This window comes from Bradyrhizobium sp. C-145 (assembly GCF_023375135.1).
In the GTDB taxonomy this organism is placed as follows: Bacteria; Pseudomonadota; Alphaproteobacteria; order Rhizobiales; family Xanthobacteraceae; genus Bradyrhizobium; species Bradyrhizobium zhanjiangense.
Genome location: NZ_CP088150.1, coordinates 4,075,962 through 4,133,632, shown reverse-complemented (window position 1 = coordinate 4,133,632; position 57,671 = coordinate 4,075,962). Strand labels below are relative to the sequence as shown.

Annotated in this window: 47 protein-coding genes (2 of these 47 cut by a window edge); 18 read left to right on the top strand and 29 right to left on the bottom strand. The window is 64.2% G+C overall.

Features of this window, described 5'->3' with window-relative positions:
* Positions 1-102 carry the final stretch of an MAPEG family protein gene (locus tag LRP30_RS19190; RefSeq protein WP_128942246.1) on the top strand. The gene continues 297 nt to the left of window position 1, outside the view, so only the last 102 of its 399 coding nucleotides appear in the window; the start codon falls outside the window, past its left edge; its stop codon occupies positions 100-102.
* A gap of 117 nt (positions 103-219) precedes the next feature.
* Here LRP30_RS19190 and LRP30_RS19185 read toward each other — a convergent pair whose 3' ends face one another.
* The 5 genes from LRP30_RS19185 to LRP30_RS19165 form a co-directional block, all read right to left on the bottom strand.
* Positions 220-813, bottom strand: a complete 594-nt coding sequence (locus LRP30_RS19185; protein ID WP_128943508.1) for a class I SAM-dependent methyltransferase — start codon at positions 811-813, stop codon at positions 220-222.
* A 13-nt stretch (positions 814-826) separates the two neighbouring features.
* Positions 827-1,873: an N-acetyl-gamma-glutamyl-phosphate reductase gene (gene argC / locus LRP30_RS19180; RefSeq protein WP_128934075.1), complete on the bottom strand. Its 1,047-nt coding sequence runs from the start codon at positions 1,871-1,873 to the stop codon at positions 827-829.
* A gap of 100 nt (positions 1,874-1,973) precedes the next feature.
* The gene (gene argC, locus LRP30_RS19175) at positions 1,974-2,957 is read right to left on the bottom strand and encodes an N-acetyl-gamma-glutamyl-phosphate reductase (RefSeq protein ID WP_249761366.1); all 984 of its coding nucleotides are present in this window, start codon (positions 2,955-2,957) and stop codon (positions 1,974-1,976) included.
* Entirely contained in the window at positions 2,954-3,619 is a 666-nt protein-coding gene (locus tag LRP30_RS19170) for an FMN-binding negative transcriptional regulator (RefSeq protein ID WP_249761365.1), read from the bottom strand. The genes argC (LRP30_RS19175) and LRP30_RS19170 overlap by 4 nt, the downstream gene beginning before the upstream one ends.
* 226 nt (positions 3,620-3,845) lie before the next feature.
* On the bottom strand, positions 3,846-4,376 hold the full coding sequence (locus tag LRP30_RS19165) for a DedA family protein (RefSeq protein ID WP_128934078.1): 531 nt from the start codon (positions 4,374-4,376) through the stop codon (positions 3,846-3,848).
* A gap of 273 nt (positions 4,377-4,649) precedes the next feature.
* On the opposite strand from LRP30_RS19165, the gene parE reads away from it, so the two are divergent.
* The 4 genes from parE to LRP30_RS19145 all read left to right on the top strand — a co-directional run bounded on the left by parE (position 4,650) and on the right by LRP30_RS19145 (position 9,221).
* On the top strand, positions 4,650-6,695 hold the full coding sequence (parE, locus tag LRP30_RS19160; RefSeq protein WP_249761364.1) for a DNA topoisomerase IV subunit B: 2,046 nt from the start codon (positions 4,650-4,652) through the stop codon (positions 6,693-6,695).
* 454 nt (positions 6,696-7,149) lie between these two features.
* Positions 7,150-7,926: a porin family protein gene (locus tag LRP30_RS19155; protein ID WP_128934080.1), complete on the top strand. Its 777-nt coding sequence runs from the start codon at positions 7,150-7,152 to the stop codon at positions 7,924-7,926.
* A 318-nt stretch (positions 7,927-8,244) separates the two neighbouring features.
* Positions 8,245-8,430, top strand: a complete 186-nt coding sequence (locus LRP30_RS19150) for a hypothetical protein (protein WP_091888160.1) — start codon at positions 8,245-8,247, stop codon at positions 8,428-8,430.
* A gap of 20 nt (positions 8,431-8,450) precedes the next feature.
* The gene (locus LRP30_RS19145) at positions 8,451-9,221 is read left to right on the top strand and encodes a glucose 1-dehydrogenase (protein ID WP_249761363.1); all 771 of its coding nucleotides are present in this window, start codon (positions 8,451-8,453) and stop codon (positions 9,219-9,221) included.
* Between the two features lie 69 nt (positions 9,222-9,290).
* Here the strand turns inward: LRP30_RS19145 and LRP30_RS19140 are convergent, their stop codons facing one another.
* The 5 genes from LRP30_RS19140 to LRP30_RS19120 all read right to left on the bottom strand — a co-directional run bounded on the left by LRP30_RS19140 (position 9,291) and on the right by LRP30_RS19120 (position 14,828).
* Entirely contained in the window at positions 9,291-10,109 is an 819-nt protein-coding gene (locus LRP30_RS19140) for an outer membrane beta-barrel protein (protein ID WP_128942253.1), read from the bottom strand.
* Positions 10,110-10,428: 319 nt separating this feature from the next.
* Positions 10,429-11,190, bottom strand: coding sequence for an outer membrane beta-barrel protein (locus LRP30_RS19135; protein ID WP_249761362.1), 762 nt, complete (start codon positions 11,188-11,190; stop codon positions 10,429-10,431).
* A gap of 180 nt (positions 11,191-11,370) precedes the next feature.
* Positions 11,371-12,618 carry an FAD-dependent oxidoreductase gene (locus LRP30_RS19130; protein ID WP_249761361.1) on the bottom strand — a complete coding sequence of 416 codons (1,248 nt, stop codon included), beginning with the start codon at positions 12,616-12,618 and terminating at the stop codon, positions 11,371-11,373.
* A 176-nt stretch (positions 12,619-12,794) separates the two neighbouring features.
* Entirely contained in the window at positions 12,795-13,223 is a 429-nt protein-coding gene (locus tag LRP30_RS19125) for a hypothetical protein (protein ID WP_249761360.1), read from the bottom strand.
* Between the two features lie 90 nt (positions 13,224-13,313).
* Positions 13,314-14,828 carry a caspase family protein gene (locus LRP30_RS19120; protein ID WP_249761359.1) on the bottom strand — a complete coding sequence of 505 codons (1,515 nt, stop codon included), beginning with the start codon at positions 14,826-14,828 and terminating at the stop codon, positions 13,314-13,316.
* 197 nt (positions 14,829-15,025) lie between these two features.
* Here LRP30_RS19120 and LRP30_RS19115 point away from each other — a divergent pair, with 197 nt between their 5' ends.
* From LRP30_RS19115 to fabA, 4 genes are all read left to right on the top strand, one after another.
* On the top strand, positions 15,026-15,925 hold the full coding sequence (locus LRP30_RS19115; protein ID WP_249761788.1) for a helix-turn-helix domain-containing protein: 900 nt from the start codon (positions 15,026-15,028) through the stop codon (positions 15,923-15,925).
* Between the two features lie 298 nt (positions 15,926-16,223).
* Complete coding sequence (locus LRP30_RS19110; protein ID WP_249761358.1) at positions 16,224-17,702, top strand: DEAD/DEAH box helicase; 1,479 nt, start codon at positions 16,224-16,226, stop codon at positions 17,700-17,702.
* Between the two features lie 166 nt (positions 17,703-17,868).
* Positions 17,869-18,936: a GGDEF domain-containing protein gene (locus LRP30_RS19105; protein ID WP_130219627.1), complete on the top strand. Its 1,068-nt coding sequence runs from the start codon at positions 17,869-17,871 to the stop codon at positions 18,934-18,936.
* 92 nt (positions 18,937-19,028) lie between these two features.
* A complete protein-coding gene (fabA, locus tag LRP30_RS19100; RefSeq protein ID WP_249761357.1) occupies positions 19,029-19,559 on the top strand; it encodes a bifunctional 3-hydroxydecanoyl-ACP dehydratase/trans-2-decenoyl-ACP isomerase in 531 nt (176 codons plus the stop codon).
* 16 nt (positions 19,560-19,575) lie between these two features.
* Here fabA and LRP30_RS19095 read toward each other — a convergent pair whose 3' ends face one another.
* The 9 genes from LRP30_RS19095 to LRP30_RS19055 all read right to left on the bottom strand — a co-directional run bounded on the left by LRP30_RS19095 (position 19,576) and on the right by LRP30_RS19055 (position 28,347).
* Entirely contained in the window at positions 19,576-20,529 is a 954-nt protein-coding gene (locus tag LRP30_RS19095; protein WP_249761356.1) for an IS110 family transposase, read from the bottom strand.
* Positions 20,530-20,793: 264 nt separating this feature from the next.
* A complete protein-coding gene (locus LRP30_RS19090) occupies positions 20,794-21,222 on the bottom strand; it encodes a TfoX/Sxy family protein (protein ID WP_249761355.1) in 429 nt (142 codons plus the stop codon).
* 181 nt (positions 21,223-21,403) lie between these two features.
* The gene (locus LRP30_RS19085; RefSeq protein ID WP_091887957.1) at positions 21,404-21,802 is read right to left on the bottom strand and encodes an iron-sulfur cluster assembly accessory protein; all 399 of its coding nucleotides are present in this window, start codon (positions 21,800-21,802) and stop codon (positions 21,404-21,406) included.
* A 43-nt stretch (positions 21,803-21,845) separates the two neighbouring features.
* A complete protein-coding gene (locus tag LRP30_RS19080) occupies positions 21,846-22,217 on the bottom strand; it encodes an SUF system Fe-S cluster assembly protein (protein ID WP_091887959.1) in 372 nt (123 codons plus the stop codon).
* On the bottom strand, positions 22,214-23,461 hold the full coding sequence (locus tag LRP30_RS19075) for a cysteine desulfurase (RefSeq protein WP_249761354.1): 1,248 nt from the start codon (positions 23,459-23,461) through the stop codon (positions 22,214-22,216). Before LRP30_RS19075 ends, LRP30_RS19080 begins: the two co-directional genes overlap by 4 nt.
* Positions 23,458-24,762: a Fe-S cluster assembly protein SufD gene (gene sufD / locus LRP30_RS19070; RefSeq protein ID WP_249761353.1), complete on the bottom strand. Its 1,305-nt coding sequence runs from the start codon at positions 24,760-24,762 to the stop codon at positions 23,458-23,460. Before sufD ends, LRP30_RS19075 begins: the two co-directional genes overlap by 4 nt.
* A gap of 12 nt (positions 24,763-24,774) precedes the next feature.
* A complete protein-coding gene (sufC, locus tag LRP30_RS19065) occupies positions 24,775-25,527 on the bottom strand; it encodes a Fe-S cluster assembly ATPase SufC (RefSeq protein WP_164935130.1) in 753 nt (250 codons plus the stop codon).
* 61 nt (positions 25,528-25,588) lie between these two features.
* Positions 25,589-27,085 (bottom strand): Fe-S cluster assembly protein SufB, encoded by a 1,497-nt coding sequence (sufB, locus tag LRP30_RS19060; protein ID WP_249761352.1) that lies wholly within the window; start codon positions 27,083-27,085, stop codon positions 25,589-25,591.
* A gap of 122 nt (positions 27,086-27,207) precedes the next feature.
* Entirely contained in the window at positions 27,208-28,347 is a 1,140-nt protein-coding gene (locus LRP30_RS19055) for a cysteine desulfurase family protein (RefSeq protein WP_249761351.1), read from the bottom strand.
* A gap of 335 nt (positions 28,348-28,682) precedes the next feature.
* Between LRP30_RS19055 and LRP30_RS19050 the strand changes: the two genes are divergently transcribed.
* Complete coding sequence (locus LRP30_RS19050) at positions 28,683-29,330, top strand: alpha/beta hydrolase (RefSeq protein ID WP_014495555.1); 648 nt, start codon at positions 28,683-28,685, stop codon at positions 29,328-29,330.
* 111 nt (positions 29,331-29,441) lie between these two features.
* Here the strand turns inward: LRP30_RS19050 and LRP30_RS19045 are convergent, their stop codons facing one another.
* The 3 genes from LRP30_RS19045 to LRP30_RS19035 all read right to left on the bottom strand — a co-directional run bounded on the left by LRP30_RS19045 (position 29,442) and on the right by LRP30_RS19035 (position 31,653).
* Positions 29,442-29,765 (bottom strand): multidrug efflux SMR transporter, encoded by a 324-nt coding sequence (locus tag LRP30_RS19045; protein ID WP_128934096.1) that lies wholly within the window; start codon positions 29,763-29,765, stop codon positions 29,442-29,444.
* Between the two features lie 10 nt (positions 29,766-29,775).
* Entirely contained in the window at positions 29,776-30,453 is a 678-nt protein-coding gene (locus LRP30_RS19040) for a glutathione S-transferase family protein (protein WP_128934097.1), read from the bottom strand.
* Positions 30,454-30,549: 96 nt separating this feature from the next.
* Complete coding sequence (locus LRP30_RS19035; protein WP_249761350.1) at positions 30,550-31,653, bottom strand: anhydro-N-acetylmuramic acid kinase; 1,104 nt, start codon at positions 31,651-31,653, stop codon at positions 30,550-30,552.
* Positions 31,654-31,818: 165 nt separating this feature from the next.
* On the opposite strand from LRP30_RS19035, the gene tyrS reads away from it, so the two are divergent.
* The 4 genes from tyrS (at position 31,819) to LRP30_RS19015 (ending at position 37,113) form a co-directional block, all read left to right on the top strand.
* Entirely contained in the window at positions 31,819-33,072 is a 1,254-nt protein-coding gene (tyrS, locus tag LRP30_RS19030) for a tyrosine--tRNA ligase (RefSeq protein WP_128934099.1), read from the top strand.
* Between the two features lie 57 nt (positions 33,073-33,129).
* Complete coding sequence (locus LRP30_RS19025; protein ID WP_249761349.1) at positions 33,130-34,401, top strand: MFS transporter; 1,272 nt, start codon at positions 33,130-33,132, stop codon at positions 34,399-34,401.
* A 220-nt stretch (positions 34,402-34,621) separates the two neighbouring features.
* Complete coding sequence (locus LRP30_RS19020) at positions 34,622-35,059, top strand: DoxX family protein (protein WP_249761348.1); 438 nt, start codon at positions 34,622-34,624, stop codon at positions 35,057-35,059.
* Positions 35,060-35,418: 359 nt separating this feature from the next.
* On the top strand, positions 35,419-37,113 hold the full coding sequence (locus LRP30_RS19015) for a methyl-accepting chemotaxis protein (protein ID WP_249761347.1): 1,695 nt from the start codon (positions 35,419-35,421) through the stop codon (positions 37,111-37,113).
* 232 nt (positions 37,114-37,345) lie between these two features.
* On the opposite strand, the gene LRP30_RS19010 is transcribed toward LRP30_RS19015, so the two are convergent.
* Positions 37,346-41,155: a DUF3971 domain-containing protein gene (locus tag LRP30_RS19010; RefSeq protein ID WP_249761346.1), complete on the bottom strand. Its 3,810-nt coding sequence runs from the start codon at positions 41,153-41,155 to the stop codon at positions 37,346-37,348.
* Positions 41,156-41,350: 195 nt separating this feature from the next.
* Between LRP30_RS19010 and LRP30_RS19005 the strand changes: the two genes are divergently transcribed.
* Together LRP30_RS19005 and LRP30_RS19000 are read left to right on the top strand one after the other, a co-directional pair.
* Entirely contained in the window at positions 41,351-42,031 is a 681-nt protein-coding gene (locus tag LRP30_RS19005; protein WP_249761345.1) for a peroxiredoxin, read from the top strand.
* A 111-nt stretch (positions 42,032-42,142) separates the two neighbouring features.
* Positions 42,143-43,510, top strand: a complete 1,368-nt coding sequence (locus LRP30_RS19000) for a M23 family metallopeptidase (RefSeq protein ID WP_249761344.1) — start codon at positions 42,143-42,145, stop codon at positions 43,508-43,510.
* Between the two features lie 20 nt (positions 43,511-43,530).
* Here the strand turns inward: LRP30_RS19000 and LRP30_RS18995 are convergent, their stop codons facing one another.
* The 6 genes from LRP30_RS18995 to LRP30_RS18970 form a co-directional block, all read right to left on the bottom strand.
* On the bottom strand, positions 43,531-44,766 hold the full coding sequence (locus tag LRP30_RS18995; protein WP_128956711.1) for an ABC transporter substrate-binding protein: 1,236 nt from the start codon (positions 44,764-44,766) through the stop codon (positions 43,531-43,533).
* A 109-nt stretch (positions 44,767-44,875) separates the two neighbouring features.
* Positions 44,876-45,787, bottom strand: a complete 912-nt coding sequence (locus LRP30_RS18990) for a DMT family transporter (RefSeq protein WP_249761343.1) — start codon at positions 45,785-45,787, stop codon at positions 44,876-44,878.
* A gap of 142 nt (positions 45,788-45,929) precedes the next feature.
* Positions 45,930-46,913: an NAD(P)-dependent oxidoreductase gene (locus tag LRP30_RS18985; protein ID WP_346016237.1), complete on the bottom strand. Its 984-nt coding sequence runs from the start codon at positions 46,911-46,913 to the stop codon at positions 45,930-45,932.
* Positions 46,814-47,945, bottom strand: a protein-coding gene (gene prfB, locus LRP30_RS18980) for a peptide chain release factor 2 (RefSeq protein WP_128934108.1) whose coding sequence is annotated in 2 segments (ribosomal slippage) — positions 46,814-47,875 and positions 47,877-47,945 — 1,131 coding nt in all. Because the reading frame shifts where the segments join, the coding sequence is not laid out codon by codon here. The genes LRP30_RS18985 and prfB overlap by 100 nt, the downstream gene beginning before the upstream one ends.
* Before the next feature lie 204 nt (positions 47,946-48,149).
* Positions 48,150-50,651: a penicillin-binding protein 1A gene (locus LRP30_RS18975; RefSeq protein ID WP_091888011.1), complete on the bottom strand. Its 2,502-nt coding sequence runs from the start codon at positions 50,649-50,651 to the stop codon at positions 48,150-48,152.
* 301 nt (positions 50,652-50,952) lie between these two features.
* Entirely contained in the window at positions 50,953-52,248 is a 1,296-nt protein-coding gene (locus tag LRP30_RS18970) for an N-acetylmuramoyl-L-alanine amidase (protein ID WP_249761341.1), read from the bottom strand.
* Positions 52,249-52,957: 709 nt separating this feature from the next.
* On the opposite strand from LRP30_RS18970, the gene LRP30_RS18965 reads away from it, so the two are divergent.
* Both LRP30_RS18965 and LRP30_RS18960 read left to right on the top strand, forming a co-directional pair.
* Positions 52,958-56,032, top strand: coding sequence for a ribonuclease E/G (locus tag LRP30_RS18965; RefSeq protein ID WP_249761340.1), 3,075 nt, complete (start codon positions 52,958-52,960; stop codon positions 56,030-56,032).
* Positions 56,033-56,250: 218 nt separating this feature from the next.
* On the top strand, positions 56,251-57,671 hold the 5' portion of the coding sequence (locus LRP30_RS18960) for an amidase family protein (protein ID WP_249761339.1). Its footprint extends 76 nt past the window's final position; 1,421 of the gene's 1,497 nt are visible here — the first part of the coding sequence; its start codon is at positions 56,251-56,253; its stop codon lies beyond the right edge, outside the window.

Genomic DNA, 57,671 nt, shown 5'->3' with positions numbered 1-57,671 from the left:
ATCGTCTATGCGATGGGAATCCCGGTGTTCCGCACCCTGGCCTTCACCGTCGGCTTCCTCGCCCAGGCCGTGCTGGCGCTGGCGATCTTCGGGGTGGTTTAAGTTCGCCCGGATGCGGGCTCATGCATAGCGAAGGCATACCTTCTGCACGCGCAGAGCGCCCTTCTCGAATGGATCGCCGCTTAGCTGGCGCCGGCAGCTTTCAAGACTTCCGATGGATCAAGCCACCGGCTTGCGAACGACGAAATTGAGCATGTTGGCTGGCGTTTCATCGAAGCTCTGGATCACGTTGGTGTCGGATGACAGCGTGATCCACGGCCCCGCGCTGGCGTAGGTCGCCTCGAGCCACTCGGGCGACACATAGCTGTAGTAGCGGCCGAGGCTGTCGCGGCCGTCACCCTCACCCATCTTGTAGCTGGCGTAAAACACACCTGACGGCTTGAGCGCGCGATGGATCCGCTTGAGGATTCCGGCGAGCTCGTCGCGCGGGACGTGCAGCAGACAGGCGCTCGCCCAGACGCCGTCATAGGCCTGTTGCGCGTCGAGTTCGTCAAAGCGCATCGCCTCGACGGGATGCCCCAGCCGCTGCGACGCGATCTTCGCCATTTCGGGCGAGCCGTCGGTGGCGCACAGCGAAAAACCTTCCGCCAGCATCACCGCCGCATGATTGCCGGCGCCGCAGCCGAGTTCGAGGATTGCGCCCCCTCGCGGCAGCAAGGCGAGAAAGCCCGGCAGCCGCGTCGACGGCGCTTTCGCCCAGTCCGCATAGGACTGGGCGTTACTCCGATAGAATTGCAGCGTGGTTTCGTCCATGACTACATCCCACTTACGGAAACAGCGCGATCTGCTCCAGGCCCGCAGTCTCGGGGAAGCCGAACATCAGGTTCATGTTCTGGATCGCCTGTCCTGCCGACCCCTTCACCAGATTGTCGAGCACCGAGATCACGATAGCCCGGTTCTTGATGCGGTCCGGGAATACGCCGATCTGCACGTAGTTCGAACCGCGCACGTTCTGGGTCTGTGGCATCACGCCCTTGTTCGCGACATGGACGAACGGCTCGTTGCCGTAGGCCTTCTCCAGCGCTGTTCGCAAATCGTCCGGCGTCGCGCCGTTGAGCTTGACGTAGGACGTACAAAGCTCGCCCCGCGCCATCGGAATGAGATGTGGGGTGAAGTTGACGGTCACAGCGTGGCCAGCGGCAACCCCGATCTCCTGCTCGATCTCGGGCGCATGCCGGTGCGTGCCTACCGAGTAAGGCGACAGCCCCTCACCCACCTCGCTGAACAGCGTGCTCTGTTTCAGCCCGCGGCCGGCGCCGGTGACGCCCGATTTCGCGTCGATCACGAGGTCATCGACGTCGATCAGTTTTGCTTTCGCAAGCGGCACCAGCGCGAGCAGCGCAGCAGTTGGATAGCAGCCGGGACAGGCGACCAGCCGCGCCGACGCGATCTTCTCGCGATAGAATTCGGTGAGACCATAGACCGCTTCGCCTTGTAGTTCGAGCGCCCGGTGCTCATGGCCGTACCATTGCGCATAGGTGTTCTTGTCCCGCAGCCTGAAATCGGCGGACATGTCAAGGACCTTGATTTTGGGATTTGCCTCGAGGACCGCGGCGATGATTTCCTGCGTGGTGCCGTGCGGCAGCCCACAGAACACCGCGTCGAGCTTGCTCCAGTCGACCTTTTCCCATTCCACGAGTTTCGGCAGGTCCAGCATAAAGAAATGAGGAAACACGTCCCCCATCGACTTGCCGGCGTGGGTGTTGGCGGTGAGCGCGACGATCTCGGCATTCGGATGCCGCGCCAACAGGCGCACCGCATCGGCCCCGGTGTAACCAGAGGCGCCGAGAATGCCGATCTTCTTCGAGCTCATCACGCGTACCTTTCAGGCGTCATTCGATTGTCTTGCCGGGGTAGAAAGTTGCAGCGTCGCTTCGTCCACCAGACTGGCCTCGCGAGCAACGCTCGATCAGCTACTCCTCCGGCAGTCCCAGCATCAGGCGCATGTTCTGCACGGCCGCGCCGGATGCGCCCTTGCCGAGATTGTCGAGCCGCGCGACCAGCACCGCCTGGTGATATTTGTCGCTGGCGAAGACGTAGAGCTCGAGCATGTTGGTTTCGTTGAGCGCCTCCGGCTCGAGCCGGCCGCCCTTGGTCGCCTCGTTCTGGAGCGGCATCACCTTGACGTATTTCGAGCCGGTGTAGCGCTTGGCGAGCGCGGCCTGGAGATCGGATCCGCTGGGCTTGCTCGGCAGCGTGTCGAGCTGGAGCGGCACCGAGACCAGCATGCCCTGCCGGTAGTTGCCGACCGAGGGAATGAAGATCGGCCGCCGCGTCAGGTTCGAATAGAGTTGCATCTCCGGCAGGTGCTTGTGCTCGAAGCCGAGGCCGTAGAGCTCGAAGGACGGCGCGCTGCCGTCTTCGAAGCTCGCGATCATCGATTTGCCGCCGCCGGAATAGCCGCTCACCGCATTGACAGTGACGGGATAATCCTGCGGCAGCAGGCCGGCATCGACGATCGGCCGCAATAGCGCGATCGCGCCGGTCGGATAGCAGCCGGGATTGGAGACCTTTTTCGCGGCCTTGATCTTGCCGGCCTGATCCGGCGTCAGCTCGGGGAAGCCATAGGCCCAGTCGGGCGCGACCCGATAGGCGGTGGAGGCGTCCAGCACCTTCGGTGCGGAGGCGCCCATGCTGTCGACGAGAGCGACCGTGTCCCTGGCGGCATCGTCGGGCAGGCAGAGGATGACGAGATCCACCTCCTCCATCAGCGCCTTCTTGGCCGCAGGGTCCTTGCGCTTGTCGTCGGCGATGGTCTTCACCGCGACGTCGCCCTGGAGCTTCAGCCGCTCGTTGATGCCGAGCCCGGTGGTGCCGGAGCCGCCGTCGACGAAGACGGTTGCGGGCTTCTTCGCCGCGCTGGTGGTCGGGGCTTTGGTGGTGTCAGCGAGGCTCATGGCGCGCTCCCTTCGAGCATGTTCGTATCGTTTGCAAAAGCTTGCGGCCGGGCCTGCCGCATCAAATGTGCGATCTGCTTCGCATCGGCATCGCCGGCGCCAAGCGCATTGGCGATCGCCGTATAGTCGGCGTCCGATTTGTGCTGGTTCAGCTTGAAGCTGCCTTCGACCTCCTCAACCGTCATCACCAGACCTACGATCGCCTTCTTCATTGTCTCGAGCCGGCCCGCCGTCATCTTGCCTGATGTCCACGGCTTTTTCGGCAGCAGCCGGGTCTCGAACTTGTCGCTGAGCGTGTCGATCTGCAGCACCAGTTCGTCGTCCGATAGCAGCCGCACCGGCCCGCTCAGATGCACCGACTGGTAGAGCCAGGTCGGCACCTGATCGGGCGAGACGTACCAGTCCGGCGATACATAGGCATCGGGACCATTGACCACGAGCAGCCAGGACGCATCACCGCCCGCAAGCTTTAGCAGCGGATTGTGACGGGCGACATGAAAGGCGGCCTGCGGCGTGCCGTCAGCGGCGTAGGTCAGATAGAACGGCAGCGGGGACGCGACCGGCTTGTGACCATCGAAGGCGCACACGGTGCCGAAGCCGCGCTCCTCGGCGAATTTCAGGCTCGCGGCGCGGTCCTGCTTGAAAAAGGGTGGCGTGTACATCGTGGTCTCCTGCTGGGCCTCCTTGGGAAGCCGCCGGATCAGATCGCGCTGACAGGAGAGAAAATGCCGCGGACCGGATCCAGCGGCAAAGACGATGATCTCAAACGCGATCGACCGCCCAAACCGCTAAAGAGCGGCGGCGGCGACGGGCGAACCGAATGGTCGCAGCGTTGATCATGGCGCGCGGCTATAAGGCCAGATCCGGTTCCCGTCAAGGTTCACGGTCTCAGAGGAGACGCCAGATCCATTCCATCAGCTTCGCGATCACGTCGCCGAACAGCAGCAGCGCCGCGGACCAGACCAGTGCCGAGACGAAATTGGCGATCTGGAAGCTCCAATAAGGCATCTCGAAGATGCCGGCTGCGAGCGGCACCGAGGCGCGCAAGGGGCCGAAAAAGCGGCCGATGAAGATGCTGGGCACGCCCCAGCTCCGCACGAAGACCTCGCCCTTGGGCAGGAGCTCCGGATAGCGCGAGAGTGGCCACATCTGGGCGACGCTCTCCTTGTAGCGGTAGCCGAACCAGTAGGAGACCCAGTCACCCAGCGCCGCGCCAAGGCCGCCAGCGATCCAGACCGGAAAGAAGCTGATGCCGCTCACCCCGATCAGCGCACCAATCCCCACCAGCGCGCCCCAGGCCGGAACCAGCAGCGAGATGAAGGCAAGCGACTCCCCGAAGGCGAGCAGGAACACGATCGGCGCCGCCCAAGCCTGGTGAGCGCGCACGAAGTCGGCCAGGGCGTGCGCAAACTGCTCCATTCCAGATTAGCCTTCCGCCCTGTCTCAAGGTGCTGCTCGATGAAAAGGACTGGTAAGCCAAGGGCTTGTGTGACATCAAGTCACAAAACCCGCCCCAAGGTCGGCCGGGACGTCAAATTGCCGGGAACAGGCGGGTCTGCGGCGTAAAATCGCCGGGATTGGCTCCCAACCACACGGCCCGACAGGCCGAGCTGTAACCTTTCCGAGTCAGAAGTGGCATAGTCGGCCTAATCGATTCGCCGCTCCTGCGGCCCTCAAAACGTATCAAGAAATATGTCCAAGCAGTTGAAAACCAAAGCGAAAGACGATCTGTTCGGCGCCAACGAGCCAAAGTCCCGTGCGTCCGCCGCCAAGACGGCCTCGCGGGGCAGCGGGGAAGCCGATTATACGGCGGCCGACATCGAGGTGCTTGAAGGCCTGGAACCGGTGCGGCGCCGACCCGGCATGTATATCGGCGGCACCGATGAGAAAGCGCTGCATCACCTCTTCGCCGAAGTCATCGACAACTCCATGGACGAGGCGCTGGCCGGGCACGCGACCTTCATCGAGGTCGATCTGAGCGCGGACGGGTTCCTGACCGTGACCGACAACGGACGCGGCATCCCGATCGATCCGCATCCGAAATTCCCGAAGAAGTCGGCGCTCGAAGTCATCATGTGCACGCTGCATTCGGGTGGCAAATTCGACTCCAAGGTCTACGAGACCTCGGGCGGTCTGCACGGCGTCGGCATCTCCGTGGTGAACGCCCTCTCCTCGCGCCTCGAGGTCGAGGTCGCGCGCAGCCAAAAGCTCTACCGCATGACGTTCGAGCGCGGGCACCCCAAGGGCAGGCTCGAGGATCTCGGCAAGGTCAACAACCGCCGCGGCACGCGCGTGCGCTTCAAGCCCGATACCGACATTTTCGGCGCCAAGGCCTCGTTCAAGCCGCAGCGCCTGTTCAAGATGACGCGCTCGAAGGCGTATCTGTTCGGCGGCGTCGAAATCCGCTGGAACTGCGCGCCCGAGTTGCTCAAGGGCGTCGAGGACGTGCCGGCGGAGGCGACGTTCCACTTCCCCGGCGGTCTCAAGGACTATCTCGCTGCGGCGATCCACGCCGACACGCTGGTGCATCCCGACATCTTCTCCGGCAAGTCCGGCCGTAACGGTGCCCATGGCGCCTGCGAATGGGCGGTGGCATGGACCGCCGATGCCGACGGTTTTCTCTCCTCCTACACCAACACCGTGCCGACGCCCGATGGAGGCACACATGAATCGGGTTTGCGCAGCGCGCTGCTGCGCGGCCTGAAGGATCACGCCGAGCGCGTCGGTCAGGGCAAGCGCGCCGCGTCCGTCACCTCCGAAGACGTGATGGTCGGCGCCGCCGTGATGCTCTCGGTGTTCGTGCGCGAGCCTGAATTCCAGGGCCAGACCAAGGACCGCCTCGCCACGGCAGAAGCGCAGCGCATCGTCGAACAGGCGATGAAGGATCCGTTCGACCATTGGCTGTCCGGCAATCCGAACATGGCCAACAGGCTGCTCGACTTCGTGATCGATCGCGCCGAGGAGCGGTTGCGCCGGCGCCAGGAAAAGGAGACTGCGCGCAAGAGTGCGGGCAAGAAGCTGCGTCTGCCTGGCAAGCTCGCCGACTGCACCGATGCCGGCACCGAAGGCTCCGAGCTCTTCATCGTCGAGGGCGACTCGGCCGGCGGTAGCGCCAAGCAGGCGCGCGATCGCAAGACCCAGGCCGTGCTGCCGTTGCGCGGCAAGATCCTCAACGTCGCCTCCGCCGGCAAGGACAAGCTGACGGCCAACGCCCAGCTCTCCGATCTCGTGCAGGCGATCGGCTGCGGCCAGCTCTTGCATTATCGCGAAGAGGATTTGCGCTACCAGCGCATCATCATCATGACCGACGCCGACGTCGACGGCGCGCATATCGCTTCGCTGCTGATCACTTTCTTCTACCGGCAGATGCCGCGGCTGATCGACGAAGGGCACCTCTTCCTCGCGGTGCCGCCGCTCTACAAGCTGACCCACGGCACCAAATCGGTTTATGCCCGCGACGACAAGCACAAGGAAGAGCTGATCAAGAGCGCATTCAACGCCAACGCCAAGGTCGAGGTGAACCGCTTCAAGGGCCTCGGCGAGATGATGCCGGCGCAGCTCAAGGAAACCACCATGGATCCGAGCAAGCGAACGCTGCTCAAGGTGGTGCTGCTTGCCGACGATCGCGACACCACGGCGGATTCGGTGGAACGCTTGATGGGCACCAAGGCCGAGGCGCGCTTCGCGTTCATCTCGGACAAGGCCGAGTTTGCCAGCGAGGAACTGCTGGACGTCTGACCCGCCAGCCTCACGCTGCCGCGTCCCATCAAGAGCCCCGGTTTGACCGCCGGGGCCCTTTCGCTTGTGAGGACGACACTGCCTCCCCGACAACCTTACCGGTGGTCCGCCAGGACGCGGCTGATTCCCACCCTTCGCACTGCGACTCGGCCAACGACTCACGGGAACCAAAGCTGAGGCAGGATTGCCTCCATTCCGCACGAAGCCGATTTCGTTAACGAGAGGTTGCCAGACTCCAAGTTTACATCACCAGCATCCAACTCCTTGATAGAATGTAGTTATTTTATGAAATAGCCCTCACAAATCAGATCTCTGCCGATCGGCGTTTTCCGGCGAGTGTGCCTGCCCAGCAACAGCATTTCGGCCGGAAACGTCTATAGTCCGGGTATCAGATCACACGAACTTACAGCGCGCTCGCGCCGGCTACGACAGACCAAGGGTTGGGGATTTTAACATGAAGAAGACTTTGCTCGCTCTGACCGCGGTTGCGGCAATGACCGGTTCGGCCTCGGCCGCTGACCTTGCTGCCCGTCCCTACGTGAAGGCTCCGGTGCCCGCGCCGGTCGCCAACTGGACCGGCTTCTACATCTTCGGTGGCGCCGGCGGCGGCGTCTGGGATGCGGACTCCCACACCAACTTCGTTGGCGTTCCCGTGACGATCGATCAGCGTGTTGGTGGCGATGGCTGGTTTGGAACGGTCGGTGCCGGCTACGACTGGCAGTTCTCCGGCACTTGGGTGGCTGGCGTGTTCGCCGATGGTCAGTTCGGCAGCCTGCGCGGCAGCATCAACGATGAGTTTGCTGCGCTGACCGGCCGCATCAAGATGCAGGACGCTTGGGCCGCGGGTGTTCGCCTCGGCTATCTGGTTGCTCCGAACGTTCTCTCCTACGTCAATGGCGGTTACACTGGATCGCACTGGTCGGGCGCTGGCTTGACGAATCTCGCCGGGACGGCTTCGGGCTTCCACACCGACTCGTTCAACCGCAATGGCTGGTTCGTCGGCGGTGGCGTCGAAAACAATCTGAACATTTTTGGCATCACGGCGCCGGGCTGGTTCATGAAGACCGAATATCGTGCTGCCTACTACGATCGTAAGGACATTGCCGTCCGCACCGACGTCGGCAACGTCGTGACCACCGACTCCATCAGCTTCAAGCCCTTGGTGCAGACCATCAGCACCTCGCTGGTCTACCGCTTCAACTGGACCGGTCCGGTCGTCGCGAAGTACTGATCTGACCTCCCGTTCAGACGTCAAAGCCCCGGCATCGTCCGGGGCTTTTTCGTTGTGGGCCTGTCAACGGCCGACGCACGCCTCAGTGAGGTGTATGCATCGACGAGGCCGCGCTTCCACCACCGCCGATCGGCATCCCTGATCGCCTTCGGCTCGAGTGCTTGTCCAGAAGCATAGCCTCCCCCTCGCACGCCGGCTTGTCCCGGCGCTGCCATTGTATCCGAACCGAAGCTACGGTTAGTGTGCGCTCAAGCCTTCGCGGCGGCGGCGATCCTTCGTCGCCGTGTCGCGACAGAAGCGGACCGATGGGAGGAATGCATGCGCAGATTTCTGCTGATCGCAGGCCTGTTTGCGACTGCCGTCGGGCTGCTCTGGATCGGACAGGGCACGGGCACGCTTGCCTGGCCGCGATCGAGCTTCATGGTCAACCAGCTGCAATGGGCCGGCTATGGCGCAGCCATGGCCGGCTTCGGGCTGGTGCTGATCTGGCAAAGCAACCAATAGAAGAAACCAAGGAAAAAAGCATGACATCCAGCCGGTTCGATCTTCGCGGCAAGGTCGCTGTCGTAACAGGAGGCAATGGCGGCATCGGGCTCGGCATGGCCCGCGGCCTTGCCGACGCCGGCGCCGACATCGCCGTGGTCGGACGCAACGAAGCCAAGTCCGCCGCCGCCGTGGCCGATCTCAGCCAGCGTGGCGTGAAGGCAATCGCCATCACCACCGACGTGACTGACAAGGCCGCCGTCGCGGCCATGGTCGACCGCGTCGTCAGGGAGCTCGGCCGCATCGACGTCCTCATCAACAATGCCGGGATGAGCATCCGCAAGCCGCCGCACGAGCTCGAGCTCGACGAGTGGAATAAGGTGATCGACACCAACCTCACCAGCGCCTTCGTGAGCTCGAAGCTGGCCTATCCGGCGCTGAAGGCATCCGGCAACGGCAAGGTGATCAATATCGGTTCGATGATGTCGATCTTCGGCGCGAGCTTCGCCACCGCCTATGCGGCGAGCAAGGGCGGCATCGTGCAGTACACCCGCGCCTGCGCCAACGCCTGGGCGCCCGACAACATCCAGGTCAACGCCATCTTGCCTGGCTGGATCGACACCGACCTCACCCGCGGCGCGCGGCAGCAAGTCTCGGGGCTGCACGAGCGCGTGCTGGCGCGCACGCCTGCGGGACGTTGGGGCGACATCGACGACTTCGCCGGCATCGCCGTATTCCTTGCCTCGCCCGCCTCGAACTTCGTCACGGGCACCGCGATTCCCGTCGACGGCGGCTTCTCGGTGATGGCCTGATACGCTGGAGCTCATCGAAAAAGCCCCAGCGTGAGAGCTGGGGCTTTTGATGCAGTCCACGCGAAGAGATCAGTATCTCGCGACCACCGGTCCGCCGAAGCGGTAATTCACGCCCACGCGAACGGCATCAACGACATGATTGAAGCGGTACGTCGCGGACTCGGCCGGGAAATTCACAGGGTCGAACATGGTCACATTCGAACGGCCAAGATCGACATGCAGATATTCGCCCCGCACCGTCCAGTTGGGCGCGAAGCCCCATTCGACGCCGGCGCCGGCAGCCCATCCGATCCGCGTGCTGCTGTCGCTGCCGAAAAAGCTACCCGCAGCGGCGGGCGTAAAGACATTGCTGATGTTTGTCCTGACGCCACCATAGGCAAGACCGCCTGTCGCGTAGAACAACGCCGGACCGGCCGTAACGCCGACACGGCCGCGGAGAGTCCCGAACCAGTCGATGTGATCCCGACCGGTCGAAACGCTCGGAAATACCGCCCCGCCCGGGAAGATGATGGTTGAGGTGCGACCGATATCCGCTCCCTGAATGTCGGCTTCCACACCAACCAGCCAGTTGGCCATCTGCCAATTGTAACCAACCTGGCCACCGCCAAATCCGCCTTCATGCTTGGCACCGAAGAAGGTCGGCGTGCCTCCGGCGGCAATCGCGCCTGCGAAGCCCGGAGTAGACGCCACCAGGCTTCCGGTAGACGAAGCGTCAAATGCCCAGCCGCCATTCACGCCAGCATACCAGCCGGTCCAGTTGTAGACCGGTGCTGGAGCCGGCAAAGCCGGCCTTGCCTTCACAGCCATATCAGCCGCAGAGGCAGCGCCCACGCTGGCAAGTGACAGGAGCGAAGCGGTGGTAAATGCCCACCCGAAAAATCGTCTCATGACCCAATCCCCAATGCATAGAAACAATTGGTCATGAACGTAGCGAAAAAGCGGGGCGCGGCCAGATGGAAAAGCCGTCGGATATGGACACGCATTCACTTTTCACGCGCAAGTTGCACGTGGGCCACACCAATATGTAAGATGTGCTTCCCTAATGTAGTGGGATACGCATCATAATTCTGATGTCGGAATAGCTTTGAGCGGCTCGCTTCACGCCGTGTCGTTCGCGTGAATCGTAAATAAGAGAAGCCCCGGGCTCGGTACCCGGGGCTCTTGAGTTTGGCAGTGATTTTTTTGTATGTCCTTGGTCGTTCGTTGCTCAGTAGCGACCGATGACCGGCGCGTCGAACTTGTAGCTCGCGCGCACGACGGCCCACTGGATGTCACGCGGCTTGGCATCGAAGGTGTAATTGCCTGCCGTGCCGCCGAGCTGATAGGTCTGGCTGCCGAAGGCCGCGTAGTTGTATTCGAGGCCGACGATCCAGTTGCGGGTGATGCCGTATTCCCAGCCGGCGCCGACGGTCCAGCCATTGGCCCAGTGAGTCTGTCCGCCCGTACCCGCTACGACCGGGTCGGTGACCGAGAGCCGGTTGTTGACCCCCGCATAGCCGCCCTTGATGTAGAAGAGGTTGTTCTGCACGGCAAAGCCGGCACGACCGACGACCGTCGCCAGCACATTGGCCCGCCAGGAGAACACGTCGTTCGCCGGGGGGAACGCGGTGTTCACGACCGTACCCTTGTTGTCGAGGCCGGAGATCGTGCCTTCCATGCCGAACACAAAGTTGTTGGCCTGCCAGTTGTAGCCGATCTGCGCGCCCCCCATGACGCCCGAGTTGCGTTGACGATAGCCTTCTCCCGGTAGCAAATCGCCGAACGCCGCGCCGGTCCCGTTGTTGATGAACTGCTCGTTGGTCCATGCGCCACCGATGTGGCCGCCGACATAGAAGCCGGTCCAGTTGAACAGCGGCTCGACATAGGCGGGCGCCTTCGTGTAGCGCGCAGCGAGATCGGCGGCGGAAGCCGCGCCGGTCGAAACCAGAGCCGTCGTGCAGGCGAAGGCGGCAATCAATTTATTACGCATGGTACACCCCGTGTCCTTTGATGGCCGCACGGTCACAGACGGCTCTTACTAAAATTGAAATCAACACGGTTAACGTGACAAGATCGACACGCGGTGGCCCGAGAATCCGTTTGTGCTGTTGCACGTGCGCAACGCGCCGCGCGCGCTTTAACGCAGCGTTATCCCTAGCGATGTCTTGCGCTAAGCTGTCGGCGCGGCCTTCGACTGCACGTGCTCGGGCCGAACGCCGAGCGCAAGCAGACGCGCCGGAATGCCCTGGAGCCAGGGCAGCGCGGTGATGAGGCGCAAGATCAAGGGCACCTTCAGCGGCCGATCGCCCGGCTGCAAGGCGCCGCTGATGATGTTGTTCTGCATGATGACCTGCATTCGCTGCGTCATCTTCACCGGGAACTCGCGCCGGCGTCGCACCGCATCGAGCTCGTTCTCCAATGGACAACCGTGCTGCATCTTGTCAGCCAGCAGGTTTGCGGTCGCGACCGCGTCCTGCACGGCGAGATTGACGCCGACGCCGCCGACTGGCGACATCGCGTGCGCGGCATCGCCGATGAGAAGCAGGCCTGGCAATGTCCAGCGCGTCAGGCGGTTGATCGCGACGGTGAGCAGCTTGATGTCGTCAAAGCTCTTCACTTCAGCGATGCCGGATCGAAGGATCGGCGCCATGCGCACGACGTCGTCGAGCAGCGCCTGCAGTCCCCTCGCCTTCACCGCATCAAATTGCCCCTTGGCGATGACATAGGCGCATTGCCAATAATCGCCGCGGTCGAAGGTGATCATCATCTTGCCGGGCTCGATCCGCGCGAACACACTCTCCGTCTCGTCCGGTCTGCGGCCAGCGCGGAACCACAGCACGTCCATTGGCGCGCCGATCTCCTCGACCTTAAGGCCGGCGCGCTCGCGCACCGTCGAATGCCGGCCGTCGCAGGCAATGGTGAGATCGGCCGCGATGTCGATGATGCCCTCGGGCGTGTTCGCCCGCACGCCGGTCACCGTCTCACCGCGGCGGATCAGATCGACGGCCTCCGTGCTCATCATCACCTTGAGCGAGGTAAAGCGCTTGCCGGCCTCGCGCAGAAAATTCAGGAAGTCCCATTGCGGCATGAAGGCGATGAAGGGGTACTTGGTATGAAGCCGGCTGAGATCGGCGACGCGCACCGGCGTGCCGCCGAACAGGCCATCCATCTTCTGCAAGCGCTGATGCGGTAGCTTCAGGAAGCCGTCGATCAGGCCGAGCTCGTCCATCACCTGAAGCGTCGAGGGATGCACGGTGTCGCCGCGGAAGTCGCGGAAGAAATCCGCATGCTTCTCCAGCACCACGACGTCGATGCCGGCGCGGCCCAGGAGATAGCCCAGCATCATGCCCGCTGGGCCGCCGCCGACGATGCAGCAGCGGACTTTCATGGTCCGGTTTTGTTGTTGATCGGAGGTCATTGCCGCCGCGATCCGCGATGTGAGTATCGATCAAGCTATGCCGGACGATACTAGCGCGATTCAGGCCGAAGGCAGTCTCAATTTGCAGGGAAAGGCCCAACGCGGTTTCCAGCAGCAAACAAGCGTCCGACAAGAAAGGCCTGCAGAACGCGGGCCTCTCCTGAAACGAAATCTGACTATTTCTGGTCCTCGTTGCTGGTCCCGGTGCCCGGACTGCCGATCGGCAACCCGTTGGGTGCGTGACCGACGCCCATGTTTCGCTCGGCTTGCGCTGCTGCCGGCGTCTTGGCATTCGCGGTCGGGGGCTGAACATTCGGATTGGGTTGGCCGATGTTGGTGTTGATGTTGGCCCCCGTGGTGGCGTCATGCGTTCCCATCCCTGAGGGAGCCGACAGCCCAGAGTTGGCGCTGCTGGATGATGAGCCCGCTCCGACACCCGAGTTGGCCGCAGATCCCGCGCTGGCGCCGCCGGTACCTGTGCCGGCCGCTGCGCCTGCACCCGCACCTGCGCCTCCGCTGCCTCCGGCACCACCGCCGCCTTGGGCAAAGGCCGCCGTCGAAAGTGCCGCACAAGCGATCGTCACGAGGATGGATTTGCGGATCATGAATCGTCTCCCTGGTTTGACAGACAATCCAAGTCAGGTCAGCAGGAGTTGTTCCGTCTTCTGCTCATCGCGCCGCGGCCGACGAAGACCTCAATTATTGCTACGGTTCGCGCTGCGAAAGCTCTTGATCTCCGAGACGCTGCCGTCGCGATAGGTCAGCTCCACCGAGACGAACTGCGTAGCCGGGGTGAGTTTCATGTAGAGCGGCATGCCGGCGCTGATCGCGCTGGGATCGCGCATGTCGCAAGCGGGCATCTTCAGCACCTGGTTGGGCACAGCGGTATCGATGCCGATGCGCACCTCGCGGATGGCGCAGCGGTAGGACACGAGGTGGGTGTAGTAGACCAGCAGCCCATTGAACTCGCGGAACGACAGCCAGCTCGTCGAGGTCATGTCGAGGATCTTGCGCTGGTCGCGGATCAGCGCGGCCTCGGGATCGAACCTGATCGGGAACGGCCCCTGCATCTCGCCGGACTGATCGACATAACGGACCTCGATGGTGCCGGCTTGCGCGCCCGACGGCAATTCGATCGACGGGTTCGGCATCCGCTTGCGCGTGCGCGGATCGAGCGTGTCGATGAAACCGGTCTCGCGGAAATCGCCCTTGCCGGCCATGCGCCAGGAAATGCCGAGCGTCGGGTCGGCGAAGGAGAACACCACGCTCCAGCCGCCATTGTGCCGCGAGAAGCTCGCGATCGGCGCGTTGGTGGTCTCCTCCTTCGGCAGGCGCGGCACCGACACCGGCGGCAGCGCCGCGAGCTTCTGCGGCGGCGGATCGTCCGCGCGCGCGGCGGCATCCTTGGCGAGGCCGCTGAGGAACACGTCGTCGACCATCTGGTCGAAATAGACCGGCACCTGCTTGTGCTTCACGGTATCGGCCATCTCACTGACGGCACGGCGGGTGCGCTGCGCCACCTGCACGAGGTTCTCGCCAGGCTTGAGCAGCTCCCTGGCGAAGGTGCGCGTGAACACCGAATTGGGATTGGCGTCGTCGTTGGAGAGGCGATCGAGCGCGGTCTGGCGGGGACCTGCCGAAAACACCGAGAACACGCCTTCCGGCAGTTGCGTCATCGGCGCGAGCCCGCCGCCGCCGGCGACCGCGCGGGTTCCTTTGCGCTCGAACGGATTGTTGCGGCAAGCGTCGAACACCAGGATCGAGGTCCGCGCCTTCTTGTTCTGAAGGCGCTCGACGATGCGGTCGGCCAGGATGGAGGCATCGCGCACGAGCTCTTCCTGCCCTTCCGTCGCCGCCGGAACGTCGGTCGGCAGCAGATAGTTCTGGCCGGCGATCTCGAAACCGTGGCCGGCATAGAAGAAGAACGCGGTGTCGCCGGGCTCGATCGCCCTGTCGAAGGCGAGCAGCGTCTCGGAGAATTGCTGCCGGTTCTGGTTCTCGGCGAGCATCACCGAGAAGCCGAGCTGCTTCAGCGTATCGCCCATGGTGCGGGCGTCGTTGACCGCCTTGAGCAGCCTCGGCACGTTGCTGTAGTCGTTATTGCCGATGACGAGCGCGACGCGCTTTTCGGCATGCGCGGGAAGCGCGAGGCCGCTCAGGCCCACTGCCAGGCCAAGTGCCACCAGAATTCTGAAAAGCCGACGCGTCATTGAAATATTCCCGCTGCAGAACGGCCCCACGCCGGTCCCCTCGAACGGTCGTTCATGGCAAACCCGGCCGTTGATGTGATAGTCGGCCCAGCCATATCGACGGTTCAAGGGCCTTGGTCCCCGATTCCATCATCGGCCCTATGGCAGATTCCGTCGGAATCTGCTTTTTCTTGGGCATTCCGTTGAAGGGGGCTGCCGTGTATCGCTGGTGCACCGACGAGGTCGAGCCGCACGACCGCTTCGACTATTGGCGCGAGGTGCGCGCCAAGGGATTGTTCGGCGTCACCGCCGAGCTCGCGCGCGAACGCCGCGCCGACTTCTTCGGCGAATTCTCGCTGCGCCAGCTTGGCGGCGCCGGCCTCGTCGAGCTGAAGGCCTCACCCTACACCGTCGAGCGCAGTGCATCCGACATCGCCTCCGCGCCGGGCGACGCTATCTGCGTCTACCAGCAGCTCGGCAGCGGCGGTTGGTTCGGCGGCATGCGCGGCAGCGACTTCGCGATCGCAAACGGCAGCTTCGCCACCAGCCATACCGACCTGCCCTATCGCACCGCGCCGCTGGGCGCAGGCGGCTTCCATTTGCGGATCCTGAAGATCCCGGTGAGCAGCATCCCGGCCCAGGACAAACGCTTGCGCGAGCTTGCACCGCGGACCTTTGACGATCCCACCCTGGCGCCGCTGCTCGGCGCCTGCTTCGCCGATCTCGGTGAGGCCGCGGCGGATGGCGGCGCTGCCGATGCGACCTCTCTGGTCCAGGCACTCGCCCATCTGGCGCTGATCGAGCGCGGCATCCTGCGGCCCGGCAGCCGCCGCGGACAGGCCGCGCTGCGGACCGCCCGCCACTCGCAGGCCCGGCGCCTGATCGCGCGCCACCTGCACATGCTGTTCGAGACGGCGGAGAAGAGCTTCTCGCAGACCGTGACCGATGAGCGCCTGAAACAAAGCCGCCGCCTGATGCGCGAGGCCCCGGAGCGGCTGATCGCCGACATCGCGACCTCCTGCGGCTTCGAGAGCCTGGCAACCTACTACCGCGTGTTCAACGCCGCCTATGGCATGGCCCCTGGCGACTTCCGGGCCCAGGATCGGGAGGGGCATTAGCCGCCGTTTGCCGGCTCCGCCAAGCCCGCTGGGTTCGGCGGAAAACCTCAACCGCGCCCGCTATTTGGGCAAAAACCTCAGGTTTTTTAGGGTCTTCCCGCGCCCGCTCCATTGACTTTGGCGGATTCCCGCCTATGTTCCGGGGCGACGCGGCTCAGATCGAAGACCGATTCCCGAGCTTGGCGCTTTGTTCGCGTGAGTCAGCACCCCCAGCTTCTTTGAGAGCGCGCCGTTTCGGGGTGGAACGCGACAGCCTTATTACCCTCGATTCCGAACGGCGGTTTCGACCAGAGGCTCAATGTCCTTTTCAAATCTCGGACTGTCCGAAAAAGTCCTCGCCGCAGTGGCGGCCACCGGTTACACCAACCCCACCCCCATTCAGGAACAGGCGATCCCCCACGTCCTCGCACGCAAGGACGTGCTCGGCATCGCCCAGACCGGCACCGGCAAGACCGCGGCCTTCGTGCTGCCGATGCTCACCATCCTCGAAAAGGGCCGAGCCCGGGCGCGCATGCCGCGCACGCTGATCCTCGAGCCGACCCGCGAGCTCGCGGCGCAAGTGAAGGAAAACTTCGACCGTTACGGCGCCGGCCAGAAACTCAACGTCGCGCTTCTGATCGGCGGCGTCTCGTTCGGCGATCAGGATGCCAAGCTGATGCGCGGCGTCGACGTGCTGATCGCAACGCCGGGCCGCCTGCTCGACCACACCGAGCGCGGCGGCCTCCTGCTCACCGGCGTCGAGCTGCTCGTCATCGACGAAGCCGACCGCATGCTGGACATGGGCTTCATCCCCGACATCGAGCGCATCTGCAAGCTCGTCCCCTTCACGCGGCAGACGCTGTTCTTCACCGCGACCATGCCGCCCGAGATCCGGCGCATCACCGAGGCCTTCCTGCACAATCCGCAGAAGGTCGAAGTCTCCCGGCCCGCCACCACCGCCGTGACTGTCACCCAGGCCCAGGTGCCTGCCGGACGCGAGGCGCACGAGAAGCGCGAGCTGCTCCGCCGCCTTCTGCGCGAGGCCAAGGACCTCAAGAACGCGATCATCTTCTGCAATCGCAAGCGTGAAGTCGCCATCGTTCACAAATCGCTTCAGAAGCACGGCTTCAGCGTCGGCGCCCTGCACGGCGACATGGACCAGCCGGCCCGCATGGCCGCGCTGGATCAGTTCCGCAAGGGCGAGCTGCCGCTGCTGGTGGCCTCCGACGTCGCCGCCCGCGGCCTCGACATTCCCGAGGTCAGCCACGTCTTCAATTTCGACGTTCCCCATCACGCCGACGACTACGTTCACCGCATCGGCCGCACCGGCCGCGCCGGCCGCACCGGCACCGCGATCTCGATCGTGACGCCGCTCGACCAGAAATCGATGGCGGCGATCGAGAAGCTGATCGGCCAGAGCATTCCGCGCGCCGAGGGCGACTACGAAGTCCACGCTGAGGTCGTCGACGGGACCGAGCGTCCGCGCGAGCAGCGCGGCCGTGAACGTTCACGCGGCGGACGCGGCAAGCCGCAGCGCGGCGAGCGGCGCGGTCACGACCGTGAGCGCAGCCACGAGCCGCGCGAGGCGCGACAGCCGTCCGAAGCAAGGCATCGTCCCGAAGAGAAGCGCGGATCCGAGCCGCGTCACGGTGCACGTCCGCAGGCCAATGCGTCGCACGTGCCGTCGATCGGCCGTCCCGAGCCGCGCCGGCAGCGCGAGGTCGACACCGAGCCGGGCGATCACTCACACCTGCCGGCATTTCTGCTGCGGCCGGTCCGCTCCCCCGCCGGCGCCTGAAGCGCGGACGCGCTCCAGGTTTCGGTTGCAAAAATACTGCTCCACACTTTTTTAGACGGTTCGTGAACGTATATTTACGGGGCGTTCACGATCGTCCGTTAGCCTACGAACATAATTTAAGCATTGCTGCGGTCGCGGGCGCACCGACCGCTGTGGGGTATGTTCCGTGGTCAAGGTTCTCGACGAACACGAACGCACGATGGCGTTCGCCGAGGTAGCGCTCGGTCAGATCCGATCGCTTCGGCAGACGGCAATTCCCCGCAACTACGAGATCTGGTACGTCTACGCCACCGGCTACAACGCACCGCTCAACAAGATCATCAACGAGACGCTGGCGCGCAACGGCAAGCTGACCGAAGCCGATCTCGAGCAGATCTACGAGACCTATCTCTCCCACATCAAGACCACCGACCGCATCGACAAAGTCGGCGCGCGCGTCATCGGCGAGATCGACGACGTGATGAAGGTCCTCGGCGATGCGCTCGGGATGAGTGGCGCCTACGACGCCAGCCTGTCGGGTGCGACCGAGAAACTGTCGTCAGCCAAGAGCCGCGACCAGATCAAGGCGATCGTGGAGACGCTGCTGCGTTCGACCAGCGAGATGCGCGAGGCCAACAAGGCGCTGGAAGGTCGCCTGACGCTGTCAAAGAACGAGATCAGCAATCTCCAGCAGAGCCTGGAGGCGATCCGAGCCGAGAGCCTGACCGATCCGCTCACCGGCCTCGGCAACCGCAAATATTTCGACCGCATGATCGGCATGGCCGTGCAGAGCGCGCTCGCCTCCGGCGAGCCGCTGTCGCTGCTGCTGTTCGACATCGATCATTTCAAGTCGTTCAACGATTCCTACGGCCATCTCACCGGCGACCAGGTGCTGCGGCTGGTCGGCTTGTCGCTGAAGCAGACCATCAAGGGCCAGGACATCACGGCGCGCTATGGCGGCGAGGAATTCGCGGTCGTGCTGCCCAACACCGCGCTGCGCCAGGCGCTCACGGTGGCCGATCACATCCGCCGCGCGGTGATGGCGAAGGAATTGAAGAAGAAGTCGACCGGCGAGATCCTCGGCCGCGTCACCATCTCCGTCGGCGTCTCCCTGCTCAAGCAGGGCGACGACACCGACGCGCTGATCGAGCGCGCCGATGCCTGCCTCTACGCCGCCAAGCGCAACGGCCGCAACCGCGTGATCTGCGAAGTCGATCCGGAATACGCGGTCGAGACGCACAACCGGGTGGCGTGAGGCTAGTCGCGCGCCTGAAAATTCGCGTGCTTGACATTCTCGCCCGACGAACGACATTTTCCTCGCCGCGCAAGCATCGAGGATCCGTCGTCTTGCCAAATCCGCATGATTTCCATACGCCGCAATCCTCCTACACCAGGGACGAACTGCTGATATCTGGCGAAGGCGGCTATTTTGGCCCCGGCAATGCGCAATTGCCGGCACCGCCGATGCTGATGATGGATCGCATCACGGAGATCAGTTTGGACGGTGGCGAATACGGCAAGGGTCATATCGTCGGCGAGCTGGATATCGCACCTAGCCACTGGTTCTTCGATTGCCACCATCGCGGTGACGCGATGATGCCGCCAACTCTGGGCCTCGATGCCATGTGGCAGATGATCGGCTATTGGCTCGGCTGGTCGGGCTCACCGGGCAAGGGCCGCGCCATCGGCGTCGGCGAGGTGGAGTGCACGGGCACCATCACACCGAGTGCGCAACGCGTCCGCTACGAGGTCGCCATGCGCATGGTCCGGCGCGGCAAGCTGGTGCTGGGAATTGCCGACGGCAGTGTGCTTGCCGACGGCACTTGCGTCTTCGTGGCGAAGGATATGCGGGTTGGCCTGACCAAGGCCGTGGATTGAGCTGCCGTAGCAACCATTAAACGCCGAGGAGTTTTTCAGTCCACGGCGTTCCGCGTTGCACGACGGTGTTGGCATAGATGAGCAGCTTGCGCGCGCATGCGATGAGAGCGGCATTGTGAGCCTTTCCGGCCGCAGTCAGGCGGGCATAGAGGGTCATGACGGCCTTATTCCAGCGGAAGGCCGCAGGCAGGGCTGCCGCAAACAGAGAGCGACGCAGGCGAGCGCGGCCGCCGGCGATACGGCGTTGGCCCTTGTACTGCCCGCTATCGTTGTCGAAGGGAGCCAGCCCGGCAAGGGCTGCGACTTCCTCCCGGCTGACACGGCCGAGTTCAGGCATGCGGACCAGGAGGGCCAGTGCCGTGCGCTCACCGATCCCGGGAATGCTCATCACGAGGTCAAGGCGGACAGCGAGATCGTGGTGAGCGCGTAGTTGCTTGGCGATGTGACGGATTTGGGAGAGCCGCCTTGCCTTCAACCGGGCAATGTCATCCAGCACGATGCGGCGTAGCCCAGGCTTCTCGAGATGCTCGAGCCGGGTCTTGAAGCGCTTGATGTCGTCCTCGATCTGCTCGAGGAAGGTGAGCTGCTCGGCGAGCTCCGCCAAGCGCGGATCCGGCGCACTCCTCACCTCTTCGAGCGATGCCGCGCAGGCAGCAATCAGCGCGGCATCCAGCGTATCGTTCTTGGCGCGACGCAATCGGGAGCGGCCAAACGCCTTGACCTGGATCGGCTGCAGCACCAGCACGATGACGCCGGCCGCACGCAAATGCTCCACTACCCCACGCTCGTAACCGCCGGTCGCTTCGATCCCGACTCGCTTGACGCCAGCTTTGGTCAGCAGTTGCACCAGCTTCCGCCAACCGGGAAGGTCGTTGGCGACCTCCCAACCCTCGTCTCGACCATGAACTACAATGTCGAGCTTCGCCTTGGACGTATCGATTCCCGCTGTCGTCGTGCTAGTCTGTGCCATCTTCGTCGCCCCTGCCTTGTGAAGCGAACCTGATTGTTCCGGCAACCATCCGGGTCCGATGAAGGTGCTGGCGCGATCCTGCTACGGGGCAGCCACAAACTGCTCAGGGTGGGCGCGATCCGATCGCCAGCGGCCTGCCGCGGGTTGCAGCCGCGGCAGGCCATTCCTCACGGAACACGCCGACAATATCTGATTGCGCTATTACAAGGGTGGGCAAAGGCGCGCGCACGCGCCGTGCCCACCATGTCTCCGACATCATGATTATCAACGGTGGGCACGCTTCGCTTTGCCCACCCTACGTGCCGTCTTCTTGGCCGGCCGTTTCTTCGTGGCAAGCTTCTTCGGCGCGGCCTTCTTCGCCTTCGGCCGCTTCTTCACCTTGGCGCGCTGGGCGGCGGCGAGTGCTGCCCTCGCCCATTGCGCCAGCTCCTCGGAATCGTCGAACAGCCGCGCCGGCAGCTCCCAATAGGAGTTCACCAGCACGGTCTTTGCGCGGGTCGAATATTGAAACGGCTTTGAGCCTTCCGCCTCGAAATTCGGGATCGTGACCTCGTCAGCGCGGAAGAACAGCCCGGCGCGCAAGGACAGCGCGAAGTTGATCCCGTCGGCGGAGATGCCGTAGCCGGAAAACATTTTTCGGATGGTGACGGGGCCGAAATCGGCGAACAGGTCGATCAGGAATTCGCGGTCCATGGCCCAACTCTCTCTCCACCGTCGTCCTGGCGAAAGCCAGGACCCATTACCCCAGGGAGTAGTTTAGCGAAGAGTAAAAGTTACGCCACGCGGTACGGATACCTCCCACGATCGAGGCATCACGCGGTATGGGTCCTGGCTTCCGCCAGGACGACAGCGGTGGGGGTTGCGAAAGCCGGGCTTAACCCTCAACCTTCGCCGGCCGCAGCTCGACCGACTCGCCGCAGCCGCAGGCGGAGACTTGGTTGGGGTTGTTGAAGACGAACTGGGCCTGCATCTTGTCGGCCTTGTAGTCCATCTCGGTACCGAGCAGGAACAGCACGGCCTTGGGATCGACCAGGATCTTGACGCCCTTGTCCTCGACGACCTCGTCGGTCGGGCGGATCTCGTGGGCGTATTCGACGGTGTAGGATTGGCCGGCGCAGCCGCCGTTCTTCACGCCGACGCGCAGGCCGACGATCTCGGAGTCCGCGCGCTGGGTCAGCTCGGTGATCCGCTGCGCGGCAGCATCCGTCAGCCGCATCACCTGCGGGCGCGGCCGCCGGGGCTTTGGTGTCGAAGCTGGTGTCGCCTGGGTCATGTTATCTATGTGGTCCGTTGCGAAGCGAATTCAATGCGAGCCGTCACCACATGTTCAGCACGAGGCGGGCCTCGTCGCTCATGCGCTCGGGCGACCACGGCGGTTCCCAGACGACCTTGACGTCGACCACGCCGACGCCGGGGACGCTGGCAACCGCATTCTCGACCATGGTCGGCAACTCGCCGGCGGCCGGACAGTTCGGCGTCGTCAGCGTCATCAGCACGTCGACCGAGCGGTCGTCCTTGATCTCGACCTTGTAGATCAGCCCGAGCTCATAAATGTCGGCCGGGATTTCCGGATCGAACACGGTCTTGAGGCCCGCGATGATCTCGGTGGTCAAGCGCTCGGTCTCCTCCGGCGGCAGCGCCGAATGGGTCTCCATCGGATTGGCTTTGACGTCGGCCATGTCACTCATGCGAACAAATCCCGCGCTTTCAGAAGCGCCTGTGCCAGATGATCGACTTCTTCCCGCGTATTATACATGCCGAACGAGGCCCGGCAGGTGGCGGTGACGTTGAACCGCTCTAAAAGCGGCATCACGCAATGGGTGCCGGCGCGCACCGCGATGCCCTGGCGATCGATCACGGTGGCGACATCGTGGGGATGCGCGCCCTTGAGCTCGAAGGAGATCACCGGCCCCTTGCCGCGCGCGGTACCGATCAGCCGCAGCGCGTTGATCTCGCGGAGCCGGTCCTGGGCGTAGGTGACGAGATCGTGCTCGTGCGCGGCGATGCGCTCCTTGCCGATCGAATTGACGTAATCGATGGCGGCACCGAGGCCGATCGCTTCGACGATGGGCGGGGTGCCGGCTTCGAACTTGTGCGGCGGATCGCCATAGGTGACCCAGTCCTTCGCAACCTCGCGGATCATCTCGCCGCCGCCGTTGAACGGCCGCATCGCGACAAGGTGCTCGTGCTTGGCATAGAGCGCGCCGATGCCGGTCGGGCCATAAATCTTGTGGCCGGTGAACGCGTAGAAATCGCAGTCGAGATCCTGCACGTCGACGGGCAGATGCACCGCGCCCTGCGCACCATCGACCAGCACGGGAATGCCGCGATCGTGGGCCAGCCGCACGACCTCCTTGATCGGAACGAATGTTCCGAGCGCGTTCGACATCTGGGTGATGGCGACAAGCTTGGTCTTCGGCGTCAGCAGCTTCTCGAACTCGTCGATCAGGAAATTGCCTTCGTCATCGACGGGCGCCCATTTGATCACCGCGCCATGGCGCTCCCTGAGGAAATGCCAGGGCACGATGTTGGAATGGTGCTCCATGATCGAGAGGACGATCTCGTCGCCTTGCTTGATGTTCGGCTCGCCCCAGGACGACGCCACGAGGTTGATGGCCTCGGTGACGTTGCGGGTGAAGATGATCTCCTCTGTGCGGCGGGCGTTGACGAACTGCGCGACTTTTGCTCGCGCGCCCTCATAGGCTTCCGTCGCCGCATTGGCGAGGTAATGCAGGCCGCGATGCACGTTAGCGTATTCGCTGGTATAGGCCTGCGTCATGCGGTCGAGCACCGCGCTGGGCTTCTGCGCCGAGGCGGCGTTGTCGAGATAGACCAGCGGCTTGCCGTAGACCTGCATGGCGAGCGCCGGAAAATCCTGGCGAACGCGCGCAACGTCGTAGGCGCCGTTCTTGAGGGCCGGATGCGTGTTCATGACCGCCGCTCCAACCAGCGCTCGGCGATGCCGATCACGTACTCGCGTAGGCCGTCGTCGGCGATCTGCTCGATCGCCTCGCCGACGAAGGCCTGGATCAGCAGCGCCTGGGCCTGCTTCTCCGGCAGGCCGCGCGCCTTCAGATAGAACAACAGGCTCTCGTCCAGCGCGCCGGCGGTTGCGCCGTGGCCGCAGGAGACGTCGTCGGCAAAAATCTCGAGCTCGGGCTTGTTGTCGGCCTCGGCTTCATCCGAGAGCAGCAGCGCGCGGGTCATCATCTTGCCGTCGGTCTTCTGCGCGTCGGGACGAACGATGATGCGGCCCTGGAACACCGAATGACCCCGGTCGTCGATCACGGCGCGGAAAGTCTCGCGGCTGACGCAGTTTGGCACGGCATGGTCGACCAGCAACGTGGTGTCGCCATGCTCGGTCTTCTGCAACAGGTTTACGCCGTTAGCCGAGAGCTCGCTGCCCTCGCCCGCCAGCGTGATGAAGCCCTGCAAGCGGCTGACGGCAGCGCCAGTGGTCATGTTGAAGAAGTTGAGCTTCACATTGGCGCCGACCGTGACGAACTGCGAGGTGACGTTGACCGCGTCCGCCGCATCGTCCATCAGGCGAATATGTGCAACATCGGCGCCGTCGCCAACCGTCACGAGCACGGCATCGTTGACCTGGTAGGCCTTGGCGCCGGCCGCAACGAAACTCTCGACGATGGTGGCGCGAACGCCCTTCCCGATCGCAACCTGCGAACGGGTGAAGGTCGACGCGGAAGCCGCGGTTGCGATGTGGATGATCTGGATCGGCGCGGACAGCTGCGCGCCATCAGCGATCGACAGCACGACGCCGTCGGTTGTCATGGCGGCGTTCAGCGCGATCACGGCATCGGTGGACGCGGTATTGAGGAGGTCGGCATCCTTCTCCAGCGTCTCCCGCAGCGTCTTGAGGCTCGCCTCGGAGCCGAGCGCTTTCACGTCGGACAGATCCGCCGCAAACACGCCGTCGACCAGCACCAGCTTGCGGGCGCCCGCGATCGCATGCGCCTTCACCGCGTCCGCGGCGCGCTTCAACGCGGCCGAATCGGGCGCCGCTGCCAGCGGCAGCACCTCACCGACCAGCGCACGCAGATCGGTGTACTTCCATTCCTCGATCCGGCGGTGCGGCAGGCCGAGACGCTCATAAGTCTCGAACGCCTCGCGGCGTGCCGCGATCACAGAGGGCGAACCCGGCAAGCGGCCTTCAGCGCTGGCGAAGAGATCGCTCACCGCGCGGCCGTTCCCGGTCTTTGCCACAGCAACGTTCATCTCCAAAATTCCTTACGCGGCATCCTCGAACTGGGTGTAGCCGGAAGCTTCCAGCTCCAGCGCCAGTTCCTTGTCACCGCTCTTCACGACACGGCCCTTCGACATCACGTGCACGAAATCGGGCACGATGTAGTTGAGCAGCCGCTGATAATGGGTGATGACGACCATCGCGCGCCCCGGCGAGCGCAGCGCGTTGACGCCGTCGGCCGCGATGCGCAGCGCGTCGATGTCGAGGCCGGAATCCATCTCGTCGAGGATGCACAGGCTGGGCTCGAACAGCGCCATCTGGAGCACCTCGTTGCGCTTCTTCTCGCCGCCGGAGAAGCCGACATTGACGCCACGCTTGAGCATGTCCTGCGGGATGTTCAGCGACTTCGAAACCTCGCGGACCTTCTTCAGAAATTCCGGCACCATCAGTTCGCTCTCGCCGCGCGCCTTACGCTGGGCATTCAGTGCGGTGCGGAGGAAGTTCATGGTGGTGACACCGGGAATCTCGACCGGATACTGGAAAGCCAGGAACACGCCCTTGGCGGCGCGCTCGTCGGGATCCATCTCCAGGAGGTCCTCGCCCCTAAACAGGATTTGGCCGTCGGTGACCTCATAGCCGGGCTTGCCGGCGATGACATGAGAGAGCGTCGACTTGCCGGAGCCGTTCGGCCCCATGATCGCGTGCACCTCGCCCTCGTTCACGGTCAGCGTCAGCCCGTGGAGGATCTCACGCTCCTCGACGCGAACCTTGAGGTCTTTCACTTCAAGCAAAGCCATTTTGGTGTCCAGTCTATTCAAATGAGGCATGGAGCGCCTAGGCGCACCGCGAGGGTCGGTGTTAACCGACCGACCCTTCAAGCGAGATCGAGATCAGCTTCTGCGCTTCCACCGCGAATTCCATCGGCAGCTGCTGAAGCACATCCTTGACGAAGCCGTTGACGACGAGGCCGACGGCCTCTTCCTGCGAGAGGCCGCGCTGGACGCAGTAGAACAGCACGTCCTCCGAGATCTTCGACGTCGTCGCCTCGTGCTCGAACGTCGCGGACGAGTTCTTCGCCTCGATGTACGGCACGGTGTGCGCGCCGCATTTGTCGCCGATCAACAAGGAATCGCAGGCGGTGAAGTTGCGCGCGCCGGTCGCTTTGCGGTGCGCGGTGACGAGGCCGCGATAGGTGTTCTGCGATTTGCCGGCGGCGATGCCCTTGGAGATGATGCGGCTCGACGTGTTCTTGCCGAGATGAATCATCTTGGTGCCCGAATCGACCTGCTGGAAGCCGTTCGAGATCGCGATCGAGTAGAACTCACCACGCGAGTTGTCGCCGCGGAGAATGCAGCTCGGATACTTCCAGGTGATCGCCGAACCGGTCTCGACCTGGGTCCAGGAGATCTTGGAATGGGCGCCGCGGCAGTCGCCACGCTTGGTGACGAAATTGTAGATGCCGCCCATGCCTTCCGAATTGCCCGGGTACCAGTTCTGCACGGTCGAATATTTGATCTCGGCGTCATCGAGCGCGACGAGCTCGACCACGGCGGCATGCAGCTGATTCTCGTCGCGCTGCGGCGCGGTGCAGCCCTCGAGATAGGAGACGTAGGAGCCCTTGTCCGCGATGATCAGCGTGCGCTCGAACTGGCCGGTGTTGCGCTCGTTGATGCGGAAATAGGTCGACAGCTCCATCGGACAGCGCACGCCCGGCGGCACGTAGACGAACGAGCCGTCGGAGAACACCGCCGAGTTCAGCGTCGCGTAGAAATTGTCCGACGTCGGCACCACGGAGCCGAGATATTTCTGCACCAGCTCAGGGTGCTCGCGGATCGCCTCCGAGATCGGCATGAAGATCACGCCGGCTTTCTTCAGCTCGGCCTTGAAGGTGGTCGCAACCGAGACCGAATCGAACACCGCATCGACTGCGATCTTGCGGCGGGCCGGGTCTTCCTCGCCGACCTTGGGCTCGACGCCTTCGAGCATGGCGACTTCACGCAAGGGGATGCCGAGCTTCTCGTAGGTCTTCAGGATCTCCGGATCGATCTCGTCGAGCGAGGTGACCGTCTTCTTCGGCTTCGGCGCCGCGTAATAGTAGATGTCCTGGAAGTCGATCTTGGGATATTCGACGCGGGCCCAGGTCGGCTCGGTCATGGTCAGCCAACGGCGATACGCCTCGAGCCGCCACTGGAGCATCCAGGCGGGTTCGTTCTTCTTCTGGGAGATGAATTTTACGATCTCTTCCGACAGCCCCTTTGGGGCCTTCTCGGAGTCGATCAGGGTTTCAAACCCATAACGATACTGATCGACGTCGATGCGCTTCACGCGCTCGACCGTCTCTTGTACGGCTGGCATTCCATCCTCCGCTCGCGGTTTCAAGGACCGCGGTGGATCAAACTCGGACGAGTATTACGTCTATTACGATGTTTTTTGGCGGAAAGCACGCACCTAGAACCATTCAAGCCGTGTTTCGTCGCCTAGCCCTTAAGTAGGTTATTACCGAGCTTTCGCCAAGCCTCTAACGCTCGATTGATCTCCTCGAGTTCCGTGGACCAGCCAAGACTGAGGCGCACCGCTCCTTGGGCCACAGTGGGATCGTACCCCATGGCCGAAAGCACGTGGGACGGCTGGACCTTTCCCGATGAACAGGCCGAACCTGACGACACGGCGACGCCTGCGAGGTCAAAGCCGATCACAGCGGTCTCGGCCTTCAGGCCTGGCGCGGTGAAAAGGACGGTATTTGGCAACCGCTCCACTTCGTCCGCAAAGACCGTTACCCCAGCAACGGCGCGAAGGCCAATTTCCAAATGATTCCTGATGGTTGCCATTCGCTTCGCATCCTCCGGCAGAGCCTGAAGCGCCACTTTGACCGCCGCGCCAAAGCCGGCAATCCCAGCGACATTCTCGGTGCCCGCCCGGCGGTTGAGCTCCTGCCCGCCCCCACGCAGAACCGGCTCCAGGCCGGCGAGCCCTTCCGCCACTGCTAGCGCGCCAACCCCCTTCGGGCCGCCGATCTTGTGCGCAGAAAAGGTCGCAAGGTCTGCGCCCACAGTCTTGATATCGAATGGAATTTTGCCGAGCGCCTGAATCGCATCGACGTGCAGGAGGCCGCCGGCCTCATGAACGATCCGCGCGGCCACCGCGACCGGCTGGAGCGCGCCCGTCTCGTTGTTGGCGGCCATGATGGAGACCAGTGCCGGCGGACCGCCACCGAGTTGGTCCCTCAGATCCTCGAGGTCGATGACGCCGGAATGCGTCACCCGAATCTGACCGATCTTGTCCGCCGGGAACCGGCCGCCCGCCAGCACCGAGGCATGCTCGACTGCGGAGACCAGCAGTCGCTCGACGGGGCCGCCCGACGGCCCCCGCAGGCCGGGCGACAGCGCCAGCCCGTTGGCTTCGGTTCCGGCTGAGGTGAAGATGACGTTCCGCGGTAGCGCACCTACGGCGGTGGCCAGCGTGGCACGGGCCTCCTCGACCAGGCGGCGTGCCTCCCTGCCCTCGGCATGGACCGAGGATGGATTGCCGATCAGGTCGTATGCAGCCAGCATCGCAGCCCTCGCCTGAGCGCGGAGCGGCGTGGTCGCGTTCCAATCGAGATAGACCCGGATCGACATTGAGTAAGATATTACCTCACATAACAGGGATGGTTGCGCCGTCCCGACATGGGCCGCGGGCACGCGCTTGGCAACCATGATTCCGAACGGTGCGGCCGCGGTGACGCGACCATGACACGCTAACATCTTGAACCCGTTGGGCGATGTTCAAGATGCTTGCTTTTTGACCCTGTGCCTATGTTAGAACGCGCACCGTCAGTCACCGCGCGCCGTCAGCGCATCACCGCACGACGCGCCCTCTCACTCTTCATTGCGCTTTCGTCGGCATCTGCCGATGAAGCCACAATCGGTTGATTGCCGAGGTCGCCTCCAGGAAATCAATCAAGAGATCATCGATGCCCGAAGTCATTTTTACCGGCCCTGCCGGCCGTCTCGAAGGCCGCTACCATCCGGCCAAGCAGAAGAACGCGCCGATCGCGATGATCCTGCATCCGCATCCGCAGTTCCACGGCACGATGAACCATCAGATCGTGTACCAGTGCTACTACGCTTTTGCACATCGCGGCTTCTCCGTGCTGCGCTTCAATTTCCGCGGCGTCGGCCGCAGCCAGGGCTCGTTCGACCATGGCACCGGCGAATTGTCGGATGCGGCCGCAGCGCTCGATTGGGCGCAGACCATCAATCCCGAGGCGCGCGCCTGCTGGGTCGCCGGCTTCTCCTTCGGCGCCTGGATCGGCATGCAGCTCTTGATGCGCCGCCCGGAGGTCGAAGGCTTCATCTCGATCGCGCCGCCTGCCAATCTCTACGACTTCTCGTTCCTTGCGCCCTGCCCGTCCTCAGGCCTGATCGTGCATGGCGAGAAGGATGCGGTGGTGCCGCCCAAGGACGTCAACACGCTGGTCGAGAAGCTGAAGACGCAGAAGGGCATCGTGATCGACCAACAGGTCATTCCCGGCGCCAATCACTTCTTCGACGCCAAGCTCGAGCCGCTGATGGAGACCATCACGGCTTATCTCGACATGCGCCTCGCCAACGTGCGCTGAGGTCCTGTAGCCCGGATGGAGCGCAAGCGAAATCCGGGAAACTCCATCCGCAGACACAGGGCCCCGGATTGCGCTTCCGCTCCATCCGGGCTACGGGACTGAGTTCGCCGCTCAAGCCAGCTTGAGTGCGACGATCCCCGTCAGCACAAGCGCGATGCCCGCAAGCTTCACCGCGCTCAAGGTTTCGCCGAACAGAACGACACCCAGCAGGAACGTGCCGGCCGCGCCAATGCCGGTCCACACCGAATAGGCAACGCCGACCTCGAGCACCTTCAAGGCACGCCCGAGCAGGAAGACGAAGGCGGCGAGCAGCACCAGCGAGGCGAGGCTCCAGCCTGCGCGCGTGTAACCTTCCGCATATTTCATCGAGATCGCCCAGCCGACATCGAGCGCGCCGGCGATCACCAGCATGAGCCAGGCCGTGGACTGCGACATTGGCGTCGCCTCAGGCCGCGAGCTTCAAGAGATGCGCATCGTGCCGCACCAGGAAGGCGCGCAGCAATTGCGGATAGTCCGCGCCGACCGCAGAGCGCACGCTCGGACGCTTCGCGAGCTCGGCCCGCCACCCGCGGACCTTGGGCAGATCGCTGAAGATGCGAAGCTCGGTCAATTCATCGAACACGTCGAAATAGCGGAAGACCGGGGCGAACACCGCATCGACGAGGCTGAATGTCTCGCCCGCGAAATACGGCCCTGCGCCAAGCGCGGCTTCCACGCGTGCGAATTTGGCCGCGAGCGCTTGGCGCTTGCTCTCGAATGTCGCCGGATCGGTCGTCGTCTCCAGCCCCCAGAGGTCGCCAAGGATCGCCGAGCCGAACTCCATCCAGGCGCGGTGCTCGGCACGTTTCAGCGCATCCGCCGGATGCAGCTTCGCGCCTGTTTGCGTGTCTTCGATGTACTCGCAGATCACGTTGCTCTCGAACAACGCAACCTCGCTCTTGTCGGTCGCAACCACCAGCACCGGCACCTTGCCGAGCGGCGATAGCTTCAGGAACCATTCGGGCTTGTTGGCCAGATCGATATCGATCCGCTCGAACGGCACGCCCTTCTCCTTGAGCGCGATGACGGCACGCTGCACGTAGGGACAAAGCTTGTGACTGATCAGTTTGAGCGAAGCGGTCATGGTGGCGATCTCGGCGGTTAAATGCAACTGCATCTATATAGATGCAATTGCATTAACTCGTCAAGGTCGATGCATCTGCATCAACTGCCTGTGACTTCAGGGCCGTGCGATCACCCCGCCCGTCATCGGCATCGGCACGCCCGTGGTCGCCGGATAGGACAGCGGCAGGCCCTTCAGTCCGCGGGCGGCGAGGAAGCCGAAGGCCTGCGCCTCGATGGCGTCGGAGGCCCAGCCGAGCGTTTCGGCGGCCTCGACGGTGGCCGAGCCCACCCGCTCGCGCAGCATCCGCAGCATGGTGAGGTTGCGAGCCCCGCCGCCACAGACGATCCAGCTGCGCGGCCGCCGCGGCAGCAATGGAATGACCCGGGCGATCGCCGCCGCGGTAAAGGCGGTCAGCGTCGCGGCGCCGTCGGCCGGCGGCATGTCGCCGAGCTTCAGCGCAGCAAAATCATTGCGGTCGAGCGACTTTGGCGGCGGAGCTGCAAAGAACGGCAGCTCCAATGCGCGCGCGATCCAGGCCTCATCAGCCTTGCCGAGCGCGGCGAATTTTCCTTCGGCATCGAACGCCTGGTTCATGCGGCGGTACATGAAGTCGTCGAGCAGCGCATTGCCGGGTCCGGTGTCGCAGGCGATCAGCGTGTCGTTACCGTCGATATAGGTGATGTTGGAGACGCCGCCGATATTGACCACGACAATCGGCCCCTCGCGCTCGAGCGAATTGGCCAGCGCCCGATGGTAAACCGGCACGAACGGCGCGCCCTGCCCGCCGGCCTCGACGTCGGCGGCGCGGAAATCATGCACCACTGGGATATGGATCGCCTTGGCCAGCGCCGGCCCATCGCCGATCTGCACCGTCAACCGCTTTTCGGGCCTGTGCAGCACGGTCTGGCCGTGGAAGCCGACGATGTCGATGTCCTCCGGCCTCATCCGGTTCTGCGCGACGAAAGTGGCGACCGCCTCGGCATGGGCCCGCGTCACCACGCGCTCGGCCTCGGCCAGGATCCCCGGCCGAGCATCGCGTTGGGACAGGTGCACGGCCTCGCTCAGCGCCTGGCGCAGCAGGTTGCGCTCAGCGGGACTATAGGGCCGGTAGCCGGTCGGCCCGAACGCCTTCACCTGCTTACCGTCGGTTTCGATCAGGGCGACATCCACACCGTCCAGCGAGGTGCCGCTCATCAAACCGAGTGCCGTCAACATCATGGATCAGCGTCCTCAAAAGACCCGCCCTGGCATGCCGATCTTGTGCCAGAGGGACACATCTTATAATGCCACAGCGCCAAGTGGCGGGTGGCAATCGAGTTCCCATGCAAGACTCTTAAATTGCCCCCAAAACAGTAAACCAAGAATTGTCAGGCACGCCGACAGATGACTGCATTTAAATCGGATTTCCTCAATACCCTGCAGGAACGTGGATTCATCCACCAGTGCTCCGATTTCGAGGGGCTGGACGCGCTCGCCGCCAAGGGTGAGGCGACCACCTATGTCGGCTACGATTGCACCGCCCCCTCGCTGCATATCGGCAACTATCTGACCATGATGATGCTGCACTGGCTCCAGCAGTCGGGCAACAAGCCGATCACGCTGATGGGCGGCGGTACCACGATGGTGGGCGATCCCTCCGGCAAGGACGAGACGCGCGCGATGCGCACCGTCGCCGAGATCGAGGCCAACAAGGCCTCGATCCGCGGCGTGTTCGCAAAGGTGCTGCGCTATGGCGAGGGCAAGAGCGACGCGGTCATGCTCGACAATGCGGAGTGGCTGACCAAGCTGAACTGGATCGAGATGTTGCGCGACGTCGGCCGGCATTTCTCGGTCAACCGCATGCTGACCATGGACTCCGTGCGGCTGCGCCTCGAGCGCGAGCAGGAGATGAGCTTCATCGAGTTCAACTACATGGTCTGCCAGGCCTACGACTTCGTCGAGCTCGCCAAGCGCACCGGCTGCCGTCTCCAGATGGGTGGCTCCGACCAGTGGGGCAACATCATCATGGGCGTCGATCTCGGCCGCCGCATGGGCACGCACCAGCTGTTCGCGCTGACGACGCCGCTGCTGACGACCGCGTCAGGGGCCAAGATGGGCAAGACGGCGCAAGGCGCGGTCTGGCTCAACGCCGACCAGTTCTCGCCGTATGATTTCTGGCAGTACTGGCGCAACACCGAGGATGCCGACGTCGGCAAATTCCTGAAGCTGTTCACGACGCTGCCCATGGCTGAGATCAAGAAGCTCGAAGCGCTCGGCGGCTCCGAGATCAACGAGGCCAAGAAGGTGCTCGCGACCGAAGCGACCGCGCTGCTGCACGGTCGCGACGCTGCCAACGAGGCAGCCGAAACTGCGCGCCGCACCTTCGAGGAAGGTGCGCTCGCCGAAACCCTGCCGACGGTGGAAATTCCGCGTGGCGAGCTCGATGCAGGTTTCGGCGTGCTCAACGCCTTCGTTAAGGCGGGCTTGGTTGCCTCCAACGGCGAAGCCCGGCGCCAGATCAAGGGCGGCGGCCTGCGCATCAACGACGCGCCGGTCACCGACGAGAAGATGGCGCTGTCAGGAGCAAATCTGACGCCGGAGGGCGTGATCAAGCTGTCGTTCGGCAAGAAGAAGCACGTCCTCATCAAGCCTGCATAGGCGTATGAGCTTTTCGCTGCTTGTCAGGGCGCGCCGAAGCGCGCTCCCTGACCGGCAATGGACCAGAACACGCCCAGGGAAACCAACAGGGAAACGAACAGGGATGGCGTCGCGGTAACGCCGCAAGGCGCCGTGCGCATCGCGCTCACCGTGCTCGCGCTCTGCTTCACACTGGCTGTGCTGGGCCGCGGGCTCGGCGACAGTTTTACGGTGTTCCTGAAGCCGATCTCCGAGAGCTTCGGCTGGGACCGCGCGCAGATCGTCTCGGTCTATTCGCTGACCTGGCTCGCCAGCGGTCTCACCGCGCCCTTCGTCGGACGCCTGTTCGATCATTCCGGACCGCGCCTCGTCTATGCGCTCGGGCTGCTGTTGCTCGGCGCTGCGTTCCTAATCGCGGCGCACGCACAGCACTTGTGGCAATTCCAGCTCTCGGTCGGCCTCTGCGTCGGTATCGGCATTGCCTTCATCGGCATCGTACCGAACTCGATCCTGCTTGGCCGCTGGTTCGGGCCCCGCCTGCCGACTGCGATGTCGGTGGTCTATTCGGCGATGGGCGGCGGCGTGCTGGCACTGCTGCCGGCCTCGCAGCTTCTGATCGATCACATCGGCTGGCGCGGCACCTACCAGCTGTTCGGCTTCGCGGCTCTGGGCCTGCTGGTGCCGCTCATGCTGCTGCCGTGGCGGCTGTTCGCTGCCGGCTCGCCGCATGTCGTGAAGAAGACCGATCCTGATTTCGTCGACAACGGCTGGACGCTTCTCGGTGCCATGCGGCACCACTCATTCTGGGCGCTGTTCTCGACCTTCTTCTTCACCGCGGTCGGCATGTATGCGATCGCCGCGCAGATCGTGGCCTATCTGATCGACGCCGGCTTTCCGCCGCTCCAGGCCGCGACCGCCTGGGGCTTCTCCGGCGTCGTGCTGGTGTTCGGCATGTTGGGAGTCTCCGCCCTCGACGGGCTAATCGGGCGCCGCCCGTCGGTGCTGCTGAGCTACGCGATCTCGATCCTCGGCATCTTCCTGCTCTGGCTCTTGCAGTATGATCCAAACATCATCCTGCTCAGCGGTTTCGTCGTCTGCTTCGGCAGCATGATGGGCTCGCGCGGCCCGCTGATCAGCGCCACCGCGATGAGAATCTTCCAGGGTAAACGCGTCGGCACCATCTACGGTACCATCTCGATCGGCAGCGGCCTCGGCTCGGCATTCGGCTCCTGGAGCGGCGGCCTGATTCATGATGCAACCCACGGCTACAATGCAGTGCTCGCCTTCGCACTTGCGAGCGTGGTGCTCGGGATGATTCCGTTCCTGGTCGTGCCCGCCTTGCGGCGGTAGGTTTCTCAGGGGTAACTTGAGTTCATTGGCGTCACCGGACAATTACGGGGGGCATGACGCAAACACGAGCAAATAATTCGGATCGAACGCGAGCCTGCGGTGTTTTGTCTGACATGACGAAAATGTCAGAACGGAATTCATCCTGGGTGGCTTGCGAGGCCGAACCGAATGCGGTCCAAGTCGCAGCATTGGGTCACAGCATTGGATGGAGGGCAAACCAATGAACTTTCCTTATCTCACCCGCTTTGAACCGGTTCTCCTGAGCCTGTTCCGCTTCATCACCGGCCTGTTGCTGTTCCAGTACGGTATCGCCAAGCTGTTCAAGTTTCCGGTGCTCCCGTACTTCGCGAACATTCCGCCGATCATCTACGCGGCCGGTACGCTTGAGCTTGTGCTCGGAGCGCTCCTGATGCTCGGCCTGTTCACCCGCCTCTCGGCTTTCATTCTCTCGGGTGAAATGGCCTTCGCCTACTTCATGGGCCACATGTTCAAGGGCGAAGCGCCGGTGTTCCTGCCGCTGCTCAACGGCGGCACCGCCGCGATCCTGTTCTGCTTCGCCTGCCTCTACCTCTCGGCAGCCGGCGGCGGCTCGGTCAGCGTCGATGCGGCGATGGGCAAGGAAAGCGAATCGACCGGCGGCGCGTTCGCGCGGCGCTGACGCGCTCAATTGGCGTGCAAGTAACGGATGGCGCCGGCAGCTTCGCCGGTGTCATCTACCGCGAGCCCAGCACGTTCCAGATCAGGACGAGGGCCGCCACGAGCAGCACGGACATGATGATGCGGTGAACGAATCGATTCATCGCTGTCCCGGCCAGGCTCGGTCATAACCATAATCCAGCATCATTTCTCACCGCGATCTGGCGCGCTATGCGCAGGCGAAGCGCGTTGCGCCTGCACATTTGCGCATGCGGCTGCGAACGCTGTGCGAGCGGCAGCACGTCGCACGCGTCCGTTCATGATTGGTAAGAACTTCATGCTACCGACGCGTGCAATAATAACCATTCCGTAGAGGCCGTGATGCAGCTGCTGAGTCATCTCAAGATCCGCACCAAGCTCGCCAGCATGGTCTGCCTCGCGGCGCTCACGGTCACGGCCATCATCGGAGTATCGGCCGTGCTCAGCAAGAGCCGCATGATGGAGGACCGCGTCCAGCAGATGCGGACCGCGGTGGAGCTCCTCTATAACTACGCGCAATCGCTCCAGGAGGAGGTGACGGCCGGCAAGCTCACGCAAGCCGAGGCCAAGGGCTTGTTCCACCAGCGCGGCCGACGCATGAGCTTCAATGGCGGCCAGGGCTACCCGGTGGTCTATAATCAGGACACCTCCCTGGTCGTGAATGGCGCCAATCAGCAGCTCGAAGGCAAGATCACCGGCGCCAAGGATTCCAACGGCGTGCTGATCGCCGACGCCATCATCAAGGCCGGCAGCGAGACCGCGCAAGGCGGTGTGACCTCGTATCTCTATCCCCGCCCCGGCCAGACCGAGCCGGTCCGCAAGACCGTGTTCGCGCGCAAATTCGCGCCCTGGAACGTGACGATCAGCTACGGACTCTATGTCGACGACATCGACGCCGACGTGCGCGCGCTGACGCTGGAGCTGGCCGCCGTCGGCATCGGCCTGATGCTGCTGATGGCGACGCTGTCCTGGCTGATCGCCCGCGACGTGCTCGGCGCGCTCGACCGCCAGAAGAACCGCATGCAGGAGATTTCCGAAGGCGCCATCGACAAGGTGGTCGAGGAGACCGACCGCGGCGACGAGATCGGCCGCATGGCCGAGACGCTCGAAGTGCTGCGGCAAACCGCGCTGACGGCACGCACCCTGGAGGCTGAGCAGGTCGCCACCAAGGCCCGCAGCGAGCAGGAGAAGCGCGATGCCTTGATCGCGCTTGCCGACCGCTTCGATGCCTCCGTCGGCCAGCTCGTCGGCCTGATGGCTTCGGGCTCCGGCGAACTCGAGGCCACCGCCAAGTCGATGTCGTCCACTGCCGAAGGCACCAACCGCCGCGCTGCCGTGGTCGGCTCGGCCGCCACCGAGGCCAGCCAGCGCGTCCAGACGGTTGCGGCTGCAGCCGAAGAGCTCTCCTCCTCGATCACCGAGATCAGCCGTCAGGTCGCGCAGTCTGCCGAGGTCACCGGACGCGCGGTGGACAGTGCCCGCCGCACCGACACCATCGTGCGCGCGCTGTCCGATGGTGCGCAGCAGATCGAGCATGTCGCCGAGCTGATCTCCAGCATCGCGGCACAGACCAATCTGCTCGCGCTCAACGCCACCATCGAGGCCGCACGCGCGGGCGAAGCCGGTCGCGGCTTCGCCGTCGTCGCATCCGAGGTGAAGTCGCTCGCGAGCCAGACCGCGGAAGCCACCCGCGAGATCGGCGACAAGATCGCCCAGATCCAGGGCGCGACCAAGGAAGCGGTGGAGGCGATCGGCGGCATCACCGCTACCATCGAGGAGGTCAGCCGCATCGCCACCTCGATCGGCGCCGCCATCGAGGAGCAAGGCGCCGCCACCGCCGAGATAGCCCGTAGCGTCTCGCAGACCGCGGAGGCGACCAAGGAGGTCACCACCAATATCGGCGGCGTCAGCACGGCTGCGAACGAGACCGGCAATGCCGCCGGCATGGTGCTCGCGGCGGCCTCGAGCCTCTCCAAGCAGGCCGAACAGCTCTCCGGCGAAGTCGGCACGTTCCTGGCCGGCGTGCGCGCGGCGTAGGCGACGGGGCGTAGTCCAGAGCAGGCGATCGATTGAGCCGCGGGTTTCTTAAACCTCTCCGCTTGCGGGAGAGGTCGGCACGAAGCGCCGGGTGAGGGCTTTCTCCTCATTGGGAATCTCGCTGCGGAGACACCCTCTCCCCAGCCCTCTCCCGCAAGCGGGAGAGGGAGTCCACCTTACGTCGTGGCTGTAATCGAACCTGATCAGCTACGAACTACAACGAGCCCCGCTTCTATCGCCGCGCGAGGCTGCAGCCGCTCGACAGCTGGCGCGTCGATCCGGTCGAGCCGTCGTTCGACTGCGACGGGAATTCGTCGAACGGCGAGTTCTGCTTACCGGTGTTGAATTCGAAGATCTTGCGGAAAAGGCCCGGTGCCATCGCCGAGATCGGATTGACGCGCATCACGGGCGCGGCCGGCGTGCCGACAACCTCGTAGGTCACGCCGATCAGCCCCTCGTTGTTGCCGCCGCCGAGGAAGATGCCGAACAGCGGGATCTGGCCGAAGATGTTGTTGACGCCATACATCGGCACGAAGGTGCCGCTCATGCAGACCTGGTTGCCGGGATAGTCGATCGAGCCCTCGATAGTGGCGCCGATCATCGGTCCCTTGACCACGCCGTCGCGGATCGTGAGCGCGCCGTTCTGCCGTGTGAACTCGGCGCGGAGCGCGCTGAAGGAGACGCCGTTGCCGGTGCCGTTGGGCGCGCCGGCAGCGACGCGTTCGAGCTGCGCCTCGCCCTTCACCGTGAAGTCGCGCACGTTGATGAGACCCTCGCGCGACGTGTTCGGCTCGGATGTCGGCGGCTCCATCGCTACCACCATCTGGCCGCCAACCGCCTTGGTGTAGGTGTCGGTGAAGCGCAGCAGCGCGCCGGCGTCGTTGGTCTGGAGGTAGATCACCTCGCGATTGCCTTGCGCGCGGCCGCCGCGCAGGTCGGCCGCAACAGGCGTATCGCGACCGATCTTGCCGCTCAGCGTAAATGCTTTGATGGCGCCATTGCGTTTCGACATCTTCGCGTCGACGCTGCGCATCGCCTCGCCGTTGAAACCCGCGACGGCACCGAGCTTCACGTCGATATCGAAATCGACGTTCTTCATCTTGTTCTTGCCGTCGTCCTTGGAATTGCCTGAGATCGCCGACTTCAGAAAGCCGCGGCCGTCAAAGACGTCGCCGCGCATGGTGCCGCGCAGCACGCCGTCCTGACCGCGCTCGGCCTTCAATGAGGTCTTGTCGCCGTCAGACGGCGAATAGGTTGGGAAATTCACGTTCATGAGGTCGCCGTTCGCGTCGACCTCGAGCGAGCCCTTGATCGAGGCGCCGCCGCCTTCGATGACGATATCTTCCAGGCGCGTCGATTGCGCCGTCGGCACCACCTTGAAGCTGGCCTTGCCGGACTTGCCCGGCAGCTTGACCCAGCCGGGCAGGATGTTGTCGAGCTTGACGGAGGTCAGATCGGCCTCGACGCCGAGCTTCGTGGTCTGGTCCGCGCCGCTCGCGATCTTGCCCGACAGCTTGATCGGCAACGATCCGCTGACGGCGGGGCTCAGATCGAATCCGAGACGCGCGCGGCTGGCATCGTCTAGCGTCGCCTGCAATCTGACGTCCGCATCGCCTTCAGTCGGCTTGCGATAATCGATCGAGGCAGCTTGTCCGTTGATCTTGACGTCGCCCTTGACCTGATAGCCCTGGTTGCTCGCGACGATCTTGAGGTTGTTGGCCTCAAGCTTCTGGTTCATCACCAGCTTGTCGGCGGCAAAGCCGTTGAGGTCGGCGGTCACGGCATAGGTGGTGTCGGCCTTGGTCAGCTCGCCCTTGACCGGCATGCCGAGCTGGATGTTCGCCGAGAACGTTCCCTTGCTGGTGTTGGGATCGACGACGGTCGACGACAGATCGCTCAGGCGATCATTGGCGAGCATTTCGGCCGCGGCGGGAACGGGTCCCTCGACGCGGAACTTGGTGCGCGACGGCGACGGCTTGGGCGCCATGTCCGGCACTTCGAAGGTGAAGTCGGAGATCGTGATCTTGCGGCCCGCGGGCGTATCGGCAATGCCCTGCCCGATGTTCACGGTCGCGGTGCGCCCGGTCACCCGCGCCTTCAGATCGGCATCATGCACCACCGGCATGCCGTCCACGGGACGGACTGCGACGCCGCTGGCGACGATGTTGACCGACAGGCCGTCGTCGGGAATCGGCGGGCCCTTGCGCGGCAGGTTCTTCGTCGGCGAATTGATGCCGATCTCGATGCGCTGGAGCGTGCCACGCTCGATCCGCTCGATCACCCATTCACGCAGCTCGGGAACGATCAATGTGGGCCACATCCGCTTCAGCGCGGAGGCCGACATCGGCGTTCCCGCAAAGCCGAGCGTCAGCCGCGGCTCACCGGAATAGTCGATGGCACCGGTGCCGGCGACGCCGATCTCGCCATTGCTGATATCGGCCTGCGTCAGCAAGAGACGCTTGTGGTCGGTGTCGAAACGGAAGCCGATCGCAATCCGGTTGAAGACGAGCGGCGGCTCGTTGTCGATACCGCCGAGCAGGATCGAGCCGCCACTGAAGCCGAGCTGCCAATCATTGGTAGCGCCGTTCGGTGGCTCGAGATGCCCCAGCAGCGTCAGGCGGTTGGCGCCAGAGAGAACCTTGAATGGTGCGACCAGCACCCGCCGGTTCGCGTCCCACTCGACGTTGATCTCGGCCTGATCGATCGCCATCGGATAATCGGGCGTGTCGGTATCGATGATATTGCCGGCGCCGACCGCGATCTTGCCACGGAAGAAGGTCGGCACGCCGTCGCGGCCGAGCTCGCCCTTCAGCTCGCCCGTCAGCGGCAGGTCGGCGGTATAGGTGAGATCCTTGACCCGCAGCGCCAACAGGATGTTGGAGGTCGAGACCTTGTCGGCGCGGATATCGACCGAGCGCACGCCGTTCTCGACCGGCCCGATCGTGGCGCGCAGCATCCACGGACGCGCGCCCTCCTCGCCGAGGCTAAGCGTAACGCCGCCACGGCTCGGCCGGCGCAGGCTCAGCGTGATGTTCTCGAACGACCATTTGCTCCCACGCTGCTGGTCGTCGACAATCAGATTGCCGTTCTTCAGACCGATCTCGTTGAGGTTCTGACCGTCGAGGCCGGTCATGCTCAAACTGTCGAGCCAGTCGAGGCCCTGCAGAATTCCGCTCTGTGCGGTCGCCTGAGGCGCGGCCTGGGACGCGTCCGGGCTCGCAGGCTGAGTGGCGAATGGCGGCGGCGGGACGCCATTGCGCGGGAATGTCGGCGGCAGGCCCGCCTCTTTCTTGGAGGCCACGCCGGTAGCCAGCGGCTTTGCGGTGTCGCCGGCCGAGACCGTGACGGTGCCGTCAGGCGCGATGCGGATCGCAAGCTCGGCATCGACGAGATTGAGGCTTTCGGCGCGCAGATGCCCCATCAGGAGACCCGCACCCGATAGCTTCACCTCGGCCTTCGGCGCACTGGCGACAATGGCGTGATCGCGGTCGCGGACGATGATGTCACGGATGCGGACGGCGATACGGACCCGCCCCGCCCGCTCGATCTGCGTGCCGCCCACCTCCACGGTGTTGCCGTGGCCGATATTGTCCTCAATGGCGGCTGCCAGCCATGGCGTTGCAATGTCGAGATTGATGGGACCCGCGCCGAGCCGCCACCACAGCGCGCCGAAACAGCCGACGAAAATGACGATGAGGGCACTGACGACAATGGCAAAGCGCATCAGCCATCGACCGCCGCCCAGCCAGCGGTGCAACGACCTGAATCCGTCACCGAAACGATGGAAGCCCGAATTGGAGCGCGACAGCAGCCGGCGCGCGCGATGGCCCGCCGCCTCCTCTTGATCCGGATCCCAATCGGCGTCGTCCCATTCCTGCGGCTGTGGTTGACCGCCGCGCCGATCGAAGTCCCGGTTGTAGTCTTGGGGCGACTTATTCCTTGCCATTGCCTCTCGATACAGGCGCCCATCATAGGATTGAGCGCCGCCGGGACCGCAGCCGTCGATGGGGAGCGAAGACCCCCGCGCCGGCACTGCCGCCATACCTCGAATATTCCTGCTGTTCGTCATTTCGCCCCGGAAGCGCGTTCAACGAGCAGTGGGGTGGTGCGTGGAATTCCTTGTAACCATACTCCGGCGTCGTCAGACTTGCCCAGCCGAGGGCGCGATTCCGGCACACCGGACGAGAGCTGCAATACCGCTTTGGTTGACCTGCCGAAAGCGACGAAAGGAAGGCGTATGTCCAAGAAATCCCAAAAGAAATCGTCCAAAACGCCCTCCGGCAGTCCGACGGCTAAAAAGAAGCCCGTGAAAACGCGGGCAACGACTCAGACAAGGTCCGCGAAAACACAGCGGACGCCGGCGAGCAAATCAACCAAGACAGTAGCAAAAGCAGGATCACATAAGGCCCCATCGAAACAGTTAAATTCCTCCAAATCGCCGGGGGCGGCGAAGGCCGCCTTGACCGAGGGTCAGAAGGCTCCCGCCTTCCGCCTGCCCCGCGACGGCGGCGACGTGGTCACGCTTACGGACTACGCCGGCCAAAAGCTCGTGCTGTTCTTCTATCCCCGGGCCGACACGCCCGGCTGTACCAGGGAGGCCATCGATTTCACCCGGCTGGCGGACGCATTTGCGGCTGCCGGCACCGCCGTGCTCGGTATCTCCGCCGATCCGTTAAAGGCCCAGGAGAAGTTCCGCGACAAGCACAAGCTCGCCATGCCCCTCATCTCGGATGAGACGCACGAGATGCTGGAGGCGTATGGCGCCTGGGGCGAAAAGTCCATGTATGGCAAGCGCTTCCTTGGAATTGTTCGCACCACGGTGCTGGTCGGGGGCGATGGCAGAGTGGCCAGGATCTGGGGCAATGTCCGGGTCGACGGCCATGCCGATGAGGTGCTGGCAGCGGCAAGAAGTCTTTAACCAGTCCTTCAAATTCGAATGTTCCCGTTTCCGGAAAATTAACCATGACCGGCCCAGATTGCTGCGGCAATTAGGCCGTTACGGACTCATCCGACCGGCGCGGGAGTGCCGATGTCGAAAAGTTCTGCCCAATACTCGCAGTACCCCCTACATCATCCTCACGACCACGGAAGGGCCTTCCATCGCCGTCCTACCGCCACCGCAACGGCGGTTGCGATTCCTCTTCCCGCCACCGACGACGCCTATACCATCGTCCATGCCGGCAAGCAGGTCCGCTTCGGACCCGTGGTGTTCTGGATCGTGGTCGGCACAGTGGTGCTGCTCGGGCTGTGGTCGGCCGCGACCGCCACCTATTTCGCCTTCCGCGACGACGTTCTGACCCGGCTGATCGCCCGCCAGGCGGAGATGCAGTACGCCTATGAGGACCGTATCGCCGAGCTGCGAGCCAAGGTCGACCGCACCACCAGCCGGCAGCTGCTCGACCAGGAGCAGTTCGACCAGAAGCTCGACCAGATCATGAAGCGCCAGACGGCGCTGGAGTCCCGGGCCACGGCGCTCGGCGCCATGCCGGACGTGACCGGATCGATCCCGCGCGCGACACCGCAGCGTGGTGACGCCGGCCAGAATGCAACTCAAGGCACGCCGAAGCCGTCGCCGATCAGCGACACCGTGATCTTCGTGGCCCCGCCGGATCGCGAAGCGCGGCTCGAATCGCGTGCGCCGACCGTCGCGACGCCGCCGACCAGCCAATTCGCCAAGAACCAGGGCTTCGACAACGTCCTGGTCCGGCTCACGACCTCGCTTGATCAGGTCGAGCGGCGCCAGATGGCGGCGCTCAATGCCGTCGAGGAAGGCATGGATTCACGCATGCGCCGGATGCGCGGCGTCGTCAGCGATCTCGGCCTCAACCTCGCCAGTCTCGAAGCCGCCGTACCGCGAACCGCGATGGGCGGGCCTTTCGTACCCGTCAAATTGACGCCCAACGCCGGGCCGTTCGAGAAGCAGCTCTACCGCCTCAACACCACGCGCACCGAGTTGGACCGCCTCAATCGCACGCTGGCGCTGGTGCCCTATCGCAAGCCCGTCATCGGCGAGGTCGAATTCACCTCCGGCTTCGGCGTGCGCAGCGATCCGTTCCTCGGCCGGCCCGCGATGCACACCGGGCTCGACTTCCGCGCCGCCACCGGCGATCCCGTTCGCGTCACCGCCAACGGCAAGGTGGTTTCCGCCGGCTGGTCCGGCGGCTACGGCCGCATGGTCGAGGTCGATCACGGCAATGGGCTTTCGACCCGCTATGGGCACCTCTCCGAGATCAACGTCAGGGTCGGCGAGGTCGTGAAGATCGGCCAGGTGGTCGGTCTCGTCGGCTCGACCGGCCGTTCCACCGGACCGCATTTGCATTATGAGACCCGCATCGAGGGCGAAGCGGTCGATCCGCAGAAATTCTTGCGTGCGGGCGTGCGGCTCAGCGCGGGCTAAGCCTCGATCTTCAGCCGCGACTACTGGCCGCGCTCGTGGCCGACCTCGCCGGTGATGACGTCGCCGAACAGCTCCCAGGCCTGCCCGTTGAACCGCATCAGTTGCATCTGCTCGATCGGGAAATAGTCGTCGGGCGAGGTGTTGACCATGATGCCCGGCAGCATCAGGTCGGTGTGGAAGTTCTTCAGGTTGGCGGCCTGCTTCATGACGTTCTCGCGGGTGAGATTGTCGCCGCACTGCTTAAGGACCTGGGCCATCGCCTCGGCCTGAACATAGCCATAGACGTTGTTGGAGTTGGTCTTGTCGCCGTCAGGATAATACTTGTCCATGAACGCGCGCCAGCTAATCACGGCCGGGTCCTTATCCCAGGTCGGATCGGTTGGATCCTTCAAGTAGATCGTCGAGATGATGTCCTTGGAATAGTCGAGCCCGGCGGGCTTGAGCACCGAGGCGACCGAGGTCGCGGTGTTGGCCAGGAAGAACTTTGGTTTCCAGCCGAGCTCACCCACTTTCCGGATCGCCTGCGCCGAGCCTTTCGGCGCGGCCCAGGAGAAGAAGATGTCGGCGCCGGAATCATGCAGCGCCACGATCTGCGAGTCGATCGAGGGGTCGCTGACCTCATAGGATTTATCGGCGATGATCATGCTCGCCTTGTCGCCGAGCCCGTCCTTCAGGCCCTTGAACTGGTCTTTGCCGGCGTCGTCGTTCTGCCAGAACACCGCGATCTTGCCATTCGGAAAGTTGTCGCGGATGTACTTTGCGTAGATCCGACCCTCGCTCTGGTAGTTCGGCTGGAAACCCATGGTCCACGGGAAATTCTTGGGATCGCCGAACTTGGTGCCGCCCGAGGCGACGAAGAGCTGCGGCACCTTCTTCGCGTTCATGTACTTCATGATCGCGGAGTTCGAGGGCGTGCCGAGCGGCTGGAAGATCAGGAGGACCTCGTCGCTCTCGACCAGCTTGCGCGCCTGCTCGATCGCCTTCGGCGGCGAATAGGCATCGTCATAGCTGATGAAGTTGATCTTGCGGCCGTTGATGCCGCCCTGGTCGTTGATCATCCGGAAGAAGGCCGCTTCGGTTTTGCCGATCACGCCATAGGACGACGCCGGCCCGCTATAGGGCATGATGTTGCCGATTTTGATTTCGGTGTCGGAAGCGCCGGGGTCGTATCTCTTCTGCGCCAAGGCCGGTGCCGCGGCGAGCGCTCCGGCAACAAGCATGGCGAGGGCGGCGAGATTCTTGCGACGACCCGGCATTGGTCTCTCCCCTATGTTTTGTAGTCTTGTTTTGCTGGAAGTGTCGCAAGCGGGCTTGCCGCTGGCAAGCGTCGCGATTTTCCGCGAGGTGAAACGATGGATCGGGAACTTACGCGACGCGACACAGCAAACCGAGCACGCGTCCGTCGATCACGAGCAATGCGCTGCCGATGACGATTGCGCCCGCGATCTCGCGCATCGAGATCGGCTCGCCCAGCACCAGCCATCCCAGAAGAATGGCGGTGACGGGAATGAGCAGCGTCACCATCATGACATTGCTCGCGCCCGAGCGCCGCAGGATCTGAAAGAAGACGATGTAGGCGAGCGCCGTCGACAGGCCGGCAAGGCCAAGCACCGCAAGCCAGGTTGTGAGGCTCGGCATCGGAACGCGCCACGGCTGTTCCACCACACCGGCGACGACCGCCACCATCACGGTCGACGCCATCAGTTGAAACGTCGCCGTGCCCAGCGGAGCTGCGTCCTTCAGCAATCGCCGCGCCGCCAGCGCCGCAAAGGCATAGCTCAACGCGCCGCCGAGGCAGAGCAGGATGCCGAGCCCCTGCCCCGGCCTTGTCTCGAAACCCCATCCGCGCAGGATGATCACGCCGGCAAGGCCCAGCGCCACCCCGGCCATGCGACGCATCTGCAAGGTCTCGTCGCCTGCCGCCGCCATCACCACCACAGTGAACAGCGGCGTGGTCGCGTTCAGGATCGACGCCAGCCCGCTCGGAATGAAGGTCTGGCCGATCACGATGAGCGAGAACGGAATGACGTTGTTGAGCAGCCCGATCGCGACGAACGGCCTCCAGCCTGTGGCGCCCTTGGGAAGACCGATGCCCTGCGCGCGCAGCAGCGGAAGCAGGATAGCAGCGCCAAGCGCAACGCGCAGGAACACCAGCGTCAGCGGCGGCAATTCCCGTAAGCCTGCGCCGTTGAAGAAGAACGAGCCACCCCAGAGCACCGACAGCACGGCGAGGAGCGACCAATCGCGCGCATCGATCCGGTTATCGTTGGGTGGCATGGCGTCTCACCTCGGCGGCCGAGCCATCGCCTAGAACGCTGCGGTGGACAGTGCCACCCGATTTCCGATGAAGCACCGGCTTACAAAACCGGTGCTCGGAATGAATGGAGCGGCCAAGGCGGCCCCATGTTGATACACCCGCCTACGAGAATTTCTTCGGCCGCGACACCAGCTCGATCATCCGGCCCTCATCATCGTCGGGCATCACAGCCTTCGCCTGAGCGTAGGCCTCGACGGCCGCACGCGCGACCAGAGGCTTATCAGCCAGCAGACTCTCGGCGAGCTCCACCGCATAGGCGGCATCCTTGTGCCGCAGCGCCGCCGTGAAGGTCGCGACGCCGAAGTCGCGAGCGACCATGCGCTTGGAGTGGCGCTGCACCTGTGGGCTTGCGGCGACGCCCGCCTGGATCGACTCCAGCACGAGGTTCATGTCGAGCCCGGCCTGCTCGGCGATCGCAAGGCCCTCGGCGAGGCCGGCGATCTGGATCGCGCCCAAGAGATTGTTGATGAGCTTGTAGACCGTGCCGGTGCCGACCGCACCGAAATGGCGGATGGTTGAGCCGATTGGGTCGAGATAGGGCCGCGCGCGCTCGAGATCGGCCGCATTGGCGCCAACCAGCAGCGTCAGCTTTCCGCTAGCGGCCGCATCGGGTAATCCGGTCACGGGGCAGTCGATGTAAATGAGCCCGCGCGCGTTCAGCTCGCGGCCCATCTCGCGGGCATGGTCATAGGAGACGGTCGAGCATTCGATGGCGATGGTGCCGGCCTTCGCGGTCTTGGCCGCGCCCTTGGGCCCGAGCCAGACCGCACGCGAGGCCTCGTCATCGGCGACCATGGTCACGACCGCATCGGCATCGATCGCGGCATCCTCAGGGGACGTCGCCCAATGCGCGCCGCGGGCGATCAGGTCTTCCGCTTTGGCCTTGCTGCGATTCCACAGCGTCACCGTGAAGCCGGCATCAAGATAGCGGCCGGCCATGCCGTGCCCCATCCGCCCAAGCCCGATGAAGGCGACGCGGGCCATGATCAATCCACGTCCTCGATGTCGCCGCTGGTGGTGCCGAAGGCACGCTGCGCCAGCGTCGCGGCCATGAAGTCGTCGAGCTCGCCATTGAGCACGCCGGATGTGTCCGAGGTCTGCACCCCCGTGCGCAAATCCTTCACCATCTGGTAGGGCTGCAGCACGTACGAGCGGATCTGGTGGCCCCAGCCGATATCGGTCTTGGCAGCCTGGTCGGCGGCCGCCTTCTCCTCGCGCTTCTTCAGTTCGATCTCGTAAAGGCGAGCACGCAGCATGTCCCAGGCCTGCGCCCGGTTCTTGTGTTGGGAGCGGCCGGCCTGACAGACCACCGCGACACCAGTCGGAATATGCGTCAGGCGCACCGCGGATTCGGTCTTGTTGACGTGCTGACCGCCGGCACCGCCCGAACGCATGGTGTCGGTGCGGACGTCGGACTCCTTGATGTCGATCTTGATGCTGTCGTCGATGACGGGGAATACCTGCACGCTCGAGAACGAGGTGTGCCGCCGCGCGTTGGAGTCGAACGGCGAGATGCGCACCAGGCGATGCACACCCGCTTCGGTCTTCAGCCAGCCATAGGCGTTGTGGCCGGAGACCTGGATGGTCGCCGACTTGATGCCGGCCTCTTCGCCCTCGGATTCTTCCAGAAATTCGACCTTGAAGCCGTGGGTTTCGGCCCAGCGCGTGTACATGCGCAAGAGCATCTGCGCCCAGTCCTGGCTTTCGGTGCCGCCAGCGCCGGCATGGACTTCGAGATAGGAATCGAAGCGGTCGGCCTCGCCCGACAGCAGCGCCTCGAGTTCACGCCGCGCCACCTCCTTTTTGAGGTTCTTCAGCGCGGCTTCGGCCTCGGCAACGACACCGTCATCGCCCTCGGCCTCGCCGAGCTCGATCATGCCGATATCGTCTTCGAGCTCCTGCTCGACCTTGCCGATGCCCGACAGCGCATCCTCCAGCGAGGTGCGCTCCTGCATCAGTTTCTGGGCTTTCTGGGGATCGTTCCAGAGATCGGGATCTTCTGCGAGCTTGTTCAGCTCAGCGAGGCGCGCCGTCGATTTCTCGACGTCAAAGATGCCTCCTCAGCAGCCCGACTGACTGCTTGATCTCTTCTACCAACCGCTCGATTTCGGCACGCATGTCGTTCTCTGATGTCGCGGAATTGTTCCGGGTTCGATTGCAACGGGATGTAACGGCGGCGGCGCCAAAGCGCAACCGCCCGCTCCCTCAAACGTCAGCGTTATCCGCTAAAGCATGATCCGGAAAAGTGCGCAGCGGCTTTCCGAAAAGATCATGCTCAAACAACAACCTAAAGCGCGATGACGATCCTAATTTCATCGCGCTTTAGTACAGCCCGCCGGTGCCCGGCCGCATGAAGAAGCCGGAATCCGGCTGCTGCTGCTGCGACGCCGGCATGCGCCCGTCGGCATCGGCCACGCCGATGACCGAATAATTATCCGGCGGCGCCGTGCCCGGCTTGAAGGCTTCGAGGATGGTTCCGCCGGTCTCGCCGGGACCTGCGCGCATGCCGGTCTTGGAGACAACGCGCACGAGCTTGATGCCGGCCGGCACCTTGAACGGAACGGCGGGCTTGTCGGCGAGCGCAAGCTTGAGGAAATCGCGCGCGATGGGAGCTGCCAGATGGCCGCCCGTCGCGGCGTTGCCTTTGCCGAGCGGGCGCGGCTTGTCGTAGCCCATATAGATGGCGACGGCGACGTCGGGCGAGAAGCCGACGAACCAGGCGTCCTTCGCCTCGTTGGTGGTGCCGGTCTTACCGGCGATCGGCTTGCCGACTTCCTTGACCACGGTCGCGGTACCGGCCTGCACCACGCCTTCCATCAGCTCGGTGATCTGATAGGCGGTCATGGAATCCAGCACTTGCTCACGGCGGTCGATCAGCTGCGGCTCGGCCTGATTCTTCCAGCCGCCCGGCGCGTCGCAGCCGCGGCATTCGCGCTGGTCGTGCTTGAAGATGGTGCGGCCGTAGCGATCCTGGATGCGGTCGATCAAGGTCGGCTTCACCCGGCGGCCGCCATTGGCGAGCATCGAGTAAGCCGTGACCATGCGCATCGCCGTCGTTTCGCCAGCGCCGAGCGCGTAGGACAGATAGTTCGGCAGCTCGTCATAGACGCCGAAGCGGCGGGCATATTCGCCGATCAAGGGCATGCCGATGTCCTGCGCGAGGCGCACCGTCACGGTGTTCAGCGACTGCCGCAGCGCGTTGCGCAGCGTCACCGGTCCCTGGAACTTGCCCGAGGAGAAGTTTTCAGGCCGCCACACGCCGGCGCCCTGGCCCTGATCGATTTCGATCGGCGCGTCGAGTACCACGGTCGACGGCGTATAGCCGTTGTCGAGCGCGGCCGAATAGACGATCGGCTTGAACGACGAACCCGGCTGCCGATAGGCCTGCGTGGCGCGATTGAACTGGCTCTGGTCGAACGAAAAGCCGCCGACCATCGCGAGCACGCGGCCGGTCCAGGGATCCATCACCACCATCGCGCCCGACACTTCGGGGATCTGACGCAGCCGGTACTGGCCCTCGACGGGCTGACCGTCCTTGTAGAGCGGATCGGCATAAATGACGTCGCCGGGCTGGAGTACCTGCGACACTGCCGTCGGCGTCTTGCCCCTTGTGCCGCCCTGCGTGGCCCGCGCCCAGCGCACGCCGTCGACCGTGACGATGCCTGTCTCGCGCTGCTTGCTGATGGCACCGCCCAGCTCGCGGCTCGGCTGGAAGCCGATGCGCGCCGACTGGTCGCTGGTTTCCAGCACCACCGCCATGCGCCATGGCGAGATGTCGGAGAGCGATTTGATCTCGGCGAGCTTCACGCCCCAGTCGCCCGAAATATCGAGCTTGCTCATGGCACCGCGATAGCCCTGTTGCTCGTCATAGTTCACGAGGCCGGCGACCATGGTCTTGCGCGCCATGACCTGGATCTTCGGATCGAGTGTGGTGCGGACAGAGAGACCACCCTCATACAGCTTCTTTTCGCCATAGCGCTCGAAGATGTCGCGGCGGACTTCCTCGGCGAAATATTCGCCGGCGAAAGTGTGGGCCCCGTTGGAGCGGCTGGTGACGGCGAGCGGCTCCTTGCGCGCCTTCTCGGCATCGGCCTGCTTGATCCAGCCGTTCTCCTGGAGACGGTCGATCACATAGTTGCGGCGCTCGATGGCGCGGTCGCGGTTGCGCACCGGATGCAGGGTCGCCGGCATCTTCGGCAGCGCGGCCAGATAAGCGGCTTCCGCAACGGTGAGCTCGTTCACTGACTTATCGAAATAGACCAGCGACGCCGCCGCGATGCCGTAGGCGCCGAGGCCGAGATAGATTTCGTTCAGATACAGCTCGAGGATCTTGTCCTTCGAGTAGGTCTTCTCGATGCGCATCGCCAGCAAGGCTTCTTTGATCTTGCGCGCGAAGGAGACCTCGTTGGTCAGAAGGAAGTTCTTGGCGACCTGCTGGGTGATAGTGGAGGCGCCCTGCGGACGCCGATTCGAGCCGTAGTTCTGAATGTAAAGCAGACCTGCGCGCGCCATGCCGGTGTAGTCGATGCCGCCATGCTCGTAGAAATTCTTGTCCTCGGCCGCCAGGAACGCGTTGATCACGAGCTTGGGTACCGCCTGGATCGGCAGATACAGCCGCCGCTCCTTGGCGTATTCGCCGAGCAACGAACCGTCGACCGCGTGCACGCGGGTCATCACCGGCGGCTCGTAATCCTGAAGCTGAGAGTAGTCCGGCAAGTCCTTGGAGAAATGCCAGATCAGGCCTGCCACGGCCCCGACACCGACAAGGAACACCACTGTTCCCGCGGCGAACAGGAAGCCCATGAACCGCACCAGCAAGCGCATTATGTGTTTATCCGTTCAAACTCTGGATCAGCCCAGTATCAGCCCCTTGGCACCCCAAACAGGGGCCAACCCTTACGTCACGAATTCACCGGCTTACGCAATCACATCAGTGCCGGATTTTAGACGCTTGCCGAGCGGGATTCTCTCTCCGATTCCGGAACCCCCTGCGGCATTTTTATAAAGCGCCCGCTGTGGCCAAACTAGGGCTTTTGCGGCGGGGCGGAAAAACCCTTTCAGTTCGAAGACCCCCGGTCATCAATTTGACGATCCCCAGGTCGTCAATTTGACGATCCCCGGGTCGTCAATTTGATGATCCCGCCGTGGCCATCCGCTTGGCCAAAAACCCGTCGATCGCCTGCGCCATGGACCCCACGGCGCGGGAGCGCCAGCCCTCGGAGACCAGGTGCTCGAGGTCGCCCTTGTTCGAGACATAGCCGATCTCGACCAGCACCGAGGGCACGTCGGGCGCCTTCAGGACCCGGAAGCCGGCCGACTTCAGGGGATGCTTGTGCATCCGCACCGTTGACTTCATTTCCCCCATCAGCAGACGGGCAAAACGATTTGAAAAGGTGCGGGTTTCCCGCTGCGTGAGGTCGATCAATATGTCGGCGACGTCGGTCGGCTCCTCCGCGAGGTTGAAGCCAGCAATCGCGTCCGCCCGGTTCTCGGCGTCCGCCAGCCGCTGGGCCTCGGCGTCGGAGGCCTTATCGGAGAGCGTGTAGATGGTCGCGCCCTGCGCATCGCCCTCGGCACGTGGCAGCGCATCGGCATGAATCGAGACGAACAAAGCGGCCTTGAGGTTGCGGGCGATCTTGGTCCGGTCATTGAGGGGAATGAAGGTATCGTCGTCCCGCGTCATGACCACGCGGTATTTGCCGGCCTTTTCGAGTCTATCGCGTAACGCCAGCCCAAAGGCCAGGACGAGGTTCTTCTCGCTCTCGCCGCTCGACTGCGTACCGTTATCGATGCCGCCATGGCCGGGATCAATCACGACCACCGGACGGCCATCGGCCTTCTGCTGCGCGGTATCCGGGGTCGCCGTAGTGGGAAACGTGGCAGGCGGCGCCTCGGCGATCGCGGGCCGCAACTCGGGACGGTTTTCGGGGGCGAGCGAGGGCACAAAGGCGGCGCGGTCGACCTCTTCCAGCTCGAGCACGAGACGGGCCGGCTGGCCATTGGCGGCGTCGACCACGTAGGAATTGGCGATCTTCGCCGGCCCGGTCAGGTCGAACACGATTCGCGAGCCGCCGGGCATGACGAGCCCGTAGCGGAAGGCCTTGACCAGCCCCCGCCCCGCGCTGCCGGTACCGGCGGGCAGCTGAAAATTGACTTGCGGCACGTCCACCACCACGCGGTAGGGGTCGGCGAGCGTGACGGCACGAAAGGTAACGGTCTGGTCGATGTCGAGGATGAAGCGGGTCTGCTTGCCATCGCCAGCCAGACGGGCTGCCGAAGCGGTTGGAAAATTCGCGACCGCAACAGAGGGTTGCGGCTGGCTTTCCGCCGCGCTCAGGCGCGAGGAATCGGCATATGGCAATGCTGCGGCGCACAGCAGCACGCATCCCAGCAAAACCCTTTGATTTGTGCGGCTCGCCACCGAATTTCGTGCCTCCGAGCAGCCTCTTTAACGCAATAGAACCACAGGGTTAAACGATCCTTAATGACGGATGTGCGAAACTCGCTGACTGTGACCGCCGTGCGACGCTCCCTTGCACGGATGGCTCATTCCTCGTATGTACGGACTGCTGACGGCCGATATTCCCGGTTGTGTCGCATTCAGCCTCCCGGTGCAGCGCCGGAACTCTCAAGGTTTGGGAATTCCAGCGTTTTCCGTTCCCCCTCTAAGACCAGCGCGGTGCGCGGCAACGAGATGGAGCGGGTCAAGCTCCGGCGGCGGACGGTCCTGGGTTACCACTCACGTTACCCGGGCGGTTCTGACAGCGACGTAACCCATTAACCCGGTCCCTTGATCCCAGGGGACCGGTTCGTGATCCCCCAAGGCGAGCGCGCTCGCGCCATGCCTGGCCAGCAGCAACTGATTGAGGGGCGGCCTCGCCGCCCAATGTTTCATACGGGCCGACGCTTGATGCGCCAGACTGTGCCGACGAATTCTAAAGGACCATTCGCGACGCTGCGGATTGAAAATTCCGCGCGCCACATTGGTCCTGAAGCTTCCGGTTCGGCAAGGCGCGAGAGACGGCGTTTCGGCCTTCCCCTCACCCCCGAATCAGGTGGACCGTCGCGTCACCCGGCGGCGCGATACGCGCCCACGGTGAATCGCGCCCGCCGCCGCCAAGAGTTAAGACATGCCCAACAAGATGTTGATCGATGCCACCCACCCGGAAGAGACCCGGGTCGTCGTGGTCCGCGGCAATCGCGTCGAAGAGTTTGATTTCGAGACCGCACAACGCAAGCAACTGCGCGGGAATATCTACCTCGCCAAGGTCACCAGGGTCGAACCCTCGCTCCAAGCCGCTTTCGTCGAATATGGCGGCAACCGCCACGGCTTCCTCGCATTCAGCGAAATCCATCCCGATTACTACCAGATCCCGGTCGCCGACCGGCAGGCGCTGATCGAGGCCGAGGAACAGGCTCATCGCGAGGCCGAGGAAGAGAGCGAGAACCGCTCCCACGGCCGCCGCCGCTCGCGCCACCGCAACGCCCGTCGCCGCGGCCACGGCGAACGCGTCCGCAGCGACATCGTCGAAGGCCTCGAGGCCGGCGCCGATCCCGCGGCCCAGCCGGTCGAGGGCGACGTCCTGCCGGCGCAGACTGAAGGCGCTTCGCACGAAGGCGAGCACCTGCACGCCGATGCCGAGCATCATGGCGAGTACGACGGCCACGATCATCACGAAGACGATCATGGCGATCATCAGCCCCATGATGACGATCACCAACACGCCCACGCTGATGACGACCAGGGTGATCACGGCGAGCACGATCATCACGACCATGATCAAGCCGACGAGACGCCCGCGCCTGTCGCGGCCGTCGGCGCCGAGCCCGTGGTTGCGGCCGAGACCATTGCCGAGCCGCAGGAGGCCGTTGCCCCCGAAGCCCACGCCGAGGCTTTCGCCGAAGCGGTAGCTGTCGCCGCTGAACCAGCCGATGCCGTTTACGCCGCCGACGCGGCGCATGCCAAGGCCGCGGAAGTGACGGCTGACGAAGAGGACGAGGACGGGGACGGCGAGGAAGCCGAAGAGGAGCTCGTCGAATCCGTCGGCGGCGACGACGTGCTGGAGGAAGTGCCGGAGCGCACCTTCCGCCCGCGCCGCCAGTACAAGATCCAGGAAGTCATCAAGCGCCGCCAGGTGATGCTGGTGCAGGTCGTCAAGGAAGAGCGCGGCAACAAGGGCGCCGCGCTGACGACCTATCTGTCGCTCGCCGGCCGCTATGCCGTCTTGATGCCCAACACTGCGCGCGGCGGCGGCATCAGCCGCAAGATTACCAGCGCCCAGGACCGGTCCCGCCTGAAGGAAGTGGTGCAGGATCTCGACGTGCCCGAGGGCATGGGCATCATCCTGCGCACCGCCGGCGCTGCCCGCACCAAGCCCGAGATCAAGCGCGACTTCGAATATCTGATCCGGATGTGGGAGACGGTGCGCGACCTGACGCTGAAGTCGCAGGCCCCGACCCTCGTCTACGAGGAAGGCTCGCTGATCAAGCGCTCGCTGCGCGACCTCTACAACAAGGAGATCGACGAGATCCAGGTGGCCGGCGAATCCGGCTACCGCGAAGCGCGCGACTTCATGAAGATGCTGATGCCCGCCAATGTCAGCGCGGTGAAGCAGTATCGCGACGGCCAGCCGCTATTCTCGCGGATGGGTGTCGAGAGCCAGCTCGATGCGATGTTCTCGCCGACCGTACAGCTTCGCTCCGGCGGCTACATCGTCATCAACCAGACCGAAGCGCTGGTCTCGATCGACGTCAACTCGGGACGATCGACCCGCGAGCACCATATCGAGGACACCGCGCTCAAGACCAATCTGGAGGCGGCCGAAGAGGTCGCCCGTCAGCTCCGCCTGCGCGACCTCGCCGGCCTGATCGTCATCGACTTCATCGACATGGACGAGAAGCGCAACAACCGTGCGGTCGAGCGCAAGCTGTCCGATTGCCTCAGGCAGGATCGCGCGCGCATCCAGGTCGGACGCATCTCGCATTTCGGCCTGCTGGAAATGTCGCGCCAGCGCATTCGCGCCAGCGTGCTGGAGAGTTCGACCGATCCCTGCCCGCATTGCGGCGGCACCGGTCATGTCCGCTCGGTCTCCTCGGTGGCGCTCCAGTTGCTGCGCGGCCTCGAAGAGATCCTGATGAAGGGCGCGACCCACAATCTCGTGGTCCGCACCCGCACCGACGTCGCGCTCTACGTGCTGAACCACAAGCGCGGTCATCTGCGTGATCTCGAGAACGGCTTCAAGGTCACGCTGTCGGTCATCGCCGATCAGTCCGTCAGCGGACCTCAGGCTTACGTTATCGACCGTGGCGAGCAGGTGCATACGCTGGAAGCTGCCAAGGCGCTGCTTGCGGCGCAGGCGGCTGCGAGCCCGCCGCCCCTGGTCGAAGACGCCTATGAGGACGAGGAGTTCGATGCGGAGCTGGAATCCGAGATCGAGTCCGAGGAGACCGAAGGTCTCGCCGAGGAGCAGGCCGCCGGTGAGGCAGCCCCCGAACAGGACGGCCAGCGCCGCAAGCGCCGCCGCCGCCGCCGCGGCCGTGGCGGCCAACGCGACGGCGAGTTGCGCGAGGATAACGCCCCCACGGAGGCCGCTATGGCAGCCGGCGAAGGCGAAGAGGATTCAGAGTCCGAGCAGGATGGCGAGGAAGGCGAGGAACAGGCCGCCCGCGGCGAGCAGCAGGGCGGCGGTGAGCGCCGGCGTCGGCGTGGTCGCCGCGGCGGACGCCGTCGGCGCGGTGGCGCCGAGGAAGGTCTCGCCGGCTCCATCGGCGACGAGCTCGCTGCCAATGCGCCGCCGGAGGCGACCGACGCAGTCGCCGATTTCGACAGCTTTGGCAACGAGGCCGCGCCCTCGATTGCACAGGCCGAACACATCGCCGAACCACAGGCGGCGCAGCCTGAACCGCGCGCCGACGTGCCGAGTGAGGCGCCGGCCCGGCCGGAGCCGGCTCCCGTCACGGCGACCGCAGCGCCGGTCGAAGAGCCCGCCGACGACAAGGCCGCGCGACGCCGCTCCACCGTCCGGGAAAAGGTGAGCTTCCTGCTACACAGCCAGCCCGAACCCGCGACACCGGTTGCGCAGCCGACCGAACCGGTTGCAGCGCCCGCGCCAGCAGCTGAGCCCGCACCGCAAGCCGCAAACGAACCTCCGGCAGCCCCGCGCCGTGCCGGTTGGTGGTCGCGCCGCTTCGGTGGCGGCGAATAAAGCCGAATATCGAATGCAAAACGCCCGGCACAGCCGGGCGTTTTTGTTTGGGCGCTCTCCTTGCTCGCACGACGGCGGCAGTTCGTCGTCACCAAGCGAAGCGGCGTGATCTGGCGGAGCTGGAGAGAATCTCCAAAACGCAAAAACTCGGTGGCAGCGCGCCCAACCGAGTGTCCGGTGTGCTAGATCGTCTTCACGATTTGAAAGGGGATTGGCATTTGTCAGAGCTTTGCGATTCCGGCGCGGTCGAACTGCGCCGCCTGCTGGCCGCCCGGGCGATCTCGCCCGTCGAGCTGCTGGAGTCCTGTCTGTCGCGGATCGCCGCCATCAATCCGGCCGTTAACGCCGTCGTGACGCTGGACGTATCAGGCGCACGTGCCGCGGCCCAGGAGGCCGAGGCCGCCATCCTGCGCGGCGAGGATCGTGGCGCCCTGCACGGGCTCCCCGTTCTCATCAAGGACACCCAGGACACCGCCGGGCTGCGCAGCACCTATGGCAGCCCGCTGCTCAGAGATAACGTCCCGGCGGCCGACCAGGGCTCGATCGCGCGGCTGCGTGCAGCCGGCGCCATCATCTTCGGCAAGACCAACACGCCGGAGTGGGCCGCGGGCGGCAACACCCGCAACCCCGTGTTCGGCGCAACCGGCAATCCGTTCGATCCGATGCGCTCGGCGGCCGGCTCATCCGGCGGCTCGGCGGTGGCGCTCGCCTGCGGCATGGCTCCGCTCGCTTCCGGCTCGGACACGGGCGGCTCCTTGCGCAATCCGGCAGGCTACGCCGGCATTGTCGGCATGCGTCCGTCCTACGGCCTCGTGGCCAGCGAGAAGCGCGCGTTCGGCTGGTCCAATCTGTCGACCGACGGGCCGATGGCGCGCAATGTCGCCGACACCGCGCTGATGCTGTCGGTGATGGCGAGTGACGATGCGCGCGATCCGCTTGCCTATACGCTGCCCGGCGAGCCGTTGCGCGGCTGCGCCGAGCGCTGGGCCGCGCCGCGTCCCGCCGAGCTCGGCAAGCTGCGCCTCGCCTTCACCGAGGACTTTGGCTTCGCCCCGACCGAGCAGGCGATCCGGCGCGTGTTCCGGCAGCGCGTTGGCAAGCTTGCACCGCTCTTCGCCGCGTGCCGCGAAGCGACGCCGGATTGCGCCGGCGCAGACGACGCCTTCGCCGTGCTGCGCGCGGGCATGTTCCTGGCGACGCACGGCAAGAACTACAAGGAGCGTCCCGAGACGCTCGGCCCCAATGTCCGCGCCAATGTCGAGGAAGGACTCGGCTACACGCTCGAAGACCATGCGCGCGCCGCAACGATACAGACGCGGATCTATCGCGCCTATCAGAGCTTCTTCGAAGCGACCGACGTGCTGATCAGCCCGACCATCACCCTGAGTCCGCGGCCGTGGTCGGAACTCTACCCCGCCGAGATCGACGGCACGCCGACAAAATCCTACTTCCACTGGCTCGCGCTCGCCTATGCCGTCACGCTTCCCGGCCATCCCGCCATCAGCATTCCGCTCGGCCTCGATGAAGCCGGTCTGCCCTTCGGCCTCCAGATCGTCGGCCCGCGCGGTGGCGATGCCGTCGTGCTCTCGGTCGCCGCTAGCATCGAAGCGGCGTTCGCGGATGATGCGCAATTGTGCCG

Excerpts from the sequence above, each read along its gene's own strand:
- LRP30_RS19165 (WP_128934078.1), bottom strand. The coding sequence starts at position 4,376 with ATGGAGCAGTTTGCGCACGCCCTGGCCGACTTCGTGCGCGCTCACCAG.
- LRP30_RS19000 (WP_249761344.1), top strand. The coding sequence starts at position 42,143 with ATGTCGAAAAGTTCTGCCCAATACTCGCAGTACCCCCTACATCATCCT.
- LRP30_RS19040 (WP_128934097.1), bottom strand. The coding sequence starts at position 30,453 with ATGACCGCTTCGCTCAAACTGATCAGTCACAAGCTTTGTCCCTACGTG.
- LRP30_RS19050 (WP_014495555.1), top strand. The coding sequence starts at position 28,683 with ATGCCCGAAGTCATTTTTACCGGCCCTGCCGGCCGTCTCGAAGGCCGC.
- LRP30_RS19005 (WP_249761345.1), top strand. The coding sequence starts at position 41,351 with ATGTCCAAGAAATCCCAAAAGAAATCGTCCAAAACGCCCTCCGGCAGT.
- LRP30_RS19145 (WP_249761363.1), top strand. The coding sequence starts at position 8,451 with ATGACATCCAGCCGGTTCGATCTTCGCGGCAAGGTCGCTGTCGTAACA.
- LRP30_RS19185 (WP_128943508.1), bottom strand. The coding sequence starts at position 813 with ATGGACGAAACCACGCTGCAATTCTATCGGAGTAACGCCCAGTCCTAT.
- LRP30_RS19095 (WP_249761356.1), bottom strand. The coding sequence starts at position 20,529 with ATGGCACAGACTAGCACGACGACAGCGGGAATCGATACGTCCAAGGCG.
- LRP30_RS18990 (WP_249761343.1), bottom strand. The coding sequence starts at position 45,787 with ATGCCACCCAACGATAACCGGATCGATGCGCGCGATTGGTCGCTCCTC.
- LRP30_RS19055 (WP_249761351.1), bottom strand. The coding sequence starts at position 28,347 with ATGTCGATCCGGGTCTATCTCGATTGGAACGCGACCACGCCGCTCCGC.
- sufC (WP_164935130.1), bottom strand. The coding sequence starts at position 25,527 with ATGGCTTTGCTTGAAGTGAAAGACCTCAAGGTTCGCGTCGAGGAGCGT.
- LRP30_RS18995 (WP_128956711.1), bottom strand. The coding sequence starts at position 44,766 with ATGCCGGGTCGTCGCAAGAATCTCGCCGCCCTCGCCATGCTTGTTGCC.
- LRP30_RS19135 (WP_249761362.1), bottom strand. The coding sequence starts at position 11,190 with ATGCGTAATAAATTGATTGCCGCCTTCGCCTGCACGACGGCTCTGGTT.
- argC (WP_249761366.1), bottom strand. The coding sequence starts at position 2,957 with ATGAGCCTCGCTGACACCACCAAAGCCCCGACCACCAGCGCGGCGAAG.
- LRP30_RS19155 (WP_128934080.1), top strand. The coding sequence starts at position 7,150 with ATGAAGAAGACTTTGCTCGCTCTGACCGCGGTTGCGGCAATGACCGGT.
- LRP30_RS18975 (WP_091888011.1), bottom strand. The coding sequence starts at position 50,651 with ATGCGCTTGCTGGTGCGGTTCATGGGCTTCCTGTTCGCCGCGGGAACA.
- tyrS (WP_128934099.1), top strand. The coding sequence starts at position 31,819 with ATGACTGCATTTAAATCGGATTTCCTCAATACCCTGCAGGAACGTGGA.
- LRP30_RS19045 (WP_128934096.1), bottom strand. The coding sequence starts at position 29,765 with ATGTCGCAGTCCACGGCCTGGCTCATGCTGGTGATCGCCGGCGCGCTC.
- LRP30_RS19080 (WP_091887959.1), bottom strand. The coding sequence starts at position 22,217 with ATGAGTGACATGGCCGACGTCAAAGCCAATCCGATGGAGACCCATTCG.
- LRP30_RS19140 (WP_128942253.1), bottom strand. The coding sequence starts at position 10,109 with ATGAGACGATTTTTCGGGTGGGCATTTACCACCGCTTCGCTCCTGTCA.
- sufD (WP_249761353.1), bottom strand. The coding sequence starts at position 24,762 with ATGAACGTTGCTGTGGCAAAGACCGGGAACGGCCGCGCGGTGAGCGAT.
- LRP30_RS19075 (WP_249761354.1), bottom strand. The coding sequence starts at position 23,461 with ATGAACACGCATCCGGCCCTCAAGAACGGCGCCTACGACGTTGCGCGC.
- LRP30_RS19010 (WP_249761346.1), bottom strand. The coding sequence starts at position 41,155 with ATGGCGGCAGTGCCGGCGCGGGGGTCTTCGCTCCCCATCGACGGCTGC.
- LRP30_RS19170 (WP_249761365.1), bottom strand. The coding sequence starts at position 3,619 with ATGTACACGCCACCCTTTTTCAAGCAGGACCGCGCCGCGAGCCTGAAA.
- argC (WP_128934075.1), bottom strand. The coding sequence starts at position 1,873 with ATGAGCTCGAAGAAGATCGGCATTCTCGGCGCCTCTGGTTACACCGGG.
- LRP30_RS19090 (WP_249761355.1), bottom strand. The coding sequence starts at position 21,222 with ATGGACCGCGAATTCCTGATCGACCTGTTCGCCGATTTCGGCCCCGTC.
- LRP30_RS19150 (WP_091888160.1), top strand. The coding sequence starts at position 8,245 with ATGCGCAGATTTCTGCTGATCGCAGGCCTGTTTGCGACTGCCGTCGGG.
- LRP30_RS19085 (WP_091887957.1), bottom strand. The coding sequence starts at position 21,802 with ATGACCCAGGCGACACCAGCTTCGACACCAAAGCCCCGGCGGCCGCGC.
- LRP30_RS19130 (WP_249761361.1), bottom strand. The coding sequence starts at position 12,618 with ATGACCTCCGATCAACAACAAAACCGGACCATGAAAGTCCGCTGCTGC.
- LRP30_RS19110 (WP_249761358.1), top strand. The coding sequence starts at position 16,224 with ATGTCCTTTTCAAATCTCGGACTGTCCGAAAAAGTCCTCGCCGCAGTG.
- LRP30_RS19125 (WP_249761360.1), bottom strand. The coding sequence starts at position 13,223 with ATGATCCGCAAATCCATCCTCGTGACGATCGCTTGTGCGGCACTTTCG.
- sufB (WP_249761352.1), bottom strand. The coding sequence starts at position 27,085 with ATGCCAGCCGTACAAGAGACGGTCGAGCGCGTGAAGCGCATCGACGTC.
- LRP30_RS19120 (WP_249761359.1), bottom strand. The coding sequence starts at position 14,828 with ATGACGCGTCGGCTTTTCAGAATTCTGGTGGCACTTGGCCTGGCAGTG.
- LRP30_RS19020 (WP_249761348.1), top strand. The coding sequence starts at position 34,622 with ATGAACTTTCCTTATCTCACCCGCTTTGAACCGGTTCTCCTGAGCCTG.
- LRP30_RS19015 (WP_249761347.1), top strand. The coding sequence starts at position 35,419 with ATGCAGCTGCTGAGTCATCTCAAGATCCGCACCAAGCTCGCCAGCATG.
- LRP30_RS19035 (WP_249761350.1), bottom strand. The coding sequence starts at position 31,653 with ATGATGTTGACGGCACTCGGTTTGATGAGCGGCACCTCGCTGGACGGT.
- LRP30_RS18965 (WP_249761340.1), top strand. The coding sequence starts at position 52,958 with ATGCCCAACAAGATGTTGATCGATGCCACCCACCCGGAAGAGACCCGG.
- parE (WP_249761364.1), top strand. The coding sequence starts at position 4,650 with ATGTCCAAGCAGTTGAAAACCAAAGCGAAAGACGATCTGTTCGGCGCC.
- LRP30_RS19025 (WP_249761349.1), top strand. The coding sequence starts at position 33,130 with ATGGACCAGAACACGCCCAGGGAAACCAACAGGGAAACGAACAGGGAT.